This is a genomic window from Caballeronia catudaia (genome assembly GCF_001544755.2).
Classification (GTDB): Bacteria; Pseudomonadota; Gammaproteobacteria; order Burkholderiales; family Burkholderiaceae; genus Caballeronia; species Caballeronia catudaia.
Genome location: NZ_FCOF02000011.1, coordinates 113,261 through 170,931, shown reverse-complemented (window position 1 = coordinate 170,931; position 57,671 = coordinate 113,261). Strand labels below are relative to the sequence as shown.

The 57,671-nt window shown below is 64.2% G+C and carries 50 protein-coding genes (2 of these 50 running past the window's edge); 21 read left to right on the top strand and 29 right to left on the bottom strand.

The window, feature by feature from the left end; genetic code table 11:
• The 6 genes from AWB75_RS15030 to AWB75_RS15005 all read right to left on the bottom strand — a co-directional run.
• Positions 1-1,404, bottom strand: the 5' portion of a protein-coding gene (locus AWB75_RS15030) for a cation acetate symporter (RefSeq protein ID WP_061124866.1). It extends 258 nt beyond the left edge of the window; only the first 1,404 of its 1,662 coding nucleotides appear in the window; it begins with the start codon at positions 1,402-1,404; its stop codon lies beyond the left edge, outside the window.
• Positions 1,401-1,706 carry a DUF485 domain-containing protein gene (locus AWB75_RS15025; protein WP_061124906.1) on the bottom strand — a complete coding sequence of 102 codons (306 nt, stop codon included), beginning with the start codon at positions 1,704-1,706 and terminating at the stop codon, positions 1,401-1,403. The genes AWB75_RS15030 and AWB75_RS15025 overlap by 4 nt, the downstream gene beginning before the upstream one ends.
• A gap of 222 nt (positions 1,707-1,928) precedes the next feature.
• Positions 1,929-2,696, bottom strand: coding sequence for an ethanolamine ammonia-lyase subunit EutC (gene eutC / locus AWB75_RS15020; RefSeq protein WP_061124865.1), 768 nt, complete (start codon positions 2,694-2,696; stop codon positions 1,929-1,931).
• Positions 2,696-4,075 carry an ethanolamine ammonia-lyase subunit EutB gene (locus AWB75_RS15015; RefSeq protein ID WP_061124864.1) on the bottom strand — a complete coding sequence of 460 codons (1,380 nt, stop codon included), beginning with the start codon at positions 4,073-4,075 and terminating at the stop codon, positions 2,696-2,698. Before AWB75_RS15015 ends, eutC begins: the two co-directional genes overlap by 1 nt.
• The gene (locus tag AWB75_RS15010; RefSeq protein WP_061124905.1) at positions 4,072-5,223 is read right to left on the bottom strand and encodes a branched-chain amino acid ABC transporter substrate-binding protein; all 1,152 of its coding nucleotides are present in this window, start codon (positions 5,221-5,223) and stop codon (positions 4,072-4,074) included. Before AWB75_RS15010 ends, AWB75_RS15015 begins: the two co-directional genes overlap by 4 nt.
• An 11-nt stretch (positions 5,224-5,234) precedes the next feature.
• Positions 5,235-6,467: an NAD(P)/FAD-dependent oxidoreductase gene (locus tag AWB75_RS15005; RefSeq protein WP_061124863.1), complete on the bottom strand. Its 1,233-nt coding sequence runs from the start codon at positions 6,465-6,467 to the stop codon at positions 5,235-5,237.
• A 305-nt stretch (positions 6,468-6,772) separates the two neighbouring features.
• On the opposite strand from AWB75_RS15005, the gene AWB75_RS15000 reads away from it, so the two are divergent.
• The 10 genes from AWB75_RS15000 to AWB75_RS14955 all read left to right on the top strand — a co-directional run bounded on the left by AWB75_RS15000 (position 6,773) and on the right by AWB75_RS14955 (position 20,080).
• Entirely contained in the window at positions 6,773-8,182 is a 1,410-nt protein-coding gene (locus AWB75_RS15000) for an aminotransferase-like domain-containing protein (RefSeq protein WP_061124862.1), read from the top strand.
• Between the two features lie 450 nt (positions 8,183-8,632).
• Entirely contained in the window at positions 8,633-9,877 is a 1,245-nt protein-coding gene (locus AWB75_RS14995) for an efflux RND transporter periplasmic adaptor subunit (protein WP_087086627.1), read from the top strand.
• A gap of 44 nt (positions 9,878-9,921) precedes the next feature.
• Complete coding sequence (locus tag AWB75_RS14990; protein WP_061124861.1) at positions 9,922-13,152, top strand: efflux RND transporter permease subunit; 3,231 nt, start codon at positions 9,922-9,924, stop codon at positions 13,150-13,152.
• Position 13,153: 1 nt separating this feature from the next.
• On the top strand, positions 13,154-14,617 hold the full coding sequence (locus tag AWB75_RS14985) for an efflux transporter outer membrane subunit (protein ID WP_061124860.1): 1,464 nt from the start codon (positions 13,154-13,156) through the stop codon (positions 14,615-14,617).
• The gene (locus AWB75_RS14980; protein WP_061124859.1) at positions 14,614-15,906 is read left to right on the top strand and encodes a paraquat-inducible protein A; all 1,293 of its coding nucleotides are present in this window, start codon (positions 14,614-14,616) and stop codon (positions 15,904-15,906) included. Before AWB75_RS14985 ends, AWB75_RS14980 begins: the two co-directional genes overlap by 4 nt.
• Positions 15,903-17,504, top strand: coding sequence for a PqiB family protein (locus AWB75_RS14975; RefSeq protein WP_061124858.1), 1,602 nt, complete (start codon positions 15,903-15,905; stop codon positions 17,502-17,504). The genes AWB75_RS14980 and AWB75_RS14975 overlap by 4 nt, the downstream gene beginning before the upstream one ends.
• A complete protein-coding gene (locus tag AWB75_RS14970) occupies positions 17,504-18,079 on the top strand; it encodes a PqiC family protein (protein ID WP_061124857.1) in 576 nt (191 codons plus the stop codon). The genes AWB75_RS14975 and AWB75_RS14970 overlap by 1 nt, the downstream gene beginning before the upstream one ends.
• A 383-nt stretch (positions 18,080-18,462) precedes the next feature.
• On the top strand, positions 18,463-19,038 hold the full coding sequence (locus AWB75_RS14965) for a PAAR domain-containing protein (protein WP_061124856.1): 576 nt from the start codon (positions 18,463-18,465) through the stop codon (positions 19,036-19,038).
• 5 nt (positions 19,039-19,043) lie between these two features.
• Entirely contained in the window at positions 19,044-19,769 is a 726-nt protein-coding gene (locus AWB75_RS14960) for a peptidoglycan recognition protein family protein (RefSeq protein WP_061124903.1), read from the top strand.
• Positions 19,766-20,080, top strand: coding sequence for a hypothetical protein (locus AWB75_RS14955; protein WP_061124855.1), 315 nt, complete (start codon positions 19,766-19,768; stop codon positions 20,078-20,080). The genes AWB75_RS14960 and AWB75_RS14955 overlap by 4 nt, the downstream gene beginning before the upstream one ends.
• Positions 20,081-20,219: 139 nt before the next feature.
• On the opposite strand, the gene AWB75_RS14950 is transcribed toward AWB75_RS14955, so the two are convergent.
• The 9 genes from AWB75_RS14950 to AWB75_RS14910 all read right to left on the bottom strand — a co-directional run bounded on the left by AWB75_RS14950 (position 20,220) and on the right by AWB75_RS14910 (position 29,894).
• A complete protein-coding gene (locus AWB75_RS14950) occupies positions 20,220-21,221 on the bottom strand; it encodes a hypothetical protein (protein ID WP_235012108.1) in 1,002 nt (333 codons plus the stop codon).
• Positions 21,222-21,223: 2 nt separating this feature from the next.
• Positions 21,224-22,006: an enoyl-ACP reductase FabI gene (gene fabI / locus AWB75_RS14945; protein WP_061124853.1), complete on the bottom strand. Its 783-nt coding sequence runs from the start codon at positions 22,004-22,006 to the stop codon at positions 21,224-21,226.
• Positions 22,003-23,205 carry an acetate/propionate family kinase gene (locus AWB75_RS14940; RefSeq protein WP_061124852.1) on the bottom strand — a complete coding sequence of 401 codons (1,203 nt, stop codon included), beginning with the start codon at positions 23,203-23,205 and terminating at the stop codon, positions 22,003-22,005. The genes fabI and AWB75_RS14940 overlap by 4 nt, the downstream gene beginning before the upstream one ends.
• Before the next feature lie 3 nt (positions 23,206-23,208).
• Entirely contained in the window at positions 23,209-24,147 is a 939-nt protein-coding gene (locus tag AWB75_RS14935; protein WP_061124851.1) for a phosphate acetyltransferase, read from the bottom strand.
• A gap of 47 nt (positions 24,148-24,194) precedes the next feature.
• Positions 24,195-26,531, bottom strand: coding sequence for a DUF3141 domain-containing protein (locus AWB75_RS14930; RefSeq protein ID WP_061124850.1), 2,337 nt, complete (start codon positions 26,529-26,531; stop codon positions 24,195-24,197).
• Positions 26,532-26,683: 152 nt separating this feature from the next.
• Positions 26,684-28,405, bottom strand: coding sequence for a SulP family inorganic anion transporter (locus tag AWB75_RS14925; protein WP_061124849.1), 1,722 nt, complete (start codon positions 28,403-28,405; stop codon positions 26,684-26,686).
• Between the two features lie 27 nt (positions 28,406-28,432).
• Positions 28,433-29,266, bottom strand: a complete 834-nt coding sequence (ppk2, locus tag AWB75_RS14920; RefSeq protein ID WP_061124848.1) for a polyphosphate kinase 2 — start codon at positions 29,264-29,266, stop codon at positions 28,433-28,435.
• A 97-nt stretch (positions 29,267-29,363) separates the two neighbouring features.
• Positions 29,364-29,621: an RNA recognition motif domain-containing protein gene (locus tag AWB75_RS14915; protein ID WP_061124847.1), complete on the bottom strand. Its 258-nt coding sequence runs from the start codon at positions 29,619-29,621 to the stop codon at positions 29,364-29,366.
• 60 nt (positions 29,622-29,681) lie between these two features.
• Positions 29,682-29,894 (bottom strand): DUF2964 family protein, encoded by a 213-nt coding sequence (locus AWB75_RS14910; protein WP_061124846.1) that lies wholly within the window; start codon positions 29,892-29,894, stop codon positions 29,682-29,684.
• A 196-nt stretch (positions 29,895-30,090) separates the two neighbouring features.
• Between AWB75_RS14910 and AWB75_RS14905 the strand changes: the two genes are divergently transcribed.
• Positions 30,091-31,065: a hypothetical protein gene (locus tag AWB75_RS14905; protein WP_061124845.1), complete on the top strand. Its 975-nt coding sequence runs from the start codon at positions 30,091-30,093 to the stop codon at positions 31,063-31,065.
• Between the two features lie 30 nt (positions 31,066-31,095).
• On the opposite strand, the gene AWB75_RS14900 is transcribed toward AWB75_RS14905, so the two are convergent.
• From AWB75_RS14900 to AWB75_RS14870, 7 genes are all read right to left on the bottom strand, one after another.
• On the bottom strand, positions 31,096-31,617 hold the full coding sequence (locus tag AWB75_RS14900) for a hypothetical protein (RefSeq protein WP_061124902.1): 522 nt from the start codon (positions 31,615-31,617) through the stop codon (positions 31,096-31,098).
• A 57-nt stretch (positions 31,618-31,674) separates the two neighbouring features.
• The gene (locus AWB75_RS14895; RefSeq protein ID WP_087086633.1) at positions 31,675-32,100 is read right to left on the bottom strand and encodes a YMGG-like glycine zipper-containing protein; all 426 of its coding nucleotides are present in this window, start codon (positions 32,098-32,100) and stop codon (positions 31,675-31,677) included.
• 181 nt (positions 32,101-32,281) lie between these two features.
• Positions 32,282-32,953: a VIT1/CCC1 transporter family protein gene (locus tag AWB75_RS14890; RefSeq protein ID WP_061124843.1), complete on the bottom strand. Its 672-nt coding sequence runs from the start codon at positions 32,951-32,953 to the stop codon at positions 32,282-32,284.
• Positions 32,954-32,965: 12 nt separating this feature from the next.
• Positions 32,966-33,961 carry a 2-hydroxyacid dehydrogenase gene (locus AWB75_RS14885; RefSeq protein ID WP_061124842.1) on the bottom strand — a complete coding sequence of 332 codons (996 nt, stop codon included), beginning with the start codon at positions 33,959-33,961 and terminating at the stop codon, positions 32,966-32,968.
• A 42-nt stretch (positions 33,962-34,003) separates the two neighbouring features.
• Complete coding sequence (locus AWB75_RS14880; protein ID WP_061124841.1) at positions 34,004-35,593, bottom strand: aspartate:alanine exchanger family transporter; 1,590 nt, start codon at positions 35,591-35,593, stop codon at positions 34,004-34,006.
• Between the two features lie 98 nt (positions 35,594-35,691).
• The gene (gene glgX / locus AWB75_RS14875) at positions 35,692-37,785 is read right to left on the bottom strand and encodes a glycogen debranching protein GlgX (RefSeq protein WP_061124840.1); all 2,094 of its coding nucleotides are present in this window, start codon (positions 37,783-37,785) and stop codon (positions 35,692-35,694) included.
• A gap of 76 nt (positions 37,786-37,861) precedes the next feature.
• The gene (locus tag AWB75_RS14870) at positions 37,862-40,546 is read right to left on the bottom strand and encodes a LuxR C-terminal-related transcriptional regulator (RefSeq protein ID WP_061124839.1); all 2,685 of its coding nucleotides are present in this window, start codon (positions 40,544-40,546) and stop codon (positions 37,862-37,864) included.
• Positions 40,547-40,685: 139 nt separating this feature from the next.
• Between AWB75_RS14870 and AWB75_RS14865 the strand changes: the two genes are divergently transcribed.
• From AWB75_RS14865 to AWB75_RS14855, 3 genes are read left to right on the top strand one after another with little or no spacing between them, the layout of a single operon-like run.
• Positions 40,686-41,435: a universal stress protein gene (locus AWB75_RS14865; RefSeq protein ID WP_061124838.1), complete on the top strand. Its 750-nt coding sequence runs from the start codon at positions 40,686-40,688 to the stop codon at positions 41,433-41,435.
• Positions 41,436-41,483: 48 nt separating this feature from the next.
• On the top strand, positions 41,484-42,464 hold the full coding sequence (locus tag AWB75_RS14860) for a quinone oxidoreductase family protein (protein WP_061124837.1): 981 nt from the start codon (positions 41,484-41,486) through the stop codon (positions 42,462-42,464).
• A gap of 11 nt (positions 42,465-42,475) precedes the next feature.
• On the top strand, positions 42,476-43,324 hold the full coding sequence (locus tag AWB75_RS14855; protein ID WP_061124836.1) for a TauD/TfdA dioxygenase family protein: 849 nt from the start codon (positions 42,476-42,478) through the stop codon (positions 43,322-43,324).
• Between the two features lie 39 nt (positions 43,325-43,363).
• Here AWB75_RS14855 and AWB75_RS14850 read toward each other — a convergent pair whose 3' ends face one another.
• Positions 43,364-44,596 carry a Zn-dependent hydrolase gene (locus AWB75_RS14850; RefSeq protein ID WP_061124835.1) on the bottom strand — a complete coding sequence of 411 codons (1,233 nt, stop codon included), beginning with the start codon at positions 44,594-44,596 and terminating at the stop codon, positions 43,364-43,366.
• Positions 44,597-44,633: 37 nt separating this feature from the next.
• Entirely contained in the window at positions 44,634-45,593 is a 960-nt protein-coding gene (locus tag AWB75_RS14845) for a GlxA family transcriptional regulator (protein WP_061124834.1), read from the bottom strand.
• Between the two features lie 119 nt (positions 45,594-45,712).
• On the opposite strand from AWB75_RS14845, the gene AWB75_RS14840 reads away from it, so the two are divergent.
• The 3 genes from AWB75_RS14840 (at position 45,713) to AWB75_RS14830 (ending at position 48,331) form a co-directional block, all read left to right on the top strand.
• Positions 45,713-46,507 (top strand): SDR family NAD(P)-dependent oxidoreductase, encoded by a 795-nt coding sequence (locus AWB75_RS14840; RefSeq protein WP_061124833.1) that lies wholly within the window; start codon positions 45,713-45,715, stop codon positions 46,505-46,507.
• 125 nt (positions 46,508-46,632) lie between these two features.
• Positions 46,633-48,042 (top strand): PD-(D/E)XK nuclease family protein, encoded by a 1,410-nt coding sequence (locus AWB75_RS14835; protein ID WP_061124832.1) that lies wholly within the window; start codon positions 46,633-46,635, stop codon positions 48,040-48,042.
• Positions 48,023-48,331, top strand: a complete 309-nt coding sequence (locus tag AWB75_RS14830; protein WP_061124831.1) for a cyclic-phosphate processing receiver domain-containing protein — start codon at positions 48,023-48,025, stop codon at positions 48,329-48,331. The genes AWB75_RS14835 and AWB75_RS14830 overlap by 20 nt, the downstream gene beginning before the upstream one ends.
• A 10-nt stretch (positions 48,332-48,341) precedes the next feature.
• Here the strand turns inward: AWB75_RS14830 and AWB75_RS14825 are convergent, their stop codons facing one another.
• Positions 48,342-49,553 carry an MFS transporter gene (locus AWB75_RS14825; protein ID WP_061124901.1) on the bottom strand — a complete coding sequence of 404 codons (1,212 nt, stop codon included), beginning with the start codon at positions 49,551-49,553 and terminating at the stop codon, positions 48,342-48,344.
• Between AWB75_RS14825 and AWB75_RS14820 the strand changes: the two genes are divergently transcribed.
• Positions 49,520-50,770, top strand: coding sequence for an acyltransferase family protein (locus AWB75_RS14820; RefSeq protein ID WP_143746438.1), 1,251 nt, complete (start codon positions 49,520-49,522; stop codon positions 50,768-50,770). The two genes, AWB75_RS14825 and AWB75_RS14820, sit on opposite strands and share 34 nt — an antisense overlap.
• Here the strand turns inward: AWB75_RS14820 and garD are convergent.
• On the bottom strand, positions 50,748-52,340 hold the full coding sequence (gene garD / locus AWB75_RS14815; protein WP_061124829.1) for a galactarate dehydratase: 1,593 nt from the start codon (positions 52,338-52,340) through the stop codon (positions 50,748-50,750). The genes AWB75_RS14820 and garD overlap by 23 nt on opposite strands.
• Positions 52,341-52,543: 203 nt before the next feature.
• Here garD and kdgD point away from each other — a divergent pair, with 203 nt between their 5' ends.
• Positions 52,544-53,461, top strand: a complete 918-nt coding sequence (kdgD, locus tag AWB75_RS14810; RefSeq protein WP_061124828.1) for a 5-dehydro-4-deoxyglucarate dehydratase — start codon at positions 52,544-52,546, stop codon at positions 53,459-53,461.
• A 97-nt stretch (positions 53,462-53,558) separates the two neighbouring features.
• Complete coding sequence (locus AWB75_RS14805) at positions 53,559-54,914, top strand: MFS transporter (RefSeq protein ID WP_061124827.1); 1,356 nt, start codon at positions 53,559-53,561, stop codon at positions 54,912-54,914.
• Positions 54,915-54,974: 60 nt separating this feature from the next.
• Here AWB75_RS14805 and AWB75_RS14800 read toward each other — a convergent pair whose 3' ends face one another.
• Positions 54,975-55,307, bottom strand: coding sequence for a DUF2322 family protein (locus tag AWB75_RS14800; RefSeq protein ID WP_061124900.1), 333 nt, complete (start codon positions 55,305-55,307; stop codon positions 54,975-54,977).
• Positions 55,308-55,469: 162 nt separating this feature from the next.
• Between AWB75_RS14800 and AWB75_RS14795 the strand changes: the two genes are divergently transcribed.
• A complete protein-coding gene (locus tag AWB75_RS14795; protein WP_061124826.1) occupies positions 55,470-56,309 on the top strand; it encodes a MetQ/NlpA family lipoprotein in 840 nt (279 codons plus the stop codon).
• Between the two features lie 2 nt (positions 56,310-56,311).
• On the opposite strand, the gene AWB75_RS14790 is transcribed toward AWB75_RS14795, so the two are convergent.
• Both AWB75_RS14790 and lhpH read right to left on the bottom strand, forming a co-directional pair.
• Positions 56,312-56,803, bottom strand: coding sequence for an MOSC domain-containing protein (locus AWB75_RS14790; protein WP_061124825.1), 492 nt, complete (start codon positions 56,801-56,803; stop codon positions 56,312-56,314).
• A 40-nt stretch (positions 56,804-56,843) separates the two neighbouring features.
• Positions 56,844-57,671, bottom strand: the 3' portion of a protein-coding gene (gene lhpH, locus AWB75_RS14785) for a trans-3-hydroxy-L-proline dehydratase (protein WP_061124824.1). The gene runs 180 nt beyond the window's last position; 828 of the gene's 1,008 nt are visible here — the last part of the coding sequence; its start codon lies off the right edge, out of view; the stop codon is at positions 56,844-56,846.

Below are 57,671 nucleotides of genomic sequence, written 5' to 3'. Positions count from 1 at the left end.
GCCGACCGCCGCGCCGCGCGTCGTGCACCCGCGCCACAGCACGGACATGAAGAGCACCGGGAAATTGGCCGATGCGGCCACTGCGAAGGCAAGCGACACCATGAACGCGATGTTCTGCTTCTCGAACACGATGCCGAGCACGACCGCGACGATGCCGAGCACGATCGTCGTCACGCGGGACACCTTCAGTTCGCTCTTGCTCGACGCCTTGCCCTTCTTGAACACGGTCGCGTACAGATCGTGCGACACCGCCGACGCGCCCGCGAGCGTGAGACCCGCGACGACCGCGAGAATCGTGGCGAACGCAACCGCCGAGATGAAGCCGAGGAACACGTTGCCGCCGACCGCGCTCGCGAGATGCACCGCCGCCATGTTCGTGCCGCCGAGCAGCTTGCCGCTTGCGTCCTTGAAGACCGGGTTGGTGCTCACCAGCACGATCGCGCCGAAGCCGATGATGAACGTGAGAATGTAGAAGTAGCCGATCCACGTCGTCGCCCAGAACACCGACTTGCGCGCTTCCTTCGCGTTGGGCACCGTGAAAAAGCGCATCAGGATGTGCGGCAGGCCAGCCGTGCCGAACATCAGCGCGATGCCGAAGGAGATCGCCGAGATCGGGTCCTTGATGAAGTTGCCCGGACCCATGATCGACGCCTTCTTCTCGTGCACGTCGACGGCTTTCGCAAAGAGCGCCTCGGGGCTGAAGTGGAACTGCCACAGCACCATGAACGCCATGAACGAAGCGCCCGCGAGCAGCAGGCACGCCTTGATGATCTGCACCCACGTCGTCGCGGTCATGCCGCCGAAGAGCACGTACACCATCATCAGCGCGCCGACGATCACCACCGCGATCCAGTATTCGAGGCCGAACAGGAGCTTGATGAGCTGGCCCGCGCCGACCATCTGTGCGATCAGATAGAACGCCACGACGACGAGCGTGCCCGACGCCGCGAACGCGCGGATCGGTGTCTGCTTGAAGCGGTACGCGGCGACATCGGCGAAGGTGAAGCGGCCGAGATTGCGCAGGCGCTCCGCCATCAGGAACGTGATGATGGGCCAGCCGACGAGAAAGCCGATCGAATAGATCAGGCCGTCATAGCCGTTGCTATAGACCGCCGCGGAAATGCCGAGAAACGAGGCCGCCGACATGAAGTCGCCCGCGATCGCGAGACCGTTCTGAAAACCGGTGATGCCGCCGCCCGCCGTATAGAACTCCGCGGCAGAGCGCGTCTTCTTTGCCGCCCATTTGGTGATGAAGAGCGTCGCGATCACGAACGCGATGAACATGCAGATCGCCGTCCAGTTGGTCGGCTGCTTGACGGCCTGACCGAGATCGCCGCCCGCTGCAAAAGCGCTGGCGGAAGCCGCGAAAAGCGCGCCCCCCGCGAGAAAACGTTGCGCCTTCATGCGGCCTCCCGCTTGATCTTGTCGGTGAGTTCGTCGTACGTGCTGTTCGCATGCCGCACGTAGAGACCGGTGATGACGACCGTGAAGACGATCACGAAGAGGCCGATCGGCATGCCCCAGGTCATCACGCCCGAACCGATCTTCGCGGCGAGCAGCTCCTTGTCGAATGCAATCAGCAGCACGTAGCCGTAGTACACGATCAATACGAGCGCCGTCAGCGTCCAGCCGAGCTTCGAGCGCTTGCGCACGAGTTCGCCATACGTGGCGCTCGATCTGATTTTTTCCACGATCCTGAGATCCATTTCCGTCTCCTGCATGAAGGTCTTTTCTCTGCGTGCGAAGGCGCCCGTCCGCGCAAGCGCGAGCGTTCGGCGAACCATAGAATTAAGGGAAATCCCCGAGCGGGGACATCATGCAATGCTGTCGCGCATGCGATGCGCTGGAGACTAAGGTAAGAGCGTCCGCTTACCCGTTTCTTACGTGATGCGTTTTATTGTGGCGGGGTTTACGCGAAGCATCGAAGGCTATTCGTTCGATAGCCGATCGGTCGTTCGCTGTGCAATGGCCATCGCGCTGTCGTCTTTGAGGCCGATGCCGGTCAGCTTGCGCACGCGCGCTTCGTTCAGCAGATAAGCCAGCTTGAACGCGGCCGCGTCGTAAGCGAGTCCTTCAGGCCGCACGTTGGATATGCAATTGCGCTCGGCATCGCTGCGGCCTTGCAGGGGATCGTACGTGACATACACGCCGAGACTCGCTGGCGAGCTGAGGCCCGGCCTTTCGCCGATCAGCACCGCCACCATGCGCGCCTTCAGTATCGCGCCGATGCCATCGCCGAGCGCGACGCGCGCCTGCGTTGCCACGACGACGGGACCGATGCGCCATCCATCGAGCCGCGCGATCGTCCTGTCGATGAGCGGCAGCGCGTGCGTGGCTGCGGCATTCGAAGACAAACCATCGGCGATGACGAACACGAGGTCCGCGCCCTTCGCATGCGCTTCGAGGCGCGTCGCGCTGTCCTCGCTCAATCTGCGGCCGAGATCGGGACGCCGCAAATAGACATCGCGCGCGCTCGCCGCGCTCTCCACCGCGACGCTCGCATAGCCCTTCGATGTCAACTCGCCGCGCAACGCATCGACATCGAGCGGCCGATGAACCGCATCGCGCGCCTGTGCATGCGCGAGCGTGAACGCGAGCAGCGGCCCGGTCGGGACGCTGCTGCCCGCCCGTCCGAGCGCGATGCGCGCATCGGTGAAGCGGCGCAGCGCTTCCCATCTATTCGGGTTCACGCTCATCACACCCTCATCCAGTCGATGAGCGCGGGCCATTGGGCCTGCTCCTGAAGCACGCCTTGCGCATTCGTGATCTGGATGGCGCGCAACCATGCTTCGAACTCCGGTGCGCGCTTCAATCCAAGCACTTCGCGCACATATAGCGCATCGTGAAAAGACGTGCTCTGATAGTTCAGCATCACATCGTCGGCGCCGGGCACGCCCATGATGAAGTTCACGTTCGCCGCGCCGAGCAGCGTCAGCAGGTTATCCATGTCGTCCTGATCGGCTTGCGCGTGATTCGTGTAGCAAACGTCGCAACCCATCGGCACGCCGAGCAGCTTCGCGCAGAAATGATCTTCGAGACCGGCGCGAATGATCTGCTTCCCGTCGTAGAGATATTCCGGGCCGATGAAACCGACAACCGTATTCACGAGAAACGGATCGAACTTGCGCGCGACCGCATAGGCGCGCGCCTCGCAAGTCTGCTGATCGACGCCGTGGTGCGCATTCGCCGACAACGCGCTGCCCTGCCCCGTTTCGAAGTACATGAGGTTGTCGCCGATGGTCCCGCGCTTCAGCGACAAGCCCGCTTCATACGCTTCCTGCAACAGCGCGAGCGATATGCCGAACGACGCATTCGCGCGCTCCGTGCCCGCAATCGACTGAAACACGAGATCGACCGGCGCGCCTTGCTCCATCGCCGCGAGCGTGTTCGTCACGTGCGTGAGCACGCAGGTTTGCGTCGGCACGTCGTAGCGCTCGCGGAACGCGTCCATCATCGCGAGCAGCTTGCCGATGGCTTGCGGCGAGTCCGACGCGGGATTGATGCCGATCATCGCGTCGCCGCAGCCGTACATCAGGCCATCGATCATCGATGCGGCGATGCCCTGCACATCGTCCGTCGGATGATTCGGCTGCAGACGCACCGACATACGTCCCGGCAAGCCCACGGTGTTCCGAAAGCGCGTGACGACCGGGCGCTTCTTCGCGGCAAGGATGAGATCCTGATTGCGCATCAGCTTCGATACGGCCGCGACCATCTCGGGCGTCAAGCCTTTCGATACCGCGACGAGCGCCGCGGTATCGGTCGAATCCGCGAGCAGCCACTCGCGGAACTCGCCGACCGTGAGATGCGACACGGCGGCGAATGCGTCCTTAGAATGCTCGTCGATGATGAGGCGCGTGACTTCGTCGTCTTCATAAGCGATCAGCGCTTCTTCGAGAAACGCGCGAAGCGGCACGGCGGCCAGCGCCATTTTCGCCACCGCGCGCTCTTCTTCGGTCGCGGCGGCGACGCCCGCGAGTTCGTCGCCCGAACGCTTCGGGCTCGCTTTCGCAAGCAGCGTTTTCAGATCGTCGAAGCGATACGTGCGAACGCCGATGCTTTCCGTGTAACTCATACGCCGCTTCCGCCCACCGTTCTCAGGCTCTTCCATTGCCCCTGTTCCACCTGAAAGAGCGTATAAGGCGGCTTGATCAGATCGCCGTACGGATCGAACGATATCTTGCCCGTTACGCCCGTCACGTCGACCTTCGCGAGCGCCTCCACGATCTTGCCGCGATCGAGCGAGTTCGCGTCGTGGATCGCCTTGATCATAGCGAGCGTGGCATCGTAGGCAAAGGGTGCATACAGTTCGACATCCTGATTGAATCGGGCCTTGTAGCGCTTGCCGAACTCCTGCGCGGAAGGCAGCTTGTCGAGCGCGGGGCCGGGCTCGAGATCCTGCGTGCCGTTGCCCGACGTGCCCGCGATCTTCAGGAACGCATTGCTCTTCAACGCGCCCGCGCCGAAGAGTTGCGTCGTCATGCCGAGCGAACGCATCTGCTTGACGAGCATCGCGCCTTGTTCGTCGAGCCCGCCGAAAAAGAGCAGATCGACATTCTGGCTTTTCATGGTCGTGAGGATCGCGCGGAAATCCACGGCCTTGTCGTTCGTGTATTCACGCGCGACGACCTTGCCGTTCGCTTCCTTCACGCCTTTCTCGAACGCATCGGCGAGACCTTGTCCGAAGGCCGTGCGATCGTCGATGATGCCGATACGCTTCGGCTTCATCTGATCGACGACGAAGCGCCCCGCGACCACGCCGCCCACACCGTCATGGCCCATCGTGCGGAACACGTTCTTGAAGCCCTGCTTCGTGAGTTGCGGATTCGTCGAGCCAGGCGTGATCATCGCGACATTCGCCTGGTGATACACGGCGGAGGCCGGGATGCTGCAACCCGAGTTGTAATGCCCGATCACGCCGACGACGCCGCTATCCACCGCTTTCTGCGCGACCTGGATCGCCGTGCGCGGGTCGGCCTGATCGTCGTAGACCTCGAGCTCGAACTTGACGGGCTTGCCGCCCACGGTCGGATGCTTCGCGTTCTCTTCGTCGATGGCGAGTTGCGCGCCGTACTGCAAGTCCTTGCCGACACGCGCGACCGGCCCCGTCAACGGTCCGACGAATGCGATCCTGACGACTTCCGGATCGGCGGCCCACGACATCGGCAGATACGCGGCAAGCACGGCTGCGGTGATGCCTGAAAGAATGATGCGGCGGTTCATGTTCATGCTCCTCATTGAAAACGCGACGCGCGATAACTCGCGAGATCGAGCGGCGGTGCGCGCCGCGCGATTAGATCGGCCACGATGCGCCCGCTCACGCCCGCGAGCGTCAAACCAAGGTGCTGATGCCCGAACGCGTAGATCACCCGCTCACTCGCCTTCGATGCGCCGATCACCGGCACGCCATCGGGCAGCGTGGGGCGAAAGCCAAGCCATTCGCGATCGGGTGCGCCGAGCGCGGGCAACGCGCGCTTCGACGACACCGTGACGAGATCGAGCAGTGCGCGATTGCGCTCTTCGGTAAAGCCCGCAAGCTCGACCGTGCCCGCGACGCGAATGCCGTCGCTCATCGGCGTCATGTAGAAGCCGCGTTCCGCCCAGCCGCACGGCCGCGAGATCAAATGCGATGCCGAGGCGTAGCGCACGTGATAGCCGCGTTCGGTATCGAGCGGAACGTCGTCGCCACATTGATGCGCGAACTCGCGCGAACGCGCGCCGGTTGCCAGCACCACATGATCGAAGCGACGCGCATCGCCGTTCGTGCGCAATGACACGCCTTGCGCGCCCGGTTCGATCGCATCGACTTTCACGCGTTCGAGCTTCGCGCCGCGCGCCGCCAGCCGTTCGTATAACGCATGAAGAAAGCCGGCCGGATCGCTGAAATGCCAGCTATCGCGAAACAGCACGCCGCGCTCGAAGATCGGCGCGAGCTGCGGCTCCAGTTCGCGGATCGCGCCGCTATCGAGCACGTCGAAGCCGACGCCGAGTCGTTCGCGCAGTGCGAGCGAATCGCGCGATGCATCGAACGAAGCGGCGTTCGAATACAGATACAGACATTCGCGCGGCCGGATGAAGCTTTGCAATCCGTCATCGGAGAAGAGCGGCGCATAACCTTCCTGCGCACGCGATAACAGCGCGGCCAAAGCCTTCGCGCTCGCTTCGTAGTTCGCGCGCCGCGAGCTCATCAGAAAGCGCGCGAGCCACGGCGCGAGCTGCGGCAGATAGCTCCAGCGCAATCTGAACGGGCTGTCGCCCGAGAGCAGAAAGCGCGGAATATCGCGGAACACGGATGGATTGTTCACCGGCACGCATCCATACGGCGCGAACGTGCCCGCATTGCCGAACGACGCGCCCTGCGCCACGCCCGACGGATCGAACAACGTGACCGCGTGACCGTCGCGCATGAGCCAGGCCGCGCTCGCCATGCCGATGAAACCCGCGCCGATGATCGCCACATTCGACATCAGTCATGCCCCTTTCATGCAAGCCGGTTTTCGCGAGGCTCGCGAACAAAGAGCGGATGAATCGGAAGCACGGCCGACGCAAAATCAGACGCACACCAGACAAACTCTGAATCTAGAATCACACAAGAATTTTTTGTGTGCAATTAAAAGTGTCATTGTGTGGCCCCGGGATTTTCCCTAAGTCGGCGCTGGAGCGCGTCTTGCATAGCCCAAGCAAGCCTTGCACGACGCCGACTCTGAGTTAGAATCGGCAAACTTCCGCACAAATCGCGGACAAAGCATGCTTTGTATGGAGACAGAGTTTCATGGCTTCTGACAAGGATCGGACGCTGGCCGCAAATGGCGACGCCGACGGCGCGACGAAGCGATCGACGTATATCGAGGTGTCCAGCTCCATCGAAAAGGAGATTCGCAGCGGCATCTATCCGCCCGGCAGCCGTTTGCCGCCGCAGCGGCAACTGGCGAGCGAACTGGGCATCAACGTGTCAACGGTTTCGCGCGCGTACAAGGAACTGCAGTTGCGCGGCCTCGTGATCGGCAGCAAGCGGCGCGGCTCGCTCGTGACCGGCGGCGCGATGCCGAGCGTCGAAACGCCGCCCGCGAGCGCGGGCAGCAACGTCATCGATCTGACCGTGAACCGGCCCGCCACCGGCGAATATCTCAAGTGCCTCGCGCGCACGATGGCCGAGCTGCCGCGCGATCCGCGCTTCGCGCAATTGCAGGAATATCAGCCGCCGCAAGGGCCGTCGTGGGCGCGCGCGGCGGGAGCGCGCTGGATGAGCGCGCCGGGCTTCGCGCCGACCGCCGATCAGGTCGTCGTCACGAGCGGCGCGCAGCATGGGCTGTATGCGGTGCTCAACAGTCTGATCGGCACGGATGGCGTGATCCTCGCGGACCAGCTCACGTACTACGGGCTGAAGGCGCTCGCGCCCGTGTTCCAGTTCGAGATCGTGGGCATTCCGAGCGATCGCGACGGCCTGCTCGTCGAAGAGATCGAGCGCGTGTGCAAGCGCGTGCCCGTGAAGGCCATTTTCACGGTGCCGAATCTGCAGAATCCCACGGTCACGACGATGAGCCTCGAGCGGCGCATGGCGCTCGTCGCGGTGGCGCGCCGGCATGGCGTGGCGATCATCGAGGACGATGTCTACGGCCCGCTCGTCGCGCAGCGTCTGCCGACGATCGCGAGCCTCTGTCCCGAGCTGACGTTTCATATCGCGGCGACTTCGAAGATCCTCGCGCCCGGCTTGCGGCTCGGCTATCTGTCGAGCCCGCAGGACACGGCCGCGCTTTGTGCGGAGGCCGTGCGCACGACGGCATGGATGCCCGCGCCGCTGTCCATGCTGATCGCGGCCGTCTGGATGGAAGACGGCACCGCGCAGCACATCATGAATGCGCAGCAGGCGGAGATTCGCGCGCGGCACGATCTCGCGCGCGAGCTGTTGCCGCAGGAGTTTTTGCAGTCCGATCCCGCATGCATGTTCGTGTGGCTGAAGCTTCCACTGCCGTGGCGCGCGGACGATTTCGCGGCAAACGCGAAGGCGCGCGGCGTGGTGGTGATGCCGTCGTCGGCGTTTGCCGTGGACAGATCGGAAATCGAGCATGGCGTGCGGATCAATCTCGCTTGTGCGGAAAGCCGCGATCAACTCGTCAGCGGATTGAGGATGCTGGCGGGCACGTTGAAGGATCGGCCGCGGGCCTTGTTCGGGCATTTATGATGTGGACGGCTGATCGCTTCGGGCCGATCAGCCGCGCATGACGAATCCGAAACCATCTAGATTCGCCTTCATCGTTTCACGAATCGAAACGATGAATCTGCGCACTCATAAGCCATCCATACCTTTGCGGCAGTTCAGCAATTGCTGCGCATTCCGTCCCGGCGTTCAGTAGAAATGGCATTAAACGCTATGGCGTTTTCAGCCGAGTTCGGCTATTAGTAGTTTCGTCACGCACGTCACGTCGAAGCGACTGCGAAGCATGAGCAGCTCTCTCGTTAGAAATCGACCGTCAAAACCGGAGGCAGCTACGACAGATCAAAAGCATCAGGCTCGCGCTCTTCGCGCTCGTTGACATCGTCGAAGTCCTGTCCCGCGCGAGCATGTCGTGGCGAGGCGCCCTGCACGCGCGCTCGCTCTTCAACGATCGGCCATCCCAAGAGGGAGGCGCCTATGGCGTTCGTGTCGGAACAGATGCTGGACTGCTGCTCGTTCGCTCATCCGTCGCGCTCGATGCGCGCACTGCGCTTCATCGCAGCGGCCGCGATCGCGTCGCTCTCGCTCGCCGCGTGCAAGAAGCCGCCTCCCGAAGCGGCGAAGCCACCGGTCGATGTCACCGTGGTGACCGTCGCCGCGCAATCCACGCCCGTCGATTTCGAATTCACCGCGCAGACACAAAGCTCGCGCGAAGTGGAAATCCGCGCGCGCGTCGACGGCTTTCTGGAAAAGCGCATGTACACCGAAGGCGCGCTCGTTCCGGCGGGCCAGATCATGTTCATCATGGACAAGCGCCCGTTCGAGGCCGCGCTGCAGACCGCGAAGGGCTCACTCGCGCAACAGCAGGCGCGGCTCCTCGTCACGCAGCAGAACCTTGCGCGCGTGAAGCCGCTCGCCGCGATGAACGCGTTGAGCAAGAAGGATCTCGACGACGCCATCGGCAACGAAAAGAGCGCCGAGGCCGCCGTCATCGCGGCGAAAGGCGAAGTGCAGACCGCCGAGCTGAATCTCAGCTACACGACCATCCGTTCGCCGTTGAAAGGGCTGTCGAGCTTCGCGCGCGTGCAGGAAGGCAGTTACGTGACGCCGACACAATCGGGCCTGCTCACCTACGTGTATCAGCTCGACCCGATGTGGGTGAACTTCAGCATCTCGGAGAACGAATTGCTGGGCTATCGCGAGCAGATTCAGAAAGGCCAGTTGAAGTTTCCGCCCGAGAACAAGTTCGACGTGACCGTCATCCAGGCCGATGGCTCGGTCTATCCGCAGACCGGCCACATCGACTTCACGAATCCCGCATTCAGCACGGAGACCGGCACGTTTCTCGTGCGCGCGGTGTTCGCGAATCCGCAGGGCACGCTGCGCCCCGGCCAGTTCGTGAAAGCGCGCGTCGCGGGCGCGATCCGGCCCAACGCGATTCTGCTGCCGCAGCGCGCCGTCCTGCAGGGCGCGAAGAGCCATTTCGTCTGGGTGCTGGATCAGCAGTCGAAGGCGCATCAGCGCGTCGTCGAAGTAGGCGAATGGCACGGCGACAACTGGTTCATCACGAGCGGGCTGCAAGCGGGCGAACGCGTGGTCGTCGATGGCGCGATCCGTGTCGGTGCGGATTCGAATGTCCGGGTCGTCGATAAACCCGCATCGGGCGCGCAGGAGGCGTCGCTCGGCGAGACGAAGAACGCGAGCGGCGGGACCGAAAAGTGAGCTGATCCAACGAGCATCGGCATAAAGTCGCGCGGAAGAGGCCAATGAACATTTCACATTTCTGCATCGACCGTCCGATTTTCGCCTCGGTCATTTCGATCATCATCACGCTGGGCGGCGCGCTGACGATGCTCGCGCTGCCCACCGCCCAATACCCCGACATCACGCCGCCGCAGATCACCATCTCCGCGACCTATCCCGGCGCGAGCGCGGATGTCGTCGCGAACAACGTGGCCGCGCCGATCGAGCAGCAGGTCAACGGCGCGGACAACATGATCTACATGAGCTCGTCGAGTTCGTCGACGGGCAATCTCACGATCAACGCGTACTTCGAGATCGGCACGAACCCGGAGCTCGCTCAGGTCGACGTGCAGAACCGCGTGAATCTCGCGCTGCCGCAACTGCCGCAGTCGGTGACGGCGCAGGGCGTGCAGGTGCAGAAGAAGTCGCAGGCGTTCATGATGGTGATCTCCATCTATTCGCCCGACGAACGCTACGACGCGACCTATATCGCGAACTACGCGAACGTGTATGTCCTCGACGCGCTCAAGCGCATACCCGGCGCGAACCAGTCGGCGATCTTCGGCACGCCCGATTACGCGATGCGCATCTGGCTCAAGCCCGACCGCATGGCGCAGCTCGGCATCACGGCCTCCGACGTGCAGCGCGCGGTCGCCAACCAGAACCAGCAGTTCGCGGTCGGCCGCCTCGGGCAGTCGCCGACGGGCGCGCCCGTCGAGCAGTCGTTCGCGGTGACGACGACGGGCCGCCTCACGGAGCCGTCGGAGTTCGAGAACATCATCATCCGCGCGCAGTCGGGCGGCGCCGCGATCGTGCGTCTGCGAGACGTCGGGCGCGCCCAGCTCGGCCAGAAGGATTATTCGATCCGCAGCCGCTTCCAGGGCAAATCGGCGACGGTGATCGCGGTGTATCAGCAGCCTGGCGCCAACGCGCTCGACGTGTCGAAGCAGGTGCGCGCGACGCTCGCCGAGATGAAAAAGACCTTCCCGCAAGGCATCGACTACGAAATCGCGATGGACACGACGGAGTTCACGCGCGCGTCCATCTCCGACGTGGTGCACACGTTCTTCGAAGCGGTCGTGCTGGTGGTGATCGTCGTGTTCGTGTTCCTGCAAAGCCTGCGCGCGACGCTGATTCCGGTGATCGCGGTGCCGGTGTCGATCGTCGGCACGTTCATGGGCATGGAAGCGCTCGGCTTCTCCATCAACATGCTGACGCTGTTCGGCATGGTGCTCGCGATCGGGATTGTCGTGGACGATGCGATCGTCGTGATCGAAAACGTCGAGCGCAACATGAACGTGTTCAAGCTCGATCCGAAAACCGCCGCCAAGAAAGCGATGGACGAAGTGGCCGGGCCGGTCGTCGCCATCGTGCTCGTGCTGTGCGCGGTGTTCGTGCCGGTGGCGTTCCTCGGCGGCATCACCGGGCAGATGTACAAGCAGTTCGCCATCACGATTGCGATATCGGTGGTGATTTCGGGCGTCGTCGCGCTGACCTTGTCACCCGCGCTGGCGGCGCTGCTACTGAAACCGGGGCATCACGAGAAGAAAGGCTTCTTCCGCTGGTTCGACAACCAGTTCGCGCGCATGACGCGCGGCTACACGCGCATGGTGCGGCTCATCATCAAGCGCTTCGTGATCGCGTTGCTGCTTTTCGTCGGCATGATCGCGCTCGCCGTCGTGATGATGAAGGACATACCCACCGCGTTCCTGCCGCCGGAAGATCAGGGCTATCTGCTCGGCGCGGTGATCATGCCCGATGCCGCATCGCTCGACCGCACGGGCGCGGTGTCCGACCGCGTCACGGAGTACTTCATGAAGCAGCCGGCCGTGGGCAGCATCACGACCGTCGACGGCTTCAGCCTTCTCGACAGCCAGAACAAGAACAATGCATCGACCTTCTTCGTGGGTTTCAAGAGTTTCGACGAACGCTACAAGTCAGCGAATATCCGCACGCAGAACGCGCGCGCGGTGCTGATCGACGCTTACAAGCATCTGTCGCAGATCAGGCAGGGCATCGTCATACCGCTGAATCCGCCGTCGATTCCGGGCCTCGGCACGACCGGCGGCACCGAAATGTGGATTCAGAGCAAGGGCGATGCGACCATCGGACAGTTCGCGGCGATCGTCGACGATTTCGTCGCCAAGGCGAAGGCGCGGCCGGAGCTGACGGGCGTGACGTCGACGTTCAACGCGTCGTCGCAGCAACTGCTCGCCAATGTCGACCGCGACAAGGCGGAAACACTCGGCGTGCCCGTCGAGGACGTCTACAGCGCAATGCAGACGATGTTCGGCTCGCTGTACGTGTCGCAGTTCAACCGGTCGAGCCGGCTGTGGCAGGTCATTCTTCAGGCAGAGCCTGAATACCGGCTGAAGCCGACCGACCTCACGCAGATCTTTGTGAAGAGCACGAGCGGCCAGATGGTGCCGCTCAAGGCGGTGGTCGACACGCGCTACGTCACCGGACCCGATCTCATCACGCGTTTCAACAACTTCCCGGCGGTGAAGATCACGGCGAATGCCGCGCCGGGCTATGCGTCGGGCGAGGTCATCGGCGCGCTGCAGGATATCGCGAGAGGCCTGCCGACGGACTACGGCATCGGGTGGAGCGGCGAGGCGTACGAGGCGCTGAAGTCGGGCAGCTCGTCGGCGCTCGTGTTCGTTTTCGGCCTGATCATGGTCTTCCTGATCCTCGCCGCGCAATACGAGAAATGGAGCCTGCCGTTCGGCGTGCTGATGGCGGTGCCGTTCGCGATCTTCGGCGCGCTGCTCGCGATCCTGCTGCGCGGCCTCAACAACGACGTGTACTTCCAGATCGGCTTGACGATGCTCGTCGCGCTCGCGGCGAAGAACGCGATTCTCATCTTCGAATTCGCCGTGCTGAATCGCGAACAGGGCAAGTCCGTCCTGGATGCGACGATGACCGCCGCCGAAGAGCGCCTGCGCCCGATCGTGATGACGTCCCTCGCGTTCATCCTCGGCTGCGTGCCGCTCGCGATCGCGACGGGCGCGTCGGCCAACAGCCGGCATTCGATCGGCACGGGCGTGATCGGCGGGATGCTCGGCGCGACGGTCATCGCCGTGTTCTTCATCCCGATGTTCTTCTGGGGCCTCGAAACGATGTCCTCGCGCAAGAAGAAGAACGAGAAGGTCGAAACGAGCGGCGAGACGCACGCCGTCGATGCGCCGCCGCCTCCGCCCGCATCGGGAAGCGGTCCGAACGCCACGCCGTCCGCTCCGGACAAAGGACACTGACATGCGGCGCGCCCGGCTCATCCACACTTTCGCGGGCATGGCGGCCGCGCTGTCGCTCGGCGGCTGCCTGCTCGGCCCGAACTATTCGCGGCAGCCGGTCGAAACGCCGGCAACGTATCGCTTCGCCGCGGCCGATGTCGCCGATACCGCCAACACCGAATGGTGGAAGCAGTTCCAGGACCCGGTGCTCGACGAGTTGATCGCCACCGCCCTCGCCAACAACAAGGACGTGAAGATCGCGGCGGCGCGCGTCGAGCAGTTCATGGGCCAGTTCGTGACGACGCGTTCCGCGCTCTTTCCGCAGATCTCGGCGGGCGCGCAGGCGGCGCGTCAGCGCACGCCGCAGGTGCTGTCGAACGGCTTCGGGCCGGTCTACAACAGCGTCGAGCTGTCCGTCTCGGCGGCGTGGGAAATCGATGTCTTCGGCCGCAACCGGCGCCTCACCGAGGCCGCGCGCGCGAATCTGCTGTCGAGCGAAGAAGGACGGCGCGCGACGGTGCTCTCGCTGGTGGCGTCGGTGGCGTCGTCGTATCTGAATCTGCTCAGCCTCGACAAGCAGCTCGATATCGCCAGGGCAACGACCGAGAGCCGCGCCGAATCGGTGCATGTGTTCACGTTGCGCTTCGAAGGCGGCGAAGTCTCGCAGATGGAACTCGCGCAAAGCCAGTCCGAATACGAAGCCTCGCTGGCGACGATTCCGCAGATCGAAACGCAGATCGCGCAGCAGGAAGACGCGCTGTCGATCCTGCTCGGCGCAAATCCGGGGCCGATCCTGCGCGGCCGCCCGCTCGGCCAGCTCGCGACGCCCGTGATTCCGGCGGGCCTGCCGTCCGATCTTTTGGAGCGCCGGCCCGATCTCCTGCAGGCGGAACAGGATCTGGTCGCGGCGAACGCGCTGATCGGCGCGGCGCGGGCGCTCTACTTCCCGCAGATTTCGCTGACGGGTCTGTTCGGCACGGCGAGCACGGCGTTCTCGTCGCTGTTCACGGGACCGTCGCGCGTGTGGTCGTTCGCGGGCCAGGTCACGCAGCCGATCTTCACGGCGGGCAACATCTCCGGTCAGGTGCAGTCGGCAGAGGCGCAGCAGCAGCAGGCGCTGCTCACGTATCAGAAGGCGATCCAGGTCGCGTTCCAGGAAGTCGACGACGCGCTCATCGCGTCGCAAAAACTGCACGAGCAACTCGAAACGCAAGGCCGCCAGGTCACCGCGCTCTCCACGTATTCGCGCATGGCGCGGGCGCGCTACGAAGGCGGCTACACGAGCTATATCGAAGTGCTCGACGCCGAGCGCAGCCTCTTCAACGCGCAGCTTTCGCAGACGCAGACACAGGCCGCCGCGCTCGTGTCCTTCGTCACGCTGTACAAGGTGATGGGCGGCGGCTGGGTCGTCACCGCGGACAAGATGACGACGCAAACCAGCGACGCCGCGAAGGCCGCGCAGCCGACCCCGCAGGCGGTGCAATGAACACGCCGACATCAAAAGCGGCCGGACCCCAGGCGCGCGCGCTGATCGCGTGCCACGAATGCGATCTGATGCAGCGCGAAAGCGACGTGCCGCCTGGCGGCGTGCTGCGCTGCTGCCGCTGCCGCGCCGTTCTCTACCGGCGCCGCTCGCGCGGCTTCGACCGCTCGCTGGCCTTTGCGCTCGCGGCCTGCGCGCTGTGGGTGATTTCGAACGCGTTTCCGATCGTCGGCCTCGCGGTCAACGGCGATGTCGTCGAGACGACGCTCATGGGCGCGGTGCGCGTGCTCTATCGCGACGGCATGTGGCCGCTCGCCGGCCTCATCTTCATCACGACGGTCCTGATGCCCGCGCTCCAGGCGCTCGGCATGGTGTGGCTGCTTCTGCCGCTGCGGCTGAACCGCTCGCCCTGGCGGGCCGACGCGGCGTTCCACGTGTTGCGGGTCGCGCGCAACTGGGGCATGACCGAAGTGCTGATGCTCGGCCTGCTCGTGGCGGTCGTGAAGCTCGCGCATATCGCGTCGGTGGTGACGGGTCCGGCGCTGTGGTCGCTCGCCGCGCTGATGCTGCTGCTCGTCGCCGCGAACTCCGCCTTCGACGAGCGCGCGATGTGGATGCGCATCGAGAAAGCGCCGCCCGGCATGCCCGCCGACACGCCGCTCGCCGGGCCCACGGCGGCGGCGAGCGGCATCTGCGTGTGCCACGACTGCGGCCTGTGCACCCGCGGCATCGCGCGGCACGGTCATCTGCTCTGCCCGCGCTGCCACGCGCATCTGCACCTGCGCAAGCCCGCGAGCCTGTCGCGCACGTGGGCGTTTCTGATTTCGGCGGCGATTCTCTACGTCCCGGCGAACCTCCTGCCCGTGATGAACACGAGCTCGCTCTTCGGCGCGCAGAAAGACACGATCATGAGCGGCGTCGCGTACCTGTGGCATTCGGGCTCGTGGCCGCTCGCGATCATCGTGTTCATCGCGAGCATCGCCGTGCCGATGCTCAAGATCCTCGCGATCGGCTATCTCGCCACGACCACGAATCTGCATATGACGCAGCAAAGCACGCAGCGCACGCGCATCTACCGCATCGTCGAGCTGGTGGGACGCTGGTCGATGCTCGATATCTACGTGATCGCCGTGCTCGTTGCGCTCGTGCAGTTCAGCGCGATGGCGACGATCGAAGCCGGGCCCGCGTCGATTGCGTTCGGAGCCGTCGTCGTGCTGACGATGTTCGCGGCGATGTCCTTCGATCCGCGCCTCATCTGGGATGCGCCGCCACCTCGTGAAGGAACGCGATGAGCACGCCCGAAGACACGCCCGACGCCGAAGTCGTGCCGAAAAAGCGCTGGCGCATTCCGTGGGTCTGGGTGGTGCCGGCCATCGCCGTGGCGGTCGGCATCTGGCTCGCGGCACAGGCCGTGCTCTCGGCGGGACCGACCGTCACCATCAGCTTCAAGTCCGGCGAAGGGCTCGAAGCGGGCAAGACGAAGATCAAGTTCAAGGACGTCGATATCGGTCTCGTGAAGACCGTGGCGCTCTCGAAGGATTACAAGCGCGTGATCGCCACGGCGGAGCTGACCCGCGACGCGACCAACATGCTCGTCGACGACACGCGCTTCTGGGTCGTGCGGCCGCGCGTGGCGGGCGGCTCGGTGTCGGGCATCAGCACGCTGCTGTCGGGCGCGTATATCGGCATGGATATCGGCCGCACGAAAGAGACGCGGCGCGATTACGTCGGGCTCGAGACGCCGCCGGTCTTCGCGAGCGACGTGCCCGGCCGCCAATTCGTGCTGAAGGCGACGGATCTCGGTTCCGTCGATATTGGCACGCCGGTGTATTTCCGCCGCCTCCAGGTGGGCCAGGTGACGTCGTTCGAACTCGACAAGGACGGCAGCGGCGTGACGCTGCACGTCTTCATCAACGCGCCCTACGACCGCTACGTGAACGCCGATTCGCGCTTCTGGCAGGCGGGCGGCATCGACGTGACGCTCGGCACCGACGGGCTCAAGGTCAACACGCAATCCCTCGTGTCGATCCTGATCGGCGGGCTCGCGTTCGAGACGCCGGCGGTGTCGCTCAGTTGGGCCGAGGCGCCGTCCGACACGACCTTCAAGCTGTTCCCGACGCGCTCCGAAGCGCTGCGCGTGCAGGAGCGCATCGTCGAAACGTACATGTTCAGCTTCCGGGGCTCGGTGCGCGGGCTCGCGGTCGGCGCGCCGGTCGAGTTCCGCGGCATCCAGATAGGCGAAGTGTCGGCGATTTATACGCGCTTCGATCCGGTCACGAAGACCATCAGCATTCCGGTCGAGATCAAGCTTTATCCGGAGCGCTTCACGTCGCGCTTCGCGACCGAGCCGAAAGGCGGGCGCATGGTGCGCGATCCGAAGGCGCTCGCGGATTTACTGGTTTCGCGCGGCTTGCGCGGGCAATTGCGCACGGGCAGCCTGCTGACGGGGCAGCTCTATGTGTCGCTCGATTTCTTCCCGAATGCGAAGAAGGCGAGCATCGACTGGAACCGCACGCCGCCCGAAATGCCGACCACGCCGAGCGGTCTTGATTCGTTGCAGGATTCGGTCAACCGCATCATGACGCGCATCGACAAGCTGCCGATCGAGGAACTCACCGCGAGCGCGCGGCAGACGCTCAATAGCACGACCGCGCTGATGCAGGGCCTCAACACGCAGGTTGTGCCGCAAGCCGCGACGACGCTTGCCGCCGCGCGCTCCGCGCTCGATGCCGCGCATTCGACGCTGATGCCGGATTCCGGCTTGCAGCAGGACACGGCCGAAGCGATCCGCGAACTGACGCGCACCGCCGTATCGTTCCGCAGTCTCGCGGATTATCTGCAGCAGCATCCGGAAGCGTTGCTGCGCGGCAAGCCGGAGGACAAGAAGTGATGCGGCCCGCTCTCGTTCTCTTTCTCTTCGTCTTGCTCGCCGGATGCGCGTCGCCGAGCGCGAGCTTTTATCGCTTGAGCGCCGATCCGACGCTCACCGCGGTGGCCACGCGTGCTACTACGCGGCCCGTGATCGTCGGGCCGGTGACGGTGCCCGATCTCGTCGATCGTCCGCAGATCGTCACGCGCAATACGAACAACGAAGTCTCGCTCAATGAGTACGCGCGCTGGGGCGAGCCGCTCAAGAGCAGTATCGCGGATGCCATCGCTGCGGATCTTTCTTTATTGCTCGGCTCCGATCGCGTGGCGCCCGCATCGCGCGCGATCGCCGATCCGGATGCGTGGCGCGTGCGCGTCGATATCCAGCAGTTCGAATCCGTTCCCGGCGATGCCGTCGCGATTGACGCGCAATGGACCGTGCGGCGGTTTGGTGACGACAATGTGATCAGCGGGCGATCGAAGGTGCGCGAAGCGGTAGGCGGGGCTGACTATGATGCGCTCGTGGCTGCGCATAGTCGTGCGCTCGCGGGTGTGAGTCGGGAGATTGCGGCGGCGATGGGGCGTGGGGGGTTTTAGGCGTTATCGTTCTTTCGAGTGACGGTATGCGCATGCTTGCTTTGCACTCTTTATCATTCTGTCCACCACTGCCGATAGACAGCCGTCGCGGCTCTCCTTTGACCAAAATCCACACACGTCCCAACGCGTAAGCGATAGCGTTAAGCACGTCAGTGTTGGCGCTCATTCGCTTATGCAAGAACAAATGGCATGCGGGATCACCTGCCTTTCATCTCCCGAAATTTGTGGTTGTGTTAACGGCATACCGTCGCATTTCTCCGATACGTTCGTAAGCTGGCAGCAACCACCTAGTCAAGTGGCGATCTTTTCAAGAGATAGATATATGCCACAAATCAAGTATTGCGAATCAACTAAGCGCGTGAAGGACTTGCCGGGAGATCTGCATGACTGACACACTCGTTGGAAAAGGCGATTGGACCACTACACGAGGGCGCGTCATAGGCGGCTCTTCGTCGTTCTTCGCGGAGAACGGCCAAACGCTCTCACGTCGCAACGACATTGCCACCTGTGGGAACTGTGAAGGCGCTTTCCCCATATTGGGTACTGCCGACACGATCCTCGATGAAGGGCTACCGCTAGCCAGACACCTGGACCGCGTGCTCTGCCCGTGCGGGCAAAATCGCGTGATTTCGGGACATCCTGAATTTTTGATCAGGGAGGGCATAGACAAAGGTACACATACGGCAACAAATGCAGAAGTTTCAATGGCAGCCTTGGACGCTGGCATGGAGGATATTCGTGAGGGTAAGCATACGAGTTGGTTCTATGCGCAGGACAGTGTTACCGGCGAGCCGCTGCGTAACCAAAGTTTCGTCGCTCGCGTAGCTGGAATTAAACAAACCGGCAGAACGGACGGGAGCGGGTACGCTAAGATCGAAACAGACGGGGAGAGTACTATCGATTTGCACGTGGTTTTCTCGTCACCGAAGTGCGAACTCAAACCGGGGACGGGAACGTAGAGTATATGGCCGCAGATTACAACATCGAACATTGGACATCGACTCGTTCGGCGGCGGAAGATAGCAGAGCTAGCGCAATATCTATCTCTGTGAATAATCGAGCCGCAACTCGGCAGGCGATTATCAATCGTGTCCGTCAACGGGGCATGAATTTCGTGGAACGCTCGGATTGGGCTGCGCACGAAAATCGTTCGGCGCGAATGACTAACGATTGGGACTACAGCAAGATTGCGATTCACCATGCGGGGCGACGTTTTTCGTGCGGTCCTGCCGCTCTTCAACTGCAAGAGATTCAAGACATGCAGATGGGCAAGAGTGTTGCGCCGAGTGACGATATCGGATATCACTACGCACTCGATTGTTTTGGCAACATTTTTGAGGGACGAGATATCCGTTTCAAGGGCGAGAACGTGCATAACTACAACACTGGCGTAATTGGCATCGTTCTACTGGAAAACCTAACGGACTCCGAAGAAGGGAGCGATCGCGTCGCAAAAGTTCGAAAATTTCTGAACACAATTGGCTTGAACGAGCGTCCCCAAGTACCCGATAAGCAGAAGCAATCCGCTCATCGATTCATCGACATTCTGCTGGAGTTTTTTTACATCAACACGCTTGGCGGCCATCGCGAATTTCCTGGGCAACCAGGAGAGGGGAAGATTTGTCCAGGTAACGTGGGCCTGTCGCTCGTTACAGAGCTTCGAAGATCGAAAGGACTGAGCGCGCCGTGAGAGGAACGAAAAGTTATCTGGGGCTAGTCCTGGGCGTCTGCGTCGTCATTACAGCGATCCTGTATACGGGCTATGTAAAGTCGTATCTTGACGAAGGTGTGCAGACGACTTTCTTTTTCAAGCAATATCCGACCTTGCAAATGGAGTTCCACGACCCTTTTGCTAGCGAAGGCGATGACGTGCCAATCGATCAATTGCGCCGTGCTGATCGCGCCGCTTTTGCCGACTATTGCAAATATCGGTTCGGCGTCGTCGGTAACAGCACTCAATCGCTGGATAAATGTAAAAAAGGAATCCCTGCTTATTTGTAGAACCGTACGATCCTGACTTTGAGCGACTAAATCTCTGCCTCACAGGATGCAATTCCGGCGTTGCTCGCGCCCGCGAGGCGCCGCGAGCAACTCTTGAACAGCCGCTTCTTGGCCGTTCCTTTCGCCTGCGAACAGCCCCCTACAACACCAGCCGCTCCGCCTCCTCAAACCTCGCCCCACCCTTGGGCACATCCCTCCGCGCGATCCGCACTATCTCCACAGCGCGCGTCTGCGGCGGCTGCGTCGGCAGATGCGCAAGATGAATCGCGATCTCCGCGTGCGGCTCATCACAGCGCCTTTCCATCAGCAGGTTCATGTGATTCAGGCGCAGCGTGCGCTCGGTGACGGAAATCAGCTTGGCCGGCTCGTCGAGCAATTCGACGATCGTCTGAAGCTGCGTCTCGATGGAATCGGCGAGCGAGCCGAGCGCCGAAAGCCTGGCCTCGTTCTCTTCGAAATCGCGCTGCAGCCGCGTGGCGTCGCCGGCGAGATCCGCCGATGCGATCAGGCTGCTCATGCCCGCGCCGCGCCGGCCCAGCATTTGCATGCGCGCGCTCAGCAGCGCGCGATATTCCTGCAGCGCATCGCGCCGCGCTTCCTTTTCCGCGACGCGCGACATCGCTTCCAGCGCGAACTGCTCCACGATCCGCTGCACGAGATCGTGCCTGAGCGCCTCGTCGGTCTCGTTGCAAAAGCGCATGCGCTTGTCGTCGAAGCCGACCGCCGTGCGCGCGACATCCGAGCGCATCGCGCCGCCTTCGAGCGCCGCGACGAGCACCTGCCGCTCGACGAGCGTCGCGCCCAGAACCGCGAACGCGTAGTCCGCGGCGATGTGGTCATCGAACCAGCCGCGCATGTCGTGCGACTCGTCGATCACGCGCGCGATGTCGTCGGGCGTCGCGAACTTGGCACGCAGATATGGATCGTCCGACCATGCGCCGGGCGTCGCATCGCGCGGCGCGGGCAACGCGGCAACCAGCGCGCGCACATGATCAATCGTCTTTCCGATGACAGGCGCAAGACGCGACTCGTACCGGCTCGCGAGGCGCACCTGAGGCGCGACCGAAACGATGCGCCCGAGCGCCTGCCGCACGTCGTCGCGCGTGGCGCTCTCGTCGCGTTTGAAGAGCCAGTTGAACATGTTCATCCCATGATGTGCACGCCGCCATCCACGTACAGCGTTTCACCCGACAGACGGCGCGCGTAAGGCGTCGCCAGAAACGCGCACGTGAATCCGACGTCCATGATGTCGACCAGCTCGCCGAGCGGCGCGCGCTGTGCGGCCTCCGTCAACAGCAGATCGAAGTCCTTGAGCCCCGACGCCGCGCGCGTCTTGAGCGGCCCCGGCGAAATCGCATGCACGCGGATGCCCTGCGGCCCGAGTTCGTAGGCGAGATAGCGCGCGCATGCTTCGAGCGCCGCCTTCACCGGTCCCATCACGTTGTAATTGGCGACGACCTTGTTCGCGCCGTGATAGCTCATCGTGAACATCGTGCCGCCGTCTTTCATGAGCGGCGCCGCGAGCCGCGCCATGCGCACGAACGAATGACAGGAGATGTCCATCGCCTTGGCGAAGCCTTCGGCCGAGCAGTTCAGGAGGCCGCCTTGCAGATCGTCCTTCGGCGCCCACGCGATCGAATGCACGAGGATATCGAGCTCGCCCCACTCGCCGCCGATGCGCCCGAACACGGCGTCGAGTTCATCCTGACGCGAGGCATTCAGCGGCATGAAGATGCGCGCTTCCAGCGCTTGCGCGATTGGCTCGACGTAGGGCCGCGCCTTGTCGTCGGCATAGGTGATGGCGAGATCGGCGCCCAGCTCGCGAAACGCCTTCGCGCAGCCATAGGCGATCGAATGCTCGTTGGCGATGCCGGTGACGAGCGCCTTCGCGCCCTTCAGCACGGGCGCCGGAACATGTTCCATCATGTCGATGCTCCTTCGCGCTTGCCGTCGATGAGCGCGAAGGTATGACGCGCGATCATCAATTCCTCGTTGGTCGGAATCACCCACGCGCTCACCTTGCCCGAGCCCGTGCTGATGCGCGGGCCGCCGCTTTCGTTGGCCTTCCTGTCGAGCTCGATGCCCCACCACGCGGCCTGCTCGCATACGCGCTGACGTATTTCCTTCGAATGCTCGCCGATGCCCGCCGTGAACACGATGGCGTCGAGCCCTTGCAGCGCGGCGCTCATCGAGCCGATCTCGCGGGCGATGCGATACACATAAAGATCGGTGGCGAAGCGCGCGCGTTCGTCGTCGCTCGCGAGCAGCGCGCGCATGTCGCCCGATATGCCCGAGACGCCCAGCAATCCCGAGCTGCGATACAGCAGGTCCTCGATCTCGCGCGCGTTCATGCCGAGCTCGTCGAGCATGTAGAGGATCACGCCCGGATCGAGATTGCCGCAGCGCGTGCCCATCATGAGGCCGTCGACAGCGGTGAAGCCCATCGTGCTCGCGACGCTCTTGCCCGCATGGATCGCGCACAGGCTCGCGCCGTTGCCCAGATGCGCGACGACGGTGCGCCCGCGCGCGGCATCGGGTGCGATATCCGGCAACGCGCTCGCGATGTATTCATAGGACAGCCCATGAAAGCCGTAGCGCCGCACTCCGTTCTTCGTGATCGACTCGGGCAGCGCGAACGCCTGCGCGAGCGGCGCTTGCGTCGCGTGAAACGCCGTGTCGAAACAGGCGACCTGCGGCAGGTCCGGATTGCGCTCGGCGACGATGCGTATCGGCTTGAGATTGTGCGGCTGATGCAGCGGCGCAAGCGGCGTGAGCTTATCGAGCTCGTCGAGCACTTCGGGGTTTGTCAGCACCGGCTTCGTGAACTGTGCGCCGCCATGCACGACGCGATGCCCCACGCCGATCAGACGATGCCCCGCGCCATGCCCGCGCAAAAAAGCGCCGAGATACGCGATCGCATCGGCGTGTTCGAGCCTCTCGCCATCGCCCCATTTGTGTTCGCCGGTCTTCTCGCCCTTCGCATCGAACGCGACGAAATGCGGCGAGCTGAAAAGCCCTTCCACCTGCCCGCGCGTGACGAGCTCGAGTTCGCCGCCCTTCACATCGAACGCGCTGAACTTGATGCTCGACGAACCCGCGTTGAGAACCAGGATCACATCGGCCATTGCTCACCCCATCACTTGCGATTGTTCGCGCCGCTTCGACGCAAAGAGCACGGCAATCGCGCACGACGCGAGCCGCGATTGCAGCGAATCGGCGCGGCTCGTCAGAATGATCGGCACGCGCGCGCCGAGCACGATGCCCGCCGCGTCCGCGCCGGCGAGAAACGACAGGCTCTTCGCGAGCATGTTGCCCGCTTCGAGATCCGGCACGATCAGCACGTTCGCTCGGCCCGCGACGGGCGAATCGATCTTCTTCGTCTGCGCCGCTTCGAGATCGATCGCGTTGTCGAGCGCGAGCGGCCCGTCGACGAGCGCGCCCGTGATCTGATGGCGATCCACCATCTTGCAGAGCGCGGCGGCTTCCAGCGTAGACGGCACGTTCGGGTTCACCGTTTCCATCGCGGAAAGAATCGCGACGCGCACCGCTTCGAAGCCCAGCGCGTGACCGAGCTCGATGGCGTTCTGCACGATGTCGACTTTGTCGGCGAGCGTCGGCGCGATGTTGATGGCCGCGTCGCTGATGATGAGCACGTTCTCGTGCCGGGGCACGTCCATGATGAAGCAGTGCGATACGCGCCTCGCGGTGCGCAGGCCGCCATCGCGCTTGACGACCGCAGCCATCAGTTCGTCGGTGTGCAGGCTGCCTTTCATGAGCGCTTCGGCCTTCGCTTCGCGCACCAGCTCCACCGCCTTCGCCGCGGCCGCGTGACTGTGCGGCGCATCGACGATCGGCAGGCCCGCGATATTGAGCCCGCATTCCTCGGCGACTTCACGAATGCGCTCGCGCGGCCCGACGAGATGCGGCGCGATCAGACCCATCTCGTTCGCCTTCACAGCGCTTTCCAGCGATGTCCGGTCGCACGGATGCGCGACGGCCGTCGCGAGCGGCGGCAGCGTCCGGCAAATCTCGATGAGCTTGTCGTACTTCTCGTGCTTGTGTTCCATTTCGCCTCCCGAGGAAACGTGAGAACGTGCGATGAGTCACCGACGCGTCAGTGCGCGGTTGCGGAACGTCGCGGCGCACGCGCGGGTTTGAGGGGCAGCGCCGCGCGGATGCGGGCGAGCATGTCGTGCTGCGCGGCCGTCGGCTCGTAGCCTTGCAGCCGGCTATCGTCGCGCAGCTTGTCCATCAGCGTGAGGAGCTTCTTGCGGTCCTCGTTGTCGTCGAGCAGTTCGGGCAAGGTCGAAAGCGCCTGCTCAGGCTCGTAGCGCACCATGATCTCCTGCTCGCCGCGGATGCGCCGCCATTCATCGCGCGGCATCTGCGGCAGATAGTCCGCGTAGTCGGCGATCAGTTCCTGACGCAGCACCATGCGCGCGAGCGGCAGCGGCTCGTCGTGATGGACCAGCAGACACGCGACGCGCGCGACCGCTTCCGCATAGCCGCCGTGCGCGATCGATGCCAGCGCTTCCTGCACGAATGGCAGTTCGCGCGGATCGGTCGTCTTGCGCTCCTGTGCCTGATGCTCCTGCGCCTGATGCACCGAGAACATGTTGCCGTACACCGAGAAGAACATCGCTTCGGTCGCCGCATCGCGCATCGCGCGATAGAAGTCGAGGCTCGCGCTGATCATGTCCGAGCCGCAATGCTCCGCGCGGCGCAGCACATCGCGCTCAGTACGTTCGGCATTGGGCTTGCGCGCGGCCTTCACCGCTTCGGCCGTTGGACCGAGCCACGTGAGCCACGGATTCAGATCGGAGAACATCCAGCGTTGCGCGCGCAAGGGATGAAACGCGCGCAGCAGGGTCGCGGTCGCGTCGTTCGCCATCGCCTGCACGAACGGCTGCGCGAACAGCTCATACGCACGCTGATTGAAGTCCGATACCTGTTTCACCGCATGAAACGGCAGCTCGTCGGCGCGCTCGAAACGATTGAAGCGCGCCGTCACCTCTTCGAGACGGCGTTCGTGGAAGCTCACGTCGTACTCCGTCTTGCCATCGGCGCCCTTGCGCTCGGCGATCTCCATGCCATAGAGTCCCGGCGGAAACGATTCGATCGCCTCCAGCACCGATGCGATCTGCGTGTACTCCTTCTTCGCGACCTTGCCGCTCACGAAGATGCCCAGATGCCCGATGTTCTTATGCATCAACCCGACGATCACCTGGCCGCGCGACTTGATCTCGTCGGTGCTGCCGTAGATATCCGCGACCCAGTTGAACGCCTGTTGCGGCGGCGTGATGTTGTCGCCCATCGACGCGAACAGAATGATCGGCGACTTGATCGCGCGAAGATCGAACGACGCACCCGATACGCCGCGCGTTTCGCCCGACCATAGCGTGTTGCCGACGAAGAGATTGCGCGTGATCCATTCGATCTCTTCACGGTTCATCAGGTAATAGCCGCCCCACCAGCGTTCGAAGTCGAGAAAGCGCGGCGGCTCGGTGTCGATCTTGTCGAACAGCGTGTAGTACTTGTCCCAGAGGCTGTTGGCGGGATTCAGGTTCTCGAAGTTCTCGACGAGATACGCGCCGTCGAACTTGCCGTTGCCGAGATCGGCCGTCAGCGAGGCGAGCCACGTGCCGCCCAGCATGCCGCCCGAATAGCGCATCGGGTTGTCGCCCTCGCCTTCGCTCCACGCGCCGCTCCAGTACGACATCGGCGCGCCGTTGATGACGAGCGGCCCGGTGTCGTCGGGCTGCGAGCTCGCGAGCATCATCGCGGCCCAGCCGCCCTGGCAATTGCCGACGATCGCGGGCTTCGGGCTGTCGGGATGCAGCTCGCGCACGTGCTTCACGAACCGCTGCTCGGCCGCGCAGACATCGAGCATCGTCTGGCCCGGCTGCGGGTCGCGGAAGAACGTGACGAAGTACACCGGATGGCCCGCGCGCAACGCGACGCCCACTTGCGAATCGTCCTTGAAACCGCCGATGCCGGGACCGTGCCCCGCGCGCGGATCGATGATGAGATACGGCCGCTTGAGCGGATCGACGACGACGCCTTCGGGCGGCACGATGCGCAACAGCGCATAGTTGACGGGCCGCGCGAACGTGCGCCCGTCGATCAGCATTTCATGCGCGAAATGCAGCACGGGTTCGAGCCCGCGCCTCGTCTGCTCGATGAAGTTGTTGCCGCGCTGACGCAGCGTGTCCCAGAAGAGCACGGAGCGCTGCAGGATATCGACCGCGTAGGCATAGCCATTGAACTGGCCCACGCCGCCCGCGCCCGCACCGCTGAAACGATCCGCGCCGCCGTTGCCGAAGAGGCGCACGCCCGCATCGCGCGCGCGCTCGCTGAATTGCTGCTGCGCCGTTTCCGCGCGCTTCTGAAACACGCGGGACACCTTGTCCGCGATCTGCGTGCTTCGAGCCAGTTGATCTGCAACCGTCATGACGTGACCTCCGCGACGAAAACGTGCATGGGATGACGCTGATAGCCGATGTTTCGAACCTGGTCTGACGAGCGTCTCTGGACAGATGATCTGGATAACATCATCCAAATATAAGCGCAATCTGCGACAGCGAAGTGGCAAAAAAAGGCGACTCAATGACGCGCTGAATCGTCGTCGGTGTCGTCGGTGCGGTTGGCATCGACGTCGGGCGAAACAATCTCCCGATACTTTTCCACCACATGTTCCAGGTTGTAGAACATGCGCGCTTCGCCGAGCGCCTGGCCGAACGGCGCGCGCCGGACCGCATCGAGCACGCCGGGATTCAGGCCCGCGAGCCAGAGGGTCGTGCCGTTCGCGGCGAGGCGCGCATCGGCTTCGCTCAGCATCTTGAGCGCGGTGTATTCGACATCGAATACGCGGCTGAGATCCAGCACGACGATCCTTGCATTCGAATCGCGCACCAGCGGCCGGATTTTTTCGGCGACGTGTTGCGCATTCGCGAAGAATATCCGTCCTTCGGGACGCAACAGCAACAGTCCGGGAAACGCCTCGTCTTCGGGATGCCGCCGCGAATCGCGCCGAAAGACATTCGTGCCCGGTATGCGCTTAAGGGCGTACACGGGCGGATTCGACACCTGATGCGCGAGCGCGAACAGCGACACGACGATCGCGACGAGAATGCCCTCCAGCGTGCCCAGCAGCACGACGCCCGCGCATGCGGTCAGCGCCCACACGAATTCGGTACGGCGAATCTTCAGGATGGCGCGGAACTCGGCGGGACTGAACAGCCCGATCGAATAGAACACGACGACGGCGGCGAGCGTCGCGTGCGGCATCAGCGCCATCAGCGGCGCGAACAGCAGCATCACCGCGAGCGCGATCAGCGCGGTCACGAGTCCCGCGAGCTGCGAGCGCGCGCCCGCTTGCCGGTTGACGGCCGTCTGGCTCGTTCCGCCGCCCGCCGTCATCGCGCCCAAAAACGCGCCGCCCGCGTTCGCGAAGCCGGTCGCGAGCAGTTCGCGGTTCGCATCGGGCGCGGGCTCGTCGTTGCGCGCGAACGCACGCGCGGCCGCGATGCTTTCGGTGAAGCTCATCAGCGCGATGCCCATTGCATCGGGCCACAGTTTCAGCGCGAGCGACACATCGGGCAGGGTCCATGACGGCAATCCGGCGGGCACCGCGCCGACCGTTTCGACGCCATGCGCGCGCAGGCCGAATGCGGCCACCGCGACGATCGCCGCCGCGACGACGAACAACGGCGCCGGCGCGCGCGGCGTGAAGCGTTCGAGCAGCACGAGCGCAACGAGCGTGAGCGCCGCGAGCGCGAGCGTGCTCATGGAAAGATGCGGCAAGCCGGCGAAAAACGCGCCGACGTTGTGCACGAACGACCCTTTCGGATAGTGCAAGCCGAAGAGCTTCGGCAACTGATCCATGACGATGACGATCGCCACGCCCGCCTTGAAGCCGACGAGCACCGGCTCCGATATGAAGTTCGCGACGAAGCCGAGCCGCAGCACCGCCGCCGCGACGAGCATCGCGCCGACGAGCAGCGTCAGGGTCGCATTGGCGGCGGCGAGCGCGTGCGGGTCGCCGTTCGCGACGACGTTGCCGAGCGCGTTGGCGGCGAGAATCGCGAGCGTGGTCGTCGTGCTGACGGAGAGCACGCGCGACGAACCGATGAACGCGTAGACGATCATCGGCACGCATGCGGTATAGAGGCCGACCTGAACCGGCAGGCCCGCGATGGTCGCGTAAGCGAGCGCCTTCGGTATGACGACGGCCGCGGTTGTCAGACCGGCGACGGTATCGGCGCGCGCCCACTGTTTCTGGTAGTGAAACAGCCAGTCGGGAACGATGGGCGCGCGGTCCGACATGATGACGATGCCGCGCGCCGATGGCGCTCAGAAGCGCTCGGGCACGTAGCGCAGCGGCCGGTCGCTCTCGCGATAGTTGTCCGGCTTTTGGCGCTTGGGCAGCTTCACCTTCTCGCGCGGCACTTCCTTGTACGGAATGCTTTTCAGAAAGTGGCTGATGAGGTTCAGACGCGCGCGGCGCTTGTCGTCGGAACGCACGACGTACCACGGCGCCTCGTCCGTATCGGTCGCTTCGAACATCTCGTCGCGGGCGCGCGAATAGTCGTACCAGCGGTTATACGAGCGCACGTCCATCGGCGAAAGCTTCCAGATCTTGCGCCCGTCGTGGATGCGTTCCTCGAGACGCCGCGTCTGCTCGTCCTGGCCGACTTCGAGCCAGTATTTCAGAAGGATGACGCCCGAATGGATGATGGCGCGCTCGACGAGCGGCACGCCTGTCAGGAAATCGGTGGCCTGCTGGTCGGTGCAAAAGCCCATCACCCGCTCGACGCCCGCGCGGTTGTACCAGCTCCGGTCGAAGATCGTGATTTCGCCCGCCGCGGGCAGATGCGGCAGATAGCGCTGCACGTACATCTGCGTCTTTTCGCGCTCGGTCGGCGCGGGCAGCGCGACCACGCGGAAGACGCGCGGACTCACGCGCTCGGTGAGCGCCTTGATGGTGCCGCCCTTGCCCGCGCCGTCGCGTCCTTCGAAGACGACGCAAATCTTCGCACCCGTATGCACCGCCCATTCCTGCAGCTTCACGAGCTCGACATGCAGGCGCGCGAGTTCCTTTTCATACTGCTTCCGGCTCAGGCGCGCATGCCCGCCCGCGCCCTCGCGCTCCCCTTTCGACTCGTTGACGGTCTTTTCATCCTTCATTGCTGTGTTCCCATGATATTCATTCGATACAGCCGCGCGCGGCCACGCCGATGCCGCCATCGCGGCGATGCGCGCGGTCCCACACATGACGTCGCCGTCAAGTTTCGTTGCGTTCGGGCATGACCTGCACCATGAGCGTGCGATCCTTCCAGAACATGTTGTGAATGCGCGGCTGGAACGTGCGCAGCACGTGCGGCTCGATCGAATCGAAACTCACGACGGCGGCCGGATGCTCGCCGGTGCCCGTGACGCGCTGAATCGAATCGAACGGTGGGAAGCCGTAGCGGCAGAGAAAGTCCTTGATTTCGTCGTCGGTCGTCGACTCGTCGACATTGCCCAGCCAGAGGTCGCCCATTGCGAAATTCTCCATTGATTAGTCGTTCGGTATTCTAACGGTAACGCACGGACGGTCGATTCATGCCGATCCGTCGCGCTTTCCCGAGCGGCGTTGCGCGAGCGGATTCAACGCGACGACGAATGTCACGATGCCGATGCCGAGCGCCCACATGCCGTAGCGGAATTCCGGCCTCACGTCGTACAGAAGGCCGTGAATCGTGAAGTACAGCCCGGCAAGCCAGATGAACACGCCGATCGAGGCAACCACCATGCGCGGCTCGTTCAGTTTCATCGGGATCTCCCGGACGCGTTGCGCGAGATAGCTTCAGTTTAGGAAATCCTGAACGGTCGTGTAAATAGATTCGAAGCAACGCACTTGGCTTGCAGCAATCCGTCACCTACATTTCCTGCGTAGTGGCGGAACAGCCAAGGCAACGTACGCGATGTAACGACCAACCAGCCGCACAACGTTCAAGCGAACGCCGCACATGCGAAAGCCGTTCCTCTCCCCGAGCCGGTCGCGTATCTTTCCGGCGCTCGCGTTCCTGCTCGCCGCCGCGCCCGGCTTCGCGCAGGCGCAGGCCGCGCCGGATCGCGCCGTCGTCGGCACCAATGTCAAGAACTACGCGAACGCCGTGCTCGCGATCATGTCGTACACCGCGGTGCCGGACGTCACGACGAGTTCGCTCTCCATCAACAGCGGCACGAGCGGCAACCCCGGCTTCGGCCAGACGCAGCTCGGCGGCGGCTTCACGCTCAGCCGGTCATTTCCGCTCTATCTCGAAGGCACGCTCGCATACAGCCGCTACGATCCGACCTTCATCGCCACCGACGGCAATCAGGAGCGCCCCGTGCCCGCGAAATGGAACACGGCGAGCACGACGATCGGCATCGGCTGGGACTTCCCGATCACCGACGAGCTGCGCCTCAGGCCGATCCTCAACGGCATGATCGGACGCGTCGCGAGCGATCTGCGCGTTGCGCAAACGGTTTTCAATCACGTCGCGGACGCCAATCTCCAGTTCCTCGAAGACGGCGCGCTCAACGCGTACGGCGTGGGCGGCTCGCTCATGCTCGATCTGGAGCACTATCGCGAGCACTACGAAATCGATCTCGAACTCCGCGCGACGGACATCTATATCCGCAGCTTCGGCGGATCGTCGGCGGCCGTGCAAGGCTCGGCGGCCGCGCAGCAATTCAGCCTGTGGGCGCGCTGGCGTGCGCCGACGGGCCTCGCCGCGCTCGACCGGCCGGTGCGCTACGTGCTGGAAACCGCGTACTCGCACTACTTCGGCGATAGCGCCGGCGTGCTCGGCTTCAACGATCTGACGTCACTCGGCGTGGGGCTCGAGCTGGACAGCAGCAGGTATCCGGTCATCGTCACGCGCACGCGCGCAATGGTGCGTTATGTCTTCGGCCACAACGTGCATGGCGTGTCGTTCGGTTTGGCGGTCAGCTTCTAATGCGCGCCACAGGCGACACAGGGCACGCGCTCAGAAGCGGTTGCGCTGGCTCGGATCGAACTTCGGGTCCGGCTGCTTCTGTGTCTGCCTGAGTACGCCCTGCGAATCAAAATAGAAGTTGAAGATCATGTGGTCGATGTTGTTCTCCATATACCGATACGACCACACCTCACGATCCATCCGCTTGAAATAGGCCGTCTCGAACGGTCTGCCGAACGCGACCATCACGTCGTTGCGCGTCCACTTGTTGACCTCGGCGCGATAGAACTCGTTTTCCTGAAGCACTTGCCGCACACTGACCACCTTGCCCGACGCATCGAGATCGACGGCCATCGTCGTCGATCCCATCGGCTGCGTGGGCCACATCAGACGCTTGCCGCCATTGGGCAGATCGTAGGTTTCCTTCGGCGGCCCGAGCTTCGCGACAATGGCCTGCTGGTCCATGCCGGGTTGCACGCGCTGCTCGGGCTGCGCACAACCAACGAGCGCGAGCATGAGAACGGACGCGAGCGCGCACGCGCCATGCGTCCATGCGAAGGCAAAGCGACTCATGCGCGTCATGATCGCGCTCCTCTTGTTGTTATCGACGCTGCGACGAAGCGGCCGACGCTACTGAATCGAGTAGCCGCGCCCCTGCATGCACGCCGACCACGCGCGGTAGTACGTGGACATCGCGCCCTGGCTCTGTGCCTGCGCGTTGGCCTGCTCCGCGCGCTTGTTCTGCCGCGCGCGCATGCCGCCCGCCATCGTGCCCGCCGCCGCGCCGATGGCCGCGCCCTTGCCCGCATCGCCTGCAATGGCGCCGACCACCGCGCCGCCCGCCGCGCCCCGCGCCGCGCCGCCCACACGCTCGCCGCCGCCGACGGCCGGCCCGCCTTGCGGAGGCGGCGCCGCCGATGCCGTCGCCGGATCGATGCCCGTGTTGCTCTTCGCCCAGCTATAACACGCGCCATCGTCCTTTTGCTGTTGCTGAGCACTTTGCCCTTTCGCCGGATAAGCGATCGGCTTGGTCTGCGCGATGGCGTCGAGCGCCATCACCGTTATCACGATCGCGCAACCAGCACGCACTTTCTTCGCATTCATGGCGACTCCTTGCCTGTACTCAGGCGTTAAGCAGAACATTGATCTCTGGATAATAGTGCCCAAAGCACCGCGCAATGCGTACTTTTACCGCTTCACGACAATTCGGTTTCCGTCGCGATTCCGCGCGTTTTAACTACCCGCCTAAAGCGATGATCGCCATCGTCAGGAGCACGCCCAGCGCCATCATCGAGAGTCCCGCTTTCCCGCCGCTCCAGCCCGCATAGCGGCCCAATGCGAAGCCGCAGACGAACAGCATTGCGAGCGTCAGGATGCGCGAAATCAGCAACGCGGTCGGCACGTGCCTGAAGATGACGAAGGGCGCGGCGACGGGAAACGTCGACAGCACGATGATGATGAAGATGCCGAGCGCCGCGAGAAAGTCATCGCGCATGAAGCGCGCGCGTTCGGGCAGGCTCTCGTCAGCAGCAACGCGCTTGCGTATGGCTTCGAGATCGGCGTCGGAGATGAACGGGTCGAGCGCCGCCGATACGCGCTCGCGCAATGCGCGCACGCCCGCCGCCGCATCGCGCTCGCGGTGGATGGCGAGTGCAAGCGCGTGCCTGCGCGAGCGATCCGCGATCGTGCGCACGAGATACATGACGGCGTCGGCGAGACCCCATGCGAGGTTGCAGCCGAGCGCCGTATACAGCATCTTGCGTCCAGCATCCTCGCCGCTGGTCGCCGCCGATACGGTGCCGACGAACGTCAGCGCCATGAAGAGGCCGAAGCACATCTCCGACACGCGATCGACGGTGTCGAGGACACGCTTTCGAGGACGCTCTTCCAGCGAATTCTCCGCGAGCATAGGCGCGCGCCGCTATCCGGCCTTCACCTCGTTTTCCAAGGGCTTGCCATGCTCGAACGCCGTAACGCTCTGCAACGTGGTTTCGCAGATCGTCGTCAGCGCTTCGCGCGTCAGATACGCCTGATGCCCCGTCACGATGACATTTGGGAACGACACGAGCCGCTGAAAGATATCGTCGGTGATGATCTCGCTGGAGAGATCGCGGAAGAAGAGATCCGCTTCCTGTTCATAGACATCGATCGCGAGGCCGCCGAGCTGGCCGGTCTTCAGCGCTTCGATTACGGCTTCCGTATCTATCAGCGCGCCGCGGCTCGTGTTGATGAGCAATGCGCCGGGCTTCGCGCGCTTCAGCATTTCGCGGTTGATGATGTGATGCGTCTGCGGCGTCAGCGGACAGAACAACGCGATGATGTCCGCCTTTTCGCCGATCTCGCCCGGCGTCGCGTAACGCAGCCCGAGCGCTTCGAATTGCTTCGACGGATAAGGATCGTGGCCAATCACGTTGCAGCCGAAGCCCTGCATGATCTTCGCGAAGACGCAGCCGATCTTGCCGGTGCCGACGACCGCGACCGTCTTGCCGCACAGATCGAAACCGATCAGGCCATCGAGCGAAAAGTTCGAATCGCGCGTGCGGTTGTAGGCGCGATGCACCTTGCGGTTGATCGCGAGCAGCAGCGCGACCGCATGCTCCGCCACCGAGTTCGGCGAGTAATTCACGACGCGCACCACCCTGATGCCGAGCTTTCCCGCCGCGGCGAGATCGACGTTATTGAATCCCGTGCAACGCAGCGCGACGAGACGCGTGCCGCCTTCGTGCAGCGCTTCGAGCACTTCGGCGTCGGCCTTGTCATTGACAAAGATGCACACCGCGCCGTAGCCCGCCGCGAGTCCGACCGTGTCCATGTCCAGCGACATGTCGTGGTACTTGAGCTTGTGCTGCTCGGTCTTGTTCGCTTCGTCGAGATACTGGCGCTCGTAAGGCGTCGAGCTGTAGATCGCCACTTCCATGATGGGCTCCTTACTTGTGTTCAGGCATGGTGGGGCAAAAACCTAACCCGCGGCAAGCGATATGGCGATCTGCACGAAGAGCACTTTGACGATGGTCATCGACGGGAAAATCATCGCGTACATGATGTCCGGCTGATCCGTCGGCGCGATGCGATTGGCGAACGCGAGGATCGCCGGATTGCCGGTCGCGCCGCAGATCACGCCGACCGAGGTATCGAAGGGCAGCCTGAAAATCCACAGGCAGCACACGGCCGTGACGCCCACCAGAATCAGCAGCGTGACGGCGCCGTAGAGCAGCAGCAGCGGCCCGGCGGTGCCGACCGTCGCGACGAACTTCGGCCCGCATGAAATGCCCACTTGCGCGAGAAAGATCGTGAGGCCGAGATTGCGCAGCACGAGATTCGCCGAGAGCGGCATCACCCAGACGAACGGCCCGTTGCGCCGCGCCTTGCCCAGACAGAGCGCGACCAGCAGCAATGCGGCGAGTCCGAGACTGAACGCGCCGAGACCGGGCACCGGCAGCGGAATCGCGCCGACGAGCAAGCCCACCGCCGCGCCTATCCCCAGGCAGATGAAGCTGAGGTCCGCCGTGCCCTTGATCGAATCGCCGAAGAAGGCGCGCATCGTCGCCTGATGCGCGCGATTGACGAGCAGGCCGACGCGGTCGCCCGCCTCGAGGATGAGATCGGGCGTCGAGAGCATGTCGGCGTCGCCGCGGCGCACGTGCGCGATCGCGCAGTTGACGCCATCGGGAAAACGGATGTCGCCGAGCGCCATGCCCACGACCGACGGATTCGACGCGAACACGCGCATGTAGTCGAGGTCTTCGCGATGGCTCGCGATGCGCCCCGGCTGCAATTCGCCGCACAGCGCGGTTGCTTCGTCGAGCAGGCTCCGGTCGGTCGCGGTGGCGAGCAGCACGTCGCCGGCGCGCAGCGTGAAATCGGCGGTGGGCAACTGATTGTGATGCGCGCGGCGCACCGCGGCGATCACCACGCCCGAGGGCAGGCGGCTCGCGAGCTGCGATATGTTCAGGCCGAACAGATTTTCGTTTTTGAGCGCGATCTCAGCCGTTTCCAGCACCTTTGCGGCGGGCTTCTGGATCTTTACCTTGAGCGCAACGTTCAGCACATACAGGAACAGAATCGGCCCGGCGACGCCGAACGGATACGCGACGCTATAGGCCACCGCGGCATCGTTGTTTTTCATCGATGCAATCGCGACCTGCAGGCTCGCCGTGCTGGTGCCGCTGCCCGCGAACATGCCGAGCGCATCGGCGAGTTTGATGCCGAGCGGAATGAAGCCCACCGACACGAGACCCGCGACGATCACGCCGATGCACGCCGCCACGTTCGCTTTCACGCCTTCGCGGCTCGTGAGCCCGTGGAAGAACTGCGCGCCGTACTGAATGCCGATGCCATACAGAAACAGCAACAATCCGAGTGTGCCCAGCAGCGCGGGCGGCGAAGACTTCGGCGCGAAGGCGCCAATGGCGAGCCCGACGAACAGCACCGCGCCGGAGCCGAGCGCCACGCCTTTGATATTGATTTCGCCGATGAGATAACCCAGCGCGATCGTCAGAAAGAGTGCGAACAGCGACTGATTCTCGAGGAAAGTTCTGACTGCATCCATGCCGCCTCCTGTGGGTGGACGATGCTGCGCAGCAGTACACGAACATTTATTAATAGGCGTTTTGCGCCGCGCAGTCCAGCGCCGCCGCGTGCATTATTTCAGAGCGATTCCAGCACGACGACGCTGCGCGCTTCGACGCGGCACACGCCGCGCTCGATATCTGCCGTTTCGCTATCCGGAACAATATCGCGCGGTGCTTCGGCCGACGTATCGACGATGCGCCGCCAGCTTCGATGGTCGAGGACGGGCAACGCGGCATCGCGGGCATCGTCGTTCATGTTCAAGACGATATGCAGCATCGGCTCGTCCGGCGCGTGCCCCGCGAGCGTCAATGCGACGAAGCGCGCGCCGCGGTCGTGCCACGCGGGTTCGTCGAGGCGCTCGCCGTGCCATGCGACGTCGGGATGCGTCTGTCCGCTTTCGGGCCGCCCCGTCAGAAAGCGGCGGCGTCGCAGGCTCGCGTGACGCTTGCGCAGCGCGATCATCTCGCGCACGAAGCGCAGCATGTCCCGCGCGTCGTCGGGGAGACGCCAGTCCATCCACGAGAGCGCGTTGTCCTGACAGAACGCGTTGTTGTTGCCGCGCTGGCTGCGCAGGATTTCGTCGCCGGCGAGGAGCATCGGCACGCCCTGGCTCAGCAGCAGGATCGCCATGAAGTTGCGCGCCTGCCGAAGGCGCAGGCCGATGATCGCTGGATCGCCACTCTCGCCTTCCGCGCCGCAATTCCACGACAGATTGTCGTTGCTGCCGTCGCGATTGTCCTCGCCGTTCGCCTCGTTATGCTTCGTGTCGTAGCTGACGAGATCGTTCAGCGTGAAGCCATCGTGACACGTGACGAAGTTGATGCTGTTCGCGGGCAGCCTGCCATCGTCCTGATAGAGATCGGCGCTGCCCGCGATGCACGTGCACACCTCGCCGACGATGCCCGGATCGCCACGCACGAAGCGCCGGATCACGTCGCGGTAGCGCCCGTTCCATTCGGCCCACGCCATGCCGGGAAACGCGCCGACGTGATAGAGGCCGCCCGCATCCCACGCCTCGGCGATCAGGGGCACGCGCGCGAGCACCGGCGATGCTTCCATCGCCCAGGGCAAAGGCGGCGTGGGCAGCAGCTCGCCCTGCGCGCCGCGCGCGAAGACGCTCGCGAGATCGAAGCGAAAGCCGTCGACGCCGAGATCGCGCACCCAGTATTCGAGACAGCGCATGATGAACGCCGACACGAGCGGATGATTGCAGTTCACGGTATTGCCGCAGCCGGTGTAATCGCGGTAGTGCCGCGCATCGTTCGTATCGACTTGATAAAAGGCCTCGTTGGCGAACACCTTGAAGTGGATCAGCGGCCCGTCTTTTCCAGCTTCCGACGTGTGATTGAACACGACATCGAGCAGGACGCGAATGCCGGCGTCATGCAATGCATCGACGAACTGGCGAAACTCCTGCGGCGCGCGCGCAGGCTCGACGCAATAGCGCGGATGCGGGCTGTAAAAGCTGTGCGTGCTGTAGCCCCAGTAGTTGCAGAGGCCGCGCGCGGCGGCGAAGGCGGGAATGTCCTGCTCGTCGAAGGCCATGACCGGCAGCAGTTCGACATGCGTGACGCCGAGCGCCTTCAGATAAGGAATCTTCTCGATGAGACCCGCGAACGTGCCGGGCTGGCGCACGCCGCTCGACGGATGCCGCGTGAAGCCGCCCACGTGCAGCTCGTAGATGATGGCGTCGTCGAGCGTGCGGACGTCCACGTCCTGGCGGGGCGCGCCGAGCGGCTCCGTGACGATCGCCCTGAGCGACACGTGTCCGGCCGTCTCCGCAACGGCCGCCTGCCGGCGCTGATAGAAGCGGTCGCTCACGCCGCGCGCATGCGGATCGAGCAGTTCCTTGCGGCTCGCGGCTTCGTCGCTCATCTGCGGCACGCGCAGCGGCCCGTGCGCGCGCCACGTGTAGCAGCAGCGCAGCGGAAGATCCTCGACGAGCACATGCCAGAAGAAGAACGTGCGGTTCGCTTCACGCGTCAGCGCGACGATTTGAAACGGCTCGACGCTTTCTTCCGAGGCATATAGCAGCAATTCGAGGTGCGTCGCATGCCGGCAGAACGTGCAGAAGTTGACGCCGCCCTGCACCACCGTCGCGCCGATGGGAAAGCGCGAGCCGGGCTGCGTGCCGTAGCTGCGGCGAACGCGCGCTTCAGGGCTCTCCAAGATCGTTCCTCACGGGACGCGTCACACTCAGCAAGCATATGTGACGCGCCGGGGAATACAAGCAGCACGATGCGTGCTATTGCACGCCTTCGAGCAGCCCGAGCGCGATGGCGCGCCGCACCGCGTGCTTGCGCGAACTCGCGTCGAGCTTGCCGAAGAGATTCTTCAGATGCCACTTGACGGTGCCCTCGCCGACCGCGGCCGCGAGCGCGATTTCCTTGTTGCTCAGGTTGCGCGCAAGCAGTTCGAGCATCTCGCGCTCTTTCGGCGTGAGGATGACGCTCGGCAATGCGCGCGGGCCGCCCGCGGCCGAGCGCGGCGGCGGACGCACGACGTGCGGCGGCACCACCGGCCGTTCGCCGGGCGGCATCTGCCCGTCTTCGCTCACGCGCCGGGCCCAGTCGGCGAGCGCGGGATGCGCGTCGATCAGCACGCGTCCGAGGTGATAAGTGCGCGCGAGATTCAACGCTTCGAGGAAAGGCGCATGGCCTTCGCCGCTCGCGCGTTCGAGCGCGAACGCGCGCAAGGCCATCAGTGCGATGCGCTGGCGGCCGAGTTTCATCGCCGTGGCGATGCGTTCGGCGCGCTCGAACGGTTCGATCGCGGCGCGCCAGTCCTGCCGCGCCACTTCGGCGCTGCCGTGCGCCATCGCCTGAAGCATCTGCACCGATTCGCGCCAGATCGGCCCGCGCGCGGCGGCATGTTCATCGACGATGGCGTCGATACGCGCGACGAGCGCATCGCAGGTTTGCGCGCGGTAGCGGCCCGCGTGCGCGCTCACCTGCTCGGCGAGACTCGTCACGCACAGGCGCGGCAGATTGCGCGCGACGCCCATCGCGTGAAGCATTTCGAGCAGATCGAGGGCGCGATGCTCGTCGCCGCGCAAGGCCGCGATGCGCGCCGCCGTGCGATACGCGAGCACGACGGTTTCGGGCAGCGCGGCGCGTTCGAGCACATCGAGCCGATTGGCGAGCAGCGCGCCCGCCTCGTCGATGCGATCGTCCTCATACGCGATCGACGCGCACGTCGCAGCGAACATGCACGTGAGCGGATGGCGCCTGCCGAGATCTTCTTCGGCGCTCGCGAGCGCGGGCAGCAGCACGCTTTCGGCGAGCTTCACCTGCCCTTCCTGCAGGAACGTCAGGCCGACCATGTGATCGCCCCAGCGCACCAGATAGCCGTGACCCTTGCCGATCTGCTCGCGCGTCATCGACTGCTGCAGACGCCGCGCCTGCGCGGGCTCGCCGAGCAGCATCGCGCGGGCGGCGAGGCGGTTCGCGTGCGCCTGGGCGAGCCACGAATCCCTGGCGGGCGGCGTCTGCGCCCACGGCTCGAAGAGCGTGAGGAAGGCGTCCGGATCGTCGGCGTACCAGGCGGCCGCGCTCAGGATCAGCGCGCATTCGTAGCGCAGGGCATCGTCGGCTCCGGAGGATGCGAGCACGCGCTCGACCTGACGCTGCGCCTCGCTGTGCCGTTCGCCGAGCGCGAGCGCCCACGCCACCGCTAGACGCAGACGTGGGCGCTTCTCCAGCTCCGGCTCCGGCAGACGTTCCAGCCAGTCGAGCACGGTGCCGAGCTGGCCCTGCTTCACGGCGTCGTGCAGCGATTGCTCCGCGAGCTCATACGCGTGCTCGCGCTCGCCCGCCGCATGCGCGTGACGCGCCGCCTGTTCGAGCATGCCGCGCGCGCCGAGCCAGCGCGCCGCGCGCCGGTGCAGATCGGCGCGCTGCATGTCCGCGAGCGCGGCGAAGCGCGTTTGCAGCACGTCGCGCACGAGCGGATGCAGCCTGCACCAGTCGCTCTCTTCGGCGGTGACGAAAACGGGCGTGTCGCGCGCGAGGCGCAGCAGGCGTTGTGGCGCGGCGGGATCGTCGGTCAGGGCGGCGCACAGGTCGGGATGCAGCACGTCCACGACACTGATGCCGACCAGAAAGCGTTCATCGTCCGATGACAGTTCCTTGAGCAGCGCGGCCACCAGCGGCTCGCGCAAGCCGCGCGGCCCCGCCGCGAGATTGTCCAGCGCGGCGCGCGGGTCCTGCGCGCGCGACATCGCCGTGAGCGCGAGTTGCAGGCCGAGCGGCCAGCCGTCGGTGATTTCGAAGAGGCGCGCGCTCGAATCCGCGTCCACGCGCGCGCCGAAGCGCTGCGTGACGAGCGCGATGGTTTCATCGACGCGAAAGCGCAGCGCCTCCGGACCGACGAGTTCGGCCTGCCCGTAGGCGAGCAGTTCCGCCGCGGGCTTGTCCAGCCCCTGCCGCCCCGCCGCGACGATACGCAGGTTCTGCGGCGCGTTGTGCAGCACGTAATCGAGCAGCGCCGCGCCCGATGGCGGCAATCGGTCCGCGTCATCGACGATCAGCACGACATCGAGCGAAAGCTGCGCCAGTTCCGCGAGCCACGCCGTCGCGAGATCGAATGCGCCGGCGCTCGCGCCCGGGCTTTCGACGATCAGCCGGCCGAACGCAGGCCGCGCGCAGGCGGCGCGCACCGTGTGGACGAGCGCGCGCAGGAAGCGCCCGGCGTCGTCGCGCTCGTCGGCGAGCAGCCACGCGACGGCCGCGCCGCGCGCCAGAAACTCGCGCCGCCATTGCGCGAGCAGCGAGGTCTTGCCGTATCCCGCGCCCGCCTGCACGAGCACGATCTGGCTGCCCGCGCCCGGCATGCTCGCCGCGTGGAGGCGCGCGCGCGCGAGCAGGCCGGAAGGCGCGCGCGGCGCCATCGTCTTCAATACGAGTTCGGTGGATGGGGAGTCGGTGGGCATCGGGCGGTTTCGTGTTTCGCTCAAGCATGGTTCCTATGATGCGCGCGCGTCAAGCCCTCCCGCCGCGAGAGGGGCGCGCGCGCCATGCCCCCACTACGATGCATTCAATCGTGCAACTGCAAGACGAAGGATCATCATCATGTATCGACATCTGCTCGTGCCCGTCGAGCGCAGCGACGCGTGCGTCGAGGCGATTGGCCATGCGGCCGAGCTCGCGCGGACGCTCGGCGCGCGCATCACGTTCGTTTGCCGCGATACCGGGGAAAAGCACGGCGCAAACCACGGCCACGACGCGGCGCAGCATCGGCATGCGCGGGCGCTGCTGGCGCGCGCCGAAGCCGCGGCGCGGGCGCAGGGCGTGCCGTCATCCGTGCTGGCGGCCGAGGCGCGCGCATCGCGTGATTACGACCTCGTGTGCATCGCGCAGGGCAGCGCCGTGCCGCCTCTGGCGGGCGTCGCCGTACTGATCTGCCCGGTCGACGCGCGTCCGATGGTCGCGAAAGCGGTCGGCGCGCTGCTGGCCGCGCATCGCGCGCGCTCGGACGCCTACGACGACGCGCTCTGCATGAAGCGGCCCGATGCGCGAACGATCGAGCGTCTTCAGCAAGCGCATGACGAAGACTCCGCGCTGACGACGGCGCTGCGCAACCGAACCTCCGCGCTCGACGCCGAACTCGATGAACTCGCGCGTCTCGCGGAACGCGAAGCGGCCTTGCTCGCGCGGATCGCGGAATCGGCTGCGAAAGGCGATGTGATCGAAGACCGCTTGCACGCGTGCGCGGGTTTCGCGTGGGAACGCATGGGACGCATCGAAGGCGCGGTGCTGCCCGCCGCGCGCCGCTATCTGCGCGATGACGACTGGAACGCGCTCGCCGCCGGCGCACACTGAACCCACTGAACCCACCGAACACACAGACCGAATCAGGAGACGAACACAATGGCACATGCAATCCGCTTTCACGAAACCGGTGGACCCGAAGTCCTGCGCTGGGAAGAAGTCGGCGTCGGCGATCCCGGCCCGTCCGAAGTGCGCCTGCGTCACGAGGCGGTCGGACTCAATTTCGCGGATACGTATTTCCGCTCCGGCCTCTATCCGGTGCCGCTGCCTTCGGGCATGGGCGTCGAGGCGGCGGGCGTCGTCGAGAAGGTGGGCGCGAACGTCACGCATCTGAAGGAAGGCGACCGCGTGACCTACACTGGGTTCATCAACACGCTCGGCGCGTACAGCACGGAGCGCATCATTTCGGCCGCGCCGCTCATCCGGCTGCCCGATGCGATCGACTGCACGCGCGCCGCCGCGATGACGATGCGCGGCCTCACCGCCGCCTATCTGATGACGCGCATCCGGCGCTTCGAGCGCGGCGACACGCTGCTCTTGCACGCGGCGGCGGGCGGCGTCGGGCTGATCGTGTCGCAATGGGCGAAGCTGCTCGGCGTCACGGTGATCGGCACGGTATCGAGCGATGCGAAGGCGCAGGTCGCGCGCGAGCACGGCGTGGCGCACGCGATCGACTACAGCCGCGAGGATGTCGCCGCGCGCGTGCGCGAACTGACCGATGGCAAAGGCGTGAACGCGGTATTCGACAGCGTCGGCAAGACGACCTTCCACGCATCGCTCGATTCGCTCGCGCGGCGCGGATTGATGGTCTGCGTCGGCACGGCATCGGGTCCGATCCCGCCCTTCGATCCGCAATTGCTCGCGATGAAAGGCTCGCTGTATCTCACGCGCCCGGCGCTTGCCGATTACATCGCCGATCCCGCCGAGAAGGACGCGCTCGCCGCCGAACTGTTCGATCATGTCGCGAGCGGTCGCATCCGCATCGAGATCAATCAGCGCTATGCGCTCGCCGATGCGCAGCACGCGCACCGCGATCTCGAAGCGCGCAAGACCACGGGTTCATCCGTGCTCGTCGTCTGAGGAGGCACAGCATGCGTATCGAACAACTCACTTGCGCGATCGGCGCCGAACTCACGAACGTGAGGCTCGCCGACGCCATTCACGACGACGCGCTTTTCGCCGAGATCCGCGCCGCATTGCTTGCGCATCGCGTGCTCTTTCTGCGCGATCAGGAGATCACGCGCGCCGAGCATGTCGCGTTCGCGCGGCGCTTCGGCGAGCTTGAAGATCATCCGGTCGCGGGCAGCGATCCCGAGCATCCGGGACTCGTGCGCATCTACAAGAATCCGGACCAGCCCAACGACCGCTATGAGAACGCATGGCACGCGGACGCCACCTGGCGTGCGGCGCCGCAGTTCGGCGCCGTGCTGCGTTGCGTGGAATGCCCGCCGGTCGGCGGCGACACGATGTGGGCGAACATGGTGCTCGCGTACGAGAAGCTGCCCGCGCACGTGAAGGACCAGATCGCGGAATTGCGCGCGCGGCACAGCATCGAGGCGAGTTTCGGCGCGGCCATGCCGATCGAAAAGCGTCTCGCGCTCAAGGCGCAGTTTCCCGATGCCGAGCATCCGGTCGTGCGCACGCATCCCGAGACCGGTGAGAAAGTGCTGTTCGTCAGCGCGTTCACGACGCACTTCACGAACTATCACACGCCTGAGCGCGTGCGTTTCGGGCAGGACGCGAATCCCGGCGCGGGACAGTTGCTCGCGTATCTCGTGAGCCAGGCTTATATCCCGGAGTTTCAGGTGCGCTGGCGCTGGACGAAGAACAGCATCGCGATCTGGGACAACCGCAGCACGCAGCATTACGCCGTGATGGACTATCCGCCCTGCCACCGGAAGATGGAGCGCGCGGGGATCATCGGCGACGTGCCGTTCTGATGTTCGATGCCGGTTCTCTCCGGCATCGCTGAACTCCCGCTATGCGTGCAACGTCCGGAGAATCTCCGCAGCCGCCCGTGCGGCCACTTCGCAACCTTTTACGATATGCGCCTCGGCCGTATCCTCGATGAAGTCGTGACTGACTCCGCCGATGCTCGGCACGAACAGCATGCACGCCGGCATGTGATGCGCGAGCAGCTGCGCATCGTGCGACGCGCCGCTCGGCATGCGTTCCCATTGCCCCGGCGCGAGCGCTTCGGCAGCCTGCGCCAGATGCGCCTGCAACGCCGCGTCCATCACGACGGGTTCTTCCGGCGGCTCGCTGTCGGCGATCGCGACGCCGACCTTGCCTTCATCGTTGAAATCGCGGATCAGCGAAGCGAGCGCGGCTTCCATCACGCGCAGGCGTTCCGCGCTGGCGTCGCGGAATTGCAGGTACATGTCCGCCGCGCCGGGCACCACGCTGAACGAGCCCGGATCGAGCTCGATGCGGCCCACGGTCCAGACCGTATCCGCATCGGCGAGCGGGCGGAACGCGTCGTCCATGCGCGCGACGAACGCGACGAGCGCCGCGCCCGCGTCGCGGCGAATCGACATCGGCGTCGTGCCCGCGTGATTGCGCTGCCCGGTGAAGCGCAGCCGAAGTTCGCGGATGCCGACGATCGTCGTCACCACGCCGATCGACTTGCCGTGCGCCTCCAGACGCCCGCCCTGCTCGATATGCGGCTCCAGGTAGGCCTTGTGGCGCGTCGCGTCGAGCCGCACGCGCGGCGTGCCCGCGAGGCCGGCTTGCGCGAGCGCATCGGCGAGCGACAGGCCTTCGCGATTGCGCGCGCCGCGAATGGCTTCGTCGACATCGTCGCCGACGAAACTGCGGCTGCCGAGAAAGCCCGAGAACGTGCCCTCTTCGTCGATCCACGATGCGACGTCCACCGCGAAGCCGCGCGTCTCCTCGCATTCGGCGAGCGCGCGGGCTATCTCCAGACCGTAGATGACACCGAGCGCGCCGTCGAGCCAGCCGCCCGTCGGCTGCGTGTCGGTGTGCGAGCCGATCAAAAGCGCCGGACCCGCATTGCGCGAGCGGCCGAACACGGTGCCGACGCCATCGATGGCAGCGGTGAGGCCCGCGTCGTTCATCCGGCTGGCGAGCCAGCGTCGCGCGTCCATATCGACAGGCGAAAGGGACAAGCGCACGACGCCCGGCCCCGTCGCGCCGAACGTGCGCAGATGTCTGAGGTCGCTCAGCAAGCGGTCGGGATCGATCTTCAACACGGCGTGTCCTCGTTGTGCGTGGAAAGTGCGTAAGTTATCAGACCTGGTTCCGCGCTTCCTGCCGCATCTCGCGCCGCACTTCCTGCGGCGGCACGCCGAAGCCGCGCATGAACGCCTCGCGCATGTGACGCCGGTCCCTGAAGCCTGTTTCGAGCGCGATCGCTTCGAGCGAATGACGGCTCGTTTCAATCATCAGACGCGCCGCTTCCAGCCGCAGTCCTTCGATGGCCTTCGCCGGCGACTGCCCCGTCTCCTGCGTGAACACGCGGCTGAACTGGCGCGGACTCAGATGCGCCTCGTCCGCGAGCTCCTCGACCGTTAGCGGACGGTTCAGGTTCTTGCGCGCGTAGTTCAGCGCGTTCTGGATGCGATCCGACTTAGGCGCGAGATCGAGCATTTCCGAATGCTGCGACTGGCCGCCCGCGCGGCGCTGATGCATCACGAGCTTGTGCGCGACGGAACGCGCGAGTTCCGCGCCGAGATCCTTCTCGACCATCGCGAGCGCGAGATCGAGGCCGGCCGTCATGCCCGCCGAGGTCCAGATCGGACCATCGACGATAAAGATGCGGTCCGCCTCCACGCGCACATCGGGAAAAAGCCGCTGCATGTCGCGCGCATAGGCCCAATGCGTGGTCGCGCGCCGGTTCGCGAGCAGGCCCGCCTCCGCGAGCACGAAGCCGCCCGTGCAAATGCCCGCGACGCGCCGCGCCCGCGTGCTCGCGCGGCGCAGAAACGCGAGCGCTTCGGCGGGCGGCGGCAGCGTGAGCGGCGTGGTGACGCCCGCGGCGATCCACGTGTCCATCGCGGTGCGCGGCGTGATCTTGCGCGTGCCGACGGGCAAGCCGAGCGACGAGCGCACTTCGCCGCCGTGCATCGAAAAATTCTCGACGCCGTAGACCGGCTCGCCGGACACCTCGTTCGCCATTTCGAAGACCGTCTGCGACGCGAGCGCCATGATCTGGAAGCCGTCGCTCAATAAATAGCCGATGCGGTGCATGTCGTTTTTCCGTCGCGGTGATGTCTCGAATCACTACCCTATACGTCATTTGCGCCACGGTCAAATTCGACCAGAATGCATTCACGCAATCGACCACCTTATTCGCACGGAGTGAAATCATGACGCAGCAACATCCTGGCACGGCGCTCGTCACGGGCGCATCTTCGGGCATCGGCGCGGTCTATGCCGAGCGCCTTGCGCGACGCGGCTACGACCTCGTTCTGGTCGCGCGCAATCGCGACCGGCTCACGGCGCTCGCGCAGCGCATCACGAACGAGACGCGCCGCAACGTCGAAATCATTGATGCCGATCTGGGCGACCGTCACGCGCTCGGCGCCGTCGAAGCGAAGCTGAAAGAAGACGCGAGCATCACGCTGCTCGTGAACAACGCGGGCGTCGGCACGCATACACCTTTGCTCGACAGCAATGTCGATGCGATGACCCGCATGATCAACCTCAACGTGACCGCGCTCACGCGTCTGACGTATGCGGCGGTGCCGGGTTTCGTGGCGCGTGGAAATGGCTCGGTGATCAACATCGCGTCGATCGTGAGCATCGCGCCGGAGCTGCTCAACGGCGTGTACGGCGGCACCAAGGCGTTCGTGCTCGCGTTCAGCCAGGCTTTGCACAAGGAACTGTCGGGCACGGGCGTGCGCATTCAGGCCGTGCTGCCCGGCGCGACCGCCACCGACTTCTGGGAAACGGGCGGCCTGCCGATCGAGAACCTCGACCGCGCGATCGTCATGTCGGCGAGCGATCTGGTCGATGCGGCGCTCGTCGGCTTCGACCGCAACGAGTTCGTGACGATTCCATCGCTGCACGACGGCGCGAAGTGGGATGCGTATGAAGCCGCGCGTCAGGCGATGAGCCCGGAGCTTTCGACGGACACCCCGGCGGCGCGGTACGCGGCGTAATTCTCGTAAGTGCAGTGGCGTATCTGGACCGGGAACGCAGCGAAGATTTAGCGAGCGACAGCCTGCGTTTGCCGGTCTTCCGGATGGCATAATTCGTCACAATTAATAACAAGTGGGCGAATCGAATGACCGAATGGGGTTCCGAAGAACTGTCGCCCGAGAGCGAAGCTTGCGTGTCGAGGTTCTTCGAAAAGTACGATGCGTTCGACAAGAAGCGCGAGTGCCAGAAAGAACAAGGGGGAAACGACTACAGCCTGCTGCGTTCCGTGTTTCGCCGCCTCAGCGACGAAGTCGATCTGCATTCCCGTTTTCTCTGCTCGATGCTGGACCCGTCCGGCCCGCACTTTCGGCGCAGCGCTTTTGGCGAGGCATTCATGTCGGTCCTCGGATATCCCGGATGGCTCGACTGGGCCACGACGCGAGTGCGCCGCGAACACGAATGCATCGACCTATACATGACGGACGGCAAGCGGCACGTGCTGATCGAGAACAAGATTCACGCGATGGATCAACCCGGCCAGGTCCGCCGATACATAGACCAGGTCAGAGGTCCGAGCGGTCCGGAACAGATGCCGATGGAGGCGGACGACCTGCTCTTCGTCTATCTTTCCAATGGACGCGACGGCCCGACTGAGAAGAGCCTGAAGCCGTACGAACTTCGCAGCTCGCCTCTCGAAACGTATGTCGTCGATCAAGCGGGACAGCGCGTCGCCCGCTTCGTCAACGCGCATTATCTGACCCATGTTCTTCCATGGACCGCGATGTGTCTCGCATCGGTCAAGAACGTTGACAACCTTCGTAATGCGTTTTCCGAATATCAAGGCGTGGTCCAGCGTATCACCCGAACTTACAAGAGTTACGTCATGAGTCTCGAAGATTTTCTGCTTGAAGATTCGCGCGATCTGGCTAGCCGCTCGCGCGTGCGTTTTGCGTTCGAGATCGCCGAAATGCTGCCCGAGATCAAGGCGAACTGGCTCAGCAAGATGTTCATAGATGGCTTGAACGACATGCTTGACGAAGAGGTCAGGGACGGTCGCCTGGTTCTCATCGCTGACGACGCTAGTAAAGCGCTCCGGCCATTGCAATTCGATCGCGACCATGCACGTCTGTTTTTTCCAAAAAGCGGAAAACGAGGCGTCAAGGGAAAGGGAAGATTCTGGCGCGTAGCAACCGGGCCAGGTCGTGACGCTGCGGCGCTTGCCGTGCTCTTCGGCTCGACCCACTTGCACATCGGCTTGCTGCCGATTAAGCGCTTGTCAGAAGGCGTCGAATTCAACGAGAACACGGCGCTTCACGCGTTCGATCTCCGGAGCGACGGACAGGTGTTCGAATTCAAGCGCCACAGCGGCATCAACGGGACGTTCAAAGGCCTCGTCTCGTGGACTGTATCGCTCGACACGGAAATCGAACACCTCGCGAATTTCGAAGGCAGCCGCGTGGCACTCGTCGTCAAGGCGCTGATTAAGCACGCGTTCGAGGGCAATGCATCGTTCCCGCCCGCGACGGAGGTCGCAATTGAAGGTCTTCCTCGATGACTTACGGGAAGCGCCAGCCGGCTGGATGAGAGCATACTGGCCAGCCGACGCCATCGCGTTGCTGGAGACAGGCGAGGTCAGCGATCTGAGTCTCGATCACGATCTCGGCGACGACGCGCGCGGAACGGGCTATGACGTCATCCTCTGGATCGAAGAAGCGGTTGCGCTTCGAGGATTCACGCCGCCGCGCATCGTCGTGCACTCGGCGAACCCGGCAGCGGTGGAACGAATGAACGCCGGAATCGCGGCGGTCGAAGCGCTCGTTGCTGCACGGACATCGCCGAAATGAAATGAACGGTTCAATCAGCCCGTGACGGCGCATCCGATATCAAGGGCCTGACACACATCACGAGCGGAGCCAGCGCGATCGCGGCGCCCGCGAAAAAAGTTATTGATGCGCCGTTGCGATCCCAGATCCAGCCCGCGATCGCGCTCGACAACACCATGCAGACTCCGCTCGCGAGATTGAACACGCCGAATGCGGTGCCGCGCAGCGCGGGAGGCGCGGATTGCGCCACCATCGCGGCGAGAATGCCCTGCGTGAAGCCCATGTGAAGCCCCCACAAGGCGACGCCCGCGAACAGCGCGAGCGTCGAGGTTCCGGCGCCGAGCAGCACATCGGCCGCGATCAGCAGAACGAGGCCGCACGCGAGCAGCGCGCGCGGATTCCATCGATCGGACAACACGCCGACCGGATAGGCGCTCAGCGAATACGTGAGGCTCATCACCACCATCACGGCCGGAATCCACGCGAGGCCGAGTCCGGTCTGCTGCGCCCGCAGCACGAGAAATGCTTCGCTGAAGCGGGCGAGCGTGAAGGTCGCGCCGATCGCGACGACATACCAGTAGCGCCCGGAAAATTCACGTATCGAGTTCCAGTGCAGCGGCGAGCGAAATACGCGTTGCGTACTCGCGCGTTCGGGTTCGCGAACGCCGAAGAGCAGGACGGCGACCGCGATGAACGCCGGCGCCGCCGCGAACCACAGCACCGTGCGAATCCGGTCGGACAGCGCGAGCATCAGCGCGATCGCGAGCAAGGGGCCGACGAATGCGCCGATGGTGTCCATCGACTGCCGCAGGCCGAAGCAGGCGCCGCGGATTTCCGGCGGCGCGACGTCCGCGACGAGCGCATCGCGCGGTGCGCCGCGAACGCCCTTGCCGACGCGGTCGAGCAGACGCGCGGTTGCGACCACGGCGGGTGTATCGGCGAGTGGGAACAGCGGCTTGGCCATGGCCGCGAGACCGTAGCCGAAGAGCAGCAAGCCCTTGCGCCGGCCGAGCCAGTCGCTGAGCGAGCCGGAGAAAACCTTCACGATCATCGCTGTCGCTTCGGCGGCGCCTTCGAGCGCGCCGAGCGCGGTGACGCTCATGCCCATCGTCGTGACGAGGTAGATCGGCAGCAGCGCATGCACCATCTCGGACGACACGTCCATGAAGAGACTGACGACACCGAGCGCCCAGACGGTGCGGGGAATCCTTGCTCGATCAGGCGCTGCGGCGTTCGATGTCATCAGGCGCTTCCGCTGAATTTCGAGACTGTCGGCCAAAGCAAAAGATACGCCTTGCTAACATTCCGCTCCACGGTTTTTTGGCAAGGGCGATGGTGGCCGCAAACAAGAATAATTTCGATTTCCTAAGGTTGACGGCGGCATTCATGGTGCTCTTCGCGCACCAGTTCGCATTGCTCGGCCGCGCGGCGCCGGACATCGGCGCGCGCTTCGACCCGGGTGCGATCGCGCTCTACACCTTCTTTGTCATCAGCGGATACCTCGTCGTTCAAAGCTGGATCGCAGACCCGCATGTATGGCGCTTCGTAGCCAGGCGCGTGCTCCGGATCTGGCCCGCGCTTGTCTTCACCACGGTTGCCTGCGCGTTCGTTCTCGGCCCGCTCGTTTCGACGTTGTCCGCGGGCGAGTATTTCCGCTCGCACGAGACCTACGCGTACTTTTCGTGGCTCCGGATGCGCGCAACGTTCGATCTGCCGGGCGTATTCGAGAACCTTCCGTATCCTCGCGCAGTGAACGGCTCCTTGTGGAGCGTCCCGCTGGAAGTCCACTGGTATCAAATACTGGTGGTGGCCGCGTTGGCCGGCCTCATGCGGCATCGCTGGGCCGTGATTGCCGCCACGCTGGCATTCGCCGTGTATCACTTCGGCGTCTATCGCGCGCAGACCAGCGAGCCGCAGTGGACGAACGAATTCGGCCTGTTCTTCTGCACCGGCGTCTGTCTCTATCTGGTTCGTGATCTGTGGATCGACCGGCGGATCGTCGTCGCGCTTGGCGTATCGGCCGTTGCGGCCATCGTCGCGGGAATCGGCCAGCCAGTCATCGCCGCGTGGGTCGCGTGGCCGTTTCTCGTGATCGCCTTCGGCACCGCCTCGACGCCTTTTCTGCGTAGTTTCGGTCGCTTTGGGGACTTTTCCTACGGCGCCTACGTTTTCGCTTTCCCGGTTCAGCAGACGCTCATCTGGGCGACGTCGGCGAAGTGGCCGGTCGGATCGTATCTCGCCGTCGCCGCTGCGCTCACGCTGGCCCTTGCGTTCGTGTCATGGCATTGCGTGGAAAAGCCGGCGATGCGGCTCAAGCCGCGCCGGCCGGCACAAGCGCCAGCCAGCCCGCTGCGCACCCTGGCGGAGCCGCTGGCGTGGCTTCGCGCCGTTCTGCCGACGCTCGTCAAGGACGTCTTTCGACGCCGCACGCCTCGAATCAGGTCACCGGCGCCGGATTGAACAGCACGAGCGCGTTATGCAGCTTGAGCGCCTCGGCCTTCGTCTGCTTCTTGCCGCTCGCGACATCGAGCATGAGCCGGAACAGCTCCCAGCCCACATCGGCGATGGTCGCTTCGCCCGTTGCGATGGTGCCCGCGTTCACGTCCATCAGATCGTGCCAGCGGCGCGCGAGATCCGAACGCGTCGCGACCTTGAGCACCGGCACTTCGGCGAGGCTGTACGGCGTGCCGCGCCCCGTCGTGAACACATGCAGGTTGATGCCCGCCGCCAGTTGCAGCGTGCCGCAGATGAAATCGCTCGCGGGCGTCGCCGCGTAGATCAGACCCTTCTGCTTCACCTTCTCGCCCGGCGACAGCACGCCTGAAATCGCCGAGCTGCCCGACTTGACGATGGACCCCATCGCCTTCTCGACGATGTTCGACAGCCCGCCCTTCTTGTTGCCCGGCGTCGTGTTCGCGCTGCGATCCGCGCCGCCGCGCTTCAGATAGTCGTCGTACCACTGCATCTCGCGGATGATCGCCTGCGCGACTTCGCCGTTCGCGGCACGCGCCGTGAGTTGCGCAACGCCGTCGCGCACTTCGGTGACTTCCGAGAACATCACGGTGGCGCCGGCGCGCACCAGCAGATCGGTCGCGAAGCCCACGGCCGGATTCGCCGTCAGGCCGGAAAACGCATCGCTGCCGCCGCACTGCACGCCGACGACCAGATCCGCCGCGGAACAGGTCTCGCGACGGCGATTGTTCAGGCGCTTCAGATGCGTCTCGGCCATGTGCATGATCGAGTCGATCATCGACGCGAAGCCGACATGCGATTCATCCTGCAGCACGACCGTGCCGCCGTTGTCGTCGTGCATGTTGTCGCCGATATCGGCCACGTCTTCCGTTTCCGCCGATGCCGCCGCGATCGGGATCGTGCCCGGCGGCATCAGGCGCTCCGGCTGCAGCTTCTCGCAGCCGAGGGACACCATCATCACTTCGCCGCCGAAGTTCGGATTCAGCGAGATGTTGCGCACGGTGCGGATCGGCACCATCGCGTCGGGCGCGTCGATGGCCACGCCGCAGCCATAGGTGTGGCCGAGACTCACGACATCGTCGACGTTCGGATAGCGCGGCAGCAGTTCCGCCTTGATGCGCGTCACTGCGTGCTGCACGACGTCCGCGACGCACTGCACGGTCGTCGTGATCGCGAGGATGTTGCGCGTGCCGACCGAGCCGTCCGCGTTGCGATAACCCTCGAACGTAAAACCTTCCAGCGGCGATTCGTCCGGCGCCTTGATCGTCGCCATCGGCAGATCGTGCAACTCCGGCGGCGTCGGCATGCGCGTGACGTGCTCGTTGATCCAGCTTCCCTTCGGCAGCGGTTTCGTCGCGTAGCCGATCACCACGTTGTAGCGGATCACCGCGTCGCCTTCCGCGAGGTCCTTCAGCGCGACCTTGTGGCCCTGCGGCACGCGCTCGCGCAGCACGAGGCCGTCGGCGAACGTGGCGCCTTCGCCAAGCCCGCCGTCGTTCACGACGATCGCGACGTTGTCGTCCGGATGGACACGGATATAGAGGGGAGACTGATTCATTCTGACGAATCCTTGTGCAAACACACCGCGCGACTGCGGCTGGAGTTATGTCATCCTACAACATAGACAGTCACAATTGGTTAGTATTTACCCGTATTCATTGATTTCAAAGCGTTAAATGGGTTGTCTGATGACAGTCTGTGTTGTACGATGACTTATGAGATCGGCAGTCGCCGGTCGCCGAACATCGAGACCTCATCCCCATGACGACACCGCAAGAACTGAAGCAAATCGTTTCCGAAGGCCTGCTCTCCTTCCCTGTGACGGACTTCGACCAACAAGGCAACTTCCGCGCGGACACGTATGCAGAGCGCCTCGAATGGCTGGCTCCGTACGGTGCTTCGGCGCTGTTCGTCGCGGGCGGCACGGGAGAGTTCTTCTCGCTGACGCAACCCGAATATTCGCAGATCGTGAAGACGGCGACCGAAGTGTGCCGCGGCAAGGTGCCGATCCTCGCGGGCGCGGGCGGCCCGACGCGCACGGCTATAGCGTTCGCGCAGGAAGCCGAGAAGCACGGCGCGCAAGGCGTTCTGCTGATGCCGCACTACCTGACGGAAGCATCCCAGGACGGCATCCGCAATCATGCGGAAGAAGTGTGCAAGGCCGTGCCGAACATGGGCGTCATCATCTACAACCGCGCGAACTCGAAGCTCAACGCCGACATGCTGGAACAGCTCGCGGAAAGCTGCCCGAACCTGATCGGCTTCAAGGACGGCGTCGGCGAGATCGAGAACATGGTGACGATCCGCCGCCGCCTGGGCGACCGCTTCTCGTACCTCGGCGGCCTGCCGACGGCTGAAGTCTACGCCGCCGCCTACAAGGCGCTGGGCGTGCCGGTGTACTCGTCGGCGGTGTTCAACTTCATCCCGAAGACGGCGATGGAGTTCTATCGCGCGATCGCCGCTGACGACCACGCGACGACCGGCCGTCTGATCGACGAATTCTTCCTGCCGTACCTGAAGATCCGCAATCGCAAGGCGGGTTACGCGGTGTCGATCGTCAAGGCGGGCACGACGCTCGTCGGCCACAGCGCGGGCCCGGTGCGCGCGCCGCTGACCGATCTGACCGGCGAAGAGATGGAACAGCTCGACGCGCTCATCAAGAAGCTCGGCGCGCAGTAAGCGAAATCGCAGGAGACACGCAAAGCGTGCTTCGCGCATAAGGGCCGCCATAGGCAACGCAGGCGGCCCTTCGTGCATCAGATTCAGGAGGAAGGCCATGTCGATGAGCCGCGCCGCGAATCCCGCGGACGTCATGAAGCGCAGCAAAGTGCGCTATCTCATACTGTTGCTGATCTTCGTGATCACGACGTTCAATTACGCGGACCGCGCGACCTTGTCCGTGACCGGCTCGGCGATGCGCGCCGAATTCGGTTTCGACGCGATCCGCATGGGTTACATCTTCTCGGCGTTCAGCTGGGCGTATGTGCTGTCGCAAGTGCCCGCAGGCTGGCTGCTCGACCGCTTCGGCGCACGGCGCGTGTATGCGGCGAGCATCTTTCTGTGGTCGCTCTTCACGCTGCTGCAAAGCTCGATCGGCCTGCTCGGCAGCGCTGCCACCGCGGTGACGGCGCTTTTCGTGCTGCGTTTCATGATGGGCGCCGCCGAAGCGCCCGCGTTTCCGGCCAATGCGAAAGTTGTCGCGAGCTGGTTCCCGACGCAGGAACGCGGCACGGCATCCGCCATCTTCAATTCGGCGCAGTATTTCGCGGCCGTGATCTTTACGCCGCTGATGGCATGGCTCACGCATGCGTTCGGCTGGCATCAGGTGTATATCGTGATGGGCGCCGCGGGTCTCGTGCTCGCGCTCACGTGGCTTTCCGTGATGAAAAATCCGGCGGACCATCCGCGCGTGAACAAGTCGGAGCTCGACTATATCGAGGAAGGCGGCGGGCTCGTGCAGGGGCATCAGCGCGCAAGCGGCGCGGCGCGTGCGTCGGGCAATCGCGTGGGCTGGCCGATCGTGAAGCAACTGCTGACCAACCGCATGCTGCTCGGCGTGTATCTCGCGCAATACTGCATCAACGTGCTCACGTACTTCTTCCTGACGTGGTTCCCGATCTATCTCGTGCAGGCGCGTCACATGACGATTCTGCAGGCGGGATTCGTGGCGTCGCTGCCCGCGATCTGCGGCTTCACCGGCGGCGTGCTCGGCGGCGTGATCTCCGATGGCCTCATCCGCCGCGGCAAGTCGCTGACGTTCGCGCGCAAGGTGCCGATCGTCGGCGGGATGCTGCTGTCGTCGTGCATCATCGGCTGCAATTACGTCGATACGGACTGGCTCGTGGTCGCGCTGATGTCGCTCGCGTTCTTCGGCAAGGGCATCGGCGCATTGGGCTGGGCCGTGGTCGCGGATACGTCGCCGAAGGAAGCCATCGGGCTTTCCGGCTCGATCTTCAACATGTTCGGCAACGTGGCGGGTATCGTGACGCCGATCGTGATCGGCTATCTGGTCGCGCAGTCGGGCTCGTTCAACGGCGCGCTCGCGTTCGTCGGCATCAATGCGCTGATCACGGTGTTCAGTTATCTCGTGATCGTGAAGGACATCAGGCGCGTGGAATTGCGGCAGGTCTGAGCACCACGGTTCTTTCGATGATGTGAAAAAGGCAACCTCGACAGGTTGCCTTTTTCGCTTTCAGCTTGCCTGAATCACGTCGATGTGCAAGGCCTCGCCGCCATCGGCGATCGCAAGCAGCCGATCCACATTCGGATGCGCGCCCGGTCGATTGCGCGCATCGGCGGTATGTTCCGCGAACACGGCGAGACCGTGCTCCGCAGCTTTGGCGTCGAGCGTGCCGAATACCTGCTTCAGATAGTGATAGACCGCGAGCGAGCCCTGCTTGCCCGGCTTGTTCTCGATGCTCGCGACGACTTCGCCTTTGCCGTCGACCAGATCGATGCGTTCGATGCCGTCGATGGCGGGCATCTGCGCCAGGTTGTCCTTGAATACGTTGCTCGGCTGAATCACGAGAAGCTCCACGTTATGAGTGTTGATTCGGGGTGCCGTATCTTAGCGGATAGTTCGGCGGTCTTCGGCGCAACGCTCATATCGATAGCGCTCGATATTATTTGTCGCGCCGCATGCGGACCTCTAGCATCAGGGCTCTTTCCACTGACGACGTCCGCATTCATGAAGCTCTCTACGCCAATCAAATCCGCGTTTCTTTCGCTACTGCTCGCATGGGGCGTGGCAAGCGTGCAGCCCGTCGAGGCGGCCGACAAGACGATTCGGGTCGGCATCATGTCGGGCGAAGACGAAGATGTCTGGCGCGCGGTCGCGGCGAATGCGGCGAAGCACGGCATCACCGTCAAGGTCACGACTTTCTCCGACTACACGCAGCCCAACGAAGCGCTCGCGCAACACGATCTCGACGCCAATTCGTTCCAGCACAAGCCTTATCTGGATGCACAGATCCAGGCGCGCCATTACGACATCGTGCCTGTCGGCTTCACGTATGTGCAGCCGATCGGCCTCTATTCGCGCAAGGTCAAATCCGTGGCGGACCTGCCGCAGAACGCGGCGATCGGCGTGCCGAACGATCCGAGCAACGAAGGCCGCGCGCTGCTTCTGTTGCAGGCGAACGGCGTGATCAAGCTGCGCGACGATGTCGGCCTGCTGCCGACCGCTCGCGATATCGCGAGCAACCCGAAGCACGTGCAGATCAAGGAACTCGATGCGGGCATCGTCGGGCGCGCGATCGGCGATCTCGATGCCGCCGTCGTCAACACCGACTGGGCGATCAAGGCGGGCATCAAGATTCCGCACGAGCGCATCGCGCAGGAAAAGGTGCCGGGCAATCCGTATCGCAACTTCATCGCTGTCAATGCGAAGGATTCGCAGGCGCCGTGGGTCAAAGCGCTCGTCGACAGTTATCAGCAGGCGAACGTCGCTTCGACGATCCTGACCGTTTATCACGGCGCGACGCTGCCCGCGTGGGAAGGCGCGCCGCAGATTGCTCAGGGCAAATAGGATCAGCACGGCACGATTGCGGTCGCGAGCGCGATCGTGCCGCCTTCGATGACGCGCGCCGTGATGCCGCCGAAACCGCGCACCGCGTTATAGCCGCCCACGCCGAAGGTCTCTTCCATGCGCGAGCAGGGATGACATTCGCCGCTCGCTTCGAGCACTGCATCGCCGATATGAAAGCGCCGGCCTTTCAGCGCGTTCAGATTGATGCCCGATGTGACGATATTGCGCCGCAGATCGCCGGGCGAGACGTCGTCGAGCCCGAGATGGCTCGCGATCGCGCGCAGGCTTTCCGCTTCGATCAACGTGACCTGCCTGTTGCCGTCCTTGCGGCTGTAGTGATCGCCGTCGAGTCCGAAGCCCGCCAACGCAAGCGCGGAGTCGACCACCTGAAGCGGCGCGCGGCGCGACACGCGCAAGCCGACCCATACGACACGGCCCGGCCGCACGGGCGCAGTCATCAGGCGGGCAAGCGGGGAATCGGGATTGAGCGGCATTGCGCTGTGATTTACTCCGGGAAAACGAACGTCGATCCGCTTATCTGACCAGGAAACCATAAGTCAGCGGATCGCGCTCGTCCACGATCCAGTTGGCGAAGCCGCACACATAGGCGTTGCCTTCGACCTCCGGAATGACTGCCGCGAAGTCGCCGACGGTCGTCTCACTGAGCACGCGTCCCTTGAAAACCGTTCCGATGATGGATTCATTCACGAGCGTCTCGCCTTTGCGCAGCTCACCGCGTAAATAGAGTTGCGCGACGCGCCCGCCGGTGCCCGAGCCGGTCGGCGAGCGGTCCACTTCGCGGTCGGCGAACACACAGCAGTTCGCTTGTGTGGACCCTGGATGCCGCGGTGCGTTGGCAATGATGGTTCCGTAGATGTGGTTGATTTCCGGAATGCCGGGATGCTCGACCGGGTACGCCTTGTTCGCCGCTTCCTTGACCTCCGCGCCGAACTTGATGAGCGCTTCGACCGATGACTCGCGCACTTCGAGACCGAATGGCGCGCCGTCGACGTAAAAGTAAAACGCGCCACCGAACGCAATGTCGCCCTTCACGGTTCCGAAGGACGGCGTTTCAACCGTGACGTCGCGCTTCCAGATGAACGACGGCACGTTGACGAAGCGGACATTGCCGGCGTGCTCGCCGTCCCATTGCACGAACGCTTCGATGAAGCCACACGGCGCGTCGATGCCGATGCGCGTCTCGGGAATCTGCCGCTGAACCCAGCCCAGTTCGACCGCGGCGGTGGACAGCGCGATCACGCCATGTCCGCAGTGATCGCTGTAGCCCTCGTTGTGCAGGAAGATGATGCCGAAGTCGGCGGACGGACTGACCGGCTCGGTGAGATAACCGCCGTACATATC

Bases quoted from the DNA above. Each gene is read 5' to 3' on its own strand.
- kdgD (WP_061124828.1), top strand. From the start codon at position 52,544: ATGACGACACCGCAAGAACTGAAGCAAATCGTTTCCGAAGGCCTGCTC.
- AWB75_RS14910 (WP_061124846.1), bottom strand. From the start codon at position 29,894: ATGAAACTGAACGAGCCGCGCATGGTGGTTGCCTCGATCGGCGTGTTC.
- fabI (WP_061124853.1), bottom strand. From the start codon at position 22,006: ATGATGGAACATGTTCCGGCGCCCGTGCTGAAGGGCGCGAAGGCGCTC.
- AWB75_RS14925 (WP_061124849.1), bottom strand. From the start codon at position 28,405: ATGTCGGACCGCGCGCCCATCGTTCCCGACTGGCTGTTTCACTACCAG.
- AWB75_RS14845 (WP_061124834.1), bottom strand. From the start codon at position 45,593: ATGCACCGCATCGGCTATTTATTGAGCGACGGCTTCCAGATCATGGCG.
- AWB75_RS14835 (WP_061124832.1), top strand. From the start codon at position 46,633: ATGACCGAATGGGGTTCCGAAGAACTGTCGCCCGAGAGCGAAGCTTGC.
- AWB75_RS14825 (WP_061124901.1), bottom strand. From the start codon at position 49,553: ATGACATCGAACGCCGCAGCGCCTGATCGAGCAAGGATTCCCCGCACC.
- AWB75_RS14805 (WP_061124827.1), top strand. From the start codon at position 53,559: ATGTCGATGAGCCGCGCCGCGAATCCCGCGGACGTCATGAAGCGCAGC.
- AWB75_RS14930 (WP_061124850.1), bottom strand. From the start codon at position 26,531: ATGACGGTTGCAGATCAACTGGCTCGAAGCACGCAGATCGCGGACAAG.
- AWB75_RS14870 (WP_061124839.1), bottom strand. From the start codon at position 40,546: ATGCCCACCGACTCCCCATCCACCGAACTCGTATTGAAGACGATGGCG.
- AWB75_RS15025 (WP_061124906.1), bottom strand. From the start codon at position 1,706: ATGGATCTCAGGATCGTGGAAAAAATCAGATCGAGCGCCACGTATGGC.
- AWB75_RS14860 (WP_061124837.1), top strand. From the start codon at position 41,484: ATGGCACATGCAATCCGCTTTCACGAAACCGGTGGACCCGAAGTCCTG.
- AWB75_RS14940 (WP_061124852.1), bottom strand. From the start codon at position 23,205: ATGGCCGATGTGATCCTGGTTCTCAACGCGGGTTCGTCGAGCATCAAG.
- AWB75_RS14970 (WP_061124857.1), top strand. From the start codon at position 17,504: ATGCGGCCCGCTCTCGTTCTCTTTCTCTTCGTCTTGCTCGCCGGATGC.
- AWB75_RS15000 (WP_061124862.1), top strand. From the start codon at position 6,773: ATGGCTTCTGACAAGGATCGGACGCTGGCCGCAAATGGCGACGCCGAC.
- AWB75_RS14840 (WP_061124833.1), top strand. From the start codon at position 45,713: ATGACGCAGCAACATCCTGGCACGGCGCTCGTCACGGGCGCATCTTCG.
- AWB75_RS14885 (WP_061124842.1), bottom strand. From the start codon at position 33,961: ATGGAAGTGGCGATCTACAGCTCGACGCCTTACGAGCGCCAGTATCTC.
- AWB75_RS14980 (WP_061124859.1), top strand. From the start codon at position 14,614: ATGAACACGCCGACATCAAAAGCGGCCGGACCCCAGGCGCGCGCGCTG.
- AWB75_RS14960 (WP_061124903.1), top strand. From the start codon at position 19,044: ATGGCCGCAGATTACAACATCGAACATTGGACATCGACTCGTTCGGCG.
- AWB75_RS14905 (WP_061124845.1), top strand. From the start codon at position 30,091: ATGCGAAAGCCGTTCCTCTCCCCGAGCCGGTCGCGTATCTTTCCGGCG.
- AWB75_RS14950 (WP_235012108.1), bottom strand. From the start codon at position 21,221: ATGTTCAACTGGCTCTTCAAACGCGACGAGAGCGCCACGCGCGACGAC.
- AWB75_RS14855 (WP_061124836.1), top strand. From the start codon at position 42,476: ATGCGTATCGAACAACTCACTTGCGCGATCGGCGCCGAACTCACGAAC.
- AWB75_RS14880 (WP_061124841.1), bottom strand. From the start codon at position 35,593: ATGGATGCAGTCAGAACTTTCCTCGAGAATCAGTCGCTGTTCGCACTC.
- AWB75_RS15015 (WP_061124864.1), bottom strand. From the start codon at position 4,075: ATGAGTTACACGGAAAGCATCGGCGTTCGCACGTATCGCTTCGACGAT.
- AWB75_RS14965 (WP_061124856.1), top strand. From the start codon at position 18,463: ATGACTGACACACTCGTTGGAAAAGGCGATTGGACCACTACACGAGGG.
- AWB75_RS14795 (WP_061124826.1), top strand. From the start codon at position 55,470: ATGAAGCTCTCTACGCCAATCAAATCCGCGTTTCTTTCGCTACTGCTC.
- AWB75_RS15010 (WP_061124905.1), bottom strand. From the start codon at position 5,223: ATGAACCGCCGCATCATTCTTTCAGGCATCACCGCAGCCGTGCTTGCC.
- AWB75_RS14995 (WP_087086627.1), top strand. From the start codon at position 8,633: ATGGCGTTCGTGTCGGAACAGATGCTGGACTGCTGCTCGTTCGCTCAT.
- AWB75_RS14975 (WP_061124858.1), top strand. From the start codon at position 15,903: ATGAGCACGCCCGAAGACACGCCCGACGCCGAAGTCGTGCCGAAAAAG.
- AWB75_RS14895 (WP_087086633.1), bottom strand. From the start codon at position 32,100: ATGGCGCTCGACGCCATCGCGCAGACCAAGCCGATCGCTTATCCGGCG.
- AWB75_RS14990 (WP_061124861.1), top strand. From the start codon at position 9,922: ATGAACATTTCACATTTCTGCATCGACCGTCCGATTTTCGCCTCGGTC.
- garD (WP_061124829.1), bottom strand. From the start codon at position 52,340: ATGAATCAGTCTCCCCTCTATATCCGTGTCCATCCGGACGACAACGTC.
- AWB75_RS14935 (WP_061124851.1), bottom strand. From the start codon at position 24,147: ATGGAACACAAGCACGAGAAGTACGACAAGCTCATCGAGATTTGCCGG.
- eutC (WP_061124865.1), bottom strand. From the start codon at position 2,696: ATGAGCGTGAACCCGAATAGATGGGAAGCGCTGCGCCGCTTCACCGAT.
- AWB75_RS14790 (WP_061124825.1), bottom strand. From the start codon at position 56,803: ATGCCGCTCAATCCCGATTCCCCGCTTGCCCGCCTGATGACTGCGCCC.
- AWB75_RS14890 (WP_061124843.1), bottom strand. From the start codon at position 32,953: ATGCTCGCGGAGAATTCGCTGGAAGAGCGTCCTCGAAAGCGTGTCCTC.
- AWB75_RS14985 (WP_061124860.1), top strand. From the start codon at position 13,154: ATGCGGCGCGCCCGGCTCATCCACACTTTCGCGGGCATGGCGGCCGCG.
- AWB75_RS15005 (WP_061124863.1), bottom strand. From the start codon at position 6,467: ATGTCGAATGTGGCGATCATCGGCGCGGGTTTCATCGGCATGGCGAGC.
- AWB75_RS14900 (WP_061124902.1), bottom strand. From the start codon at position 31,617: ATGAGTCGCTTTGCCTTCGCATGGACGCATGGCGCGTGCGCGCTCGCG.
- AWB75_RS14915 (WP_061124847.1), bottom strand. From the start codon at position 29,621: ATGGGCGACCTCTGGCTGGGCAATGTCGACGAGTCGACGACCGACGAC.
- AWB75_RS14865 (WP_061124838.1), top strand. From the start codon at position 40,686: ATGTATCGACATCTGCTCGTGCCCGTCGAGCGCAGCGACGCGTGCGTC.
- ppk2 (WP_061124848.1), bottom strand. From the start codon at position 29,266: ATGAAGGATGAAAAGACCGTCAACGAGTCGAAAGGGGAGCGCGAGGGC.